The sequence below is a fragment of the Mangrovibacillus sp. Mu-81 genome (assembly GCF_036867415.1).
GTDB lineage: Bacteria > Bacillota > Bacilli > Bacillales > Bacillaceae_B > Rossellomorea.
Genome location: NZ_JBAJHU010000002.1, coordinates 57,672 through 115,342 on the forward strand (window position 1 = coordinate 57,672; position 57,671 = coordinate 115,342).

Annotated in this window: 50 protein-coding genes, 4 pseudogenes and 1 riboswitch (1 of these 55 only partly in view); of the genes and pseudogenes, 14 read left to right on the plus strand and 40 right to left on the minus strand. The window is 43.1% G+C overall.

The genetic code is table 11. The annotated features are described in order from the left end of the window. Positions 1 to 456 precede the first annotated feature (456 nt). Positions 457 to 1,308, minus strand: coding sequence for a VOC family protein (locus V6B33_RS04060; protein WP_334216480.1), 852 nt, complete (start codon positions 1,306 to 1,308; stop codon positions 457 to 459). A 14-nt stretch (positions 1,309 to 1,322) separates the two neighbouring features. Continuing rightward, positions 1,323 to 1,733, minus strand: coding sequence for a DoxX family protein (locus V6B33_RS04065; RefSeq protein WP_334216481.1), 411 nt, complete (start codon positions 1,731 to 1,733; stop codon positions 1,323 to 1,325). Between the two features lie 149 nt (positions 1,734 to 1,882). Here V6B33_RS04065 and V6B33_RS04070 point away from each other — a divergent pair, with 149 nt between their 5' ends. Then, complete coding sequence (locus V6B33_RS04070; RefSeq protein WP_334216482.1) at positions 1,883 to 2,197, plus strand: winged helix-turn-helix transcriptional regulator; 315 nt, start codon at positions 1,883 to 1,885, stop codon at positions 2,195 to 2,197. Positions 2,198 to 2,205: 8 nt separating this feature from the next. Here the strand turns inward: V6B33_RS04070 and V6B33_RS04075 are convergent, their stop codons facing one another. The 3 genes from V6B33_RS04075 to V6B33_RS04085 all read right to left on the minus strand — a co-directional run bounded on the left by V6B33_RS04075 (position 2,206) and on the right by V6B33_RS04085 (position 3,674). Continuing rightward, entirely contained in the window at positions 2,206 to 2,739 is a 534-nt protein-coding gene (locus V6B33_RS04075; protein ID WP_334216483.1) for a hypothetical protein, read from the minus strand. Between the two features lie 72 nt (positions 2,740 to 2,811). Beyond that, a complete protein-coding gene (locus V6B33_RS04080) occupies positions 2,812 to 3,150 on the minus strand; it encodes a nuclease-related domain-containing protein (RefSeq protein ID WP_334216484.1) in 339 nt (112 codons plus the stop codon). Positions 3,151 to 3,518: 368 nt separating this feature from the next. Continuing rightward, on the minus strand, positions 3,519 to 3,674 hold the full coding sequence (locus tag V6B33_RS04085; protein ID WP_172249629.1) for a DUF1540 domain-containing protein: 156 nt from the start codon (positions 3,672 to 3,674) through the stop codon (positions 3,519 to 3,521). Between the two features lie 154 nt (positions 3,675 to 3,828). Here V6B33_RS04085 and V6B33_RS04090 point away from each other — a divergent pair, with 154 nt between their 5' ends. Together V6B33_RS04090 and V6B33_RS04095 are read left to right on the plus strand one after the other, a co-directional pair. After that, positions 3,829 to 4,092 carry a hypothetical protein gene (locus V6B33_RS04090; RefSeq protein WP_334216485.1) on the plus strand — a complete coding sequence of 88 codons (264 nt, stop codon included), beginning with the start codon at positions 3,829 to 3,831 and terminating at the stop codon, positions 4,090 to 4,092. 138 nt (positions 4,093 to 4,230) lie between these two features. Continuing rightward, positions 4,231 to 4,989 (plus strand): sugar phosphate isomerase/epimerase family protein, encoded by a 759-nt coding sequence (locus tag V6B33_RS04095; protein WP_334216486.1) that lies wholly within the window; start codon positions 4,231 to 4,233, stop codon positions 4,987 to 4,989. A 95-nt stretch (positions 4,990 to 5,084) separates the two neighbouring features. On the opposite strand, the gene V6B33_RS04100 is transcribed toward V6B33_RS04095, so the two are convergent. The 7 genes from V6B33_RS04100 to V6B33_RS04130 all read right to left on the minus strand — a co-directional run bounded on the left by V6B33_RS04100 (position 5,085) and on the right by V6B33_RS04130 (position 15,085). Continuing rightward, complete coding sequence (locus V6B33_RS04100) at positions 5,085 to 6,317, minus strand: aspartate kinase (RefSeq protein ID WP_334216487.1); 1,233 nt, start codon at positions 6,315 to 6,317, stop codon at positions 5,085 to 5,087. Between the two features lie 55 nt (positions 6,318 to 6,372). Next, on the minus strand, positions 6,373 to 8,187 hold the full coding sequence (locus tag V6B33_RS04105; RefSeq protein ID WP_334216488.1) for an IucA/IucC family protein: 1,815 nt from the start codon (positions 8,185 to 8,187) through the stop codon (positions 6,373 to 6,375). Between the two features lie 349 nt (positions 8,188 to 8,536). After that, complete coding sequence (locus V6B33_RS04110) at positions 8,537 to 9,865, minus strand: lysine N(6)-hydroxylase/L-ornithine N(5)-oxygenase family protein (protein WP_442915465.1); 1,329 nt, start codon at positions 9,863 to 9,865, stop codon at positions 8,537 to 8,539. Next, entirely contained in the window at positions 9,862 to 10,392 is a 531-nt protein-coding gene (locus tag V6B33_RS04115) for a GNAT family N-acetyltransferase (RefSeq protein ID WP_334217052.1), read from the minus strand. Before V6B33_RS04115 ends, V6B33_RS04110 begins: the two co-directional genes overlap by 4 nt. A gap of 22 nt (positions 10,393 to 10,414) precedes the next feature. After that, entirely contained in the window at positions 10,415 to 12,211 is a 1,797-nt protein-coding gene (locus tag V6B33_RS04120; RefSeq protein ID WP_334216490.1) for an IucA/IucC family protein, read from the minus strand. Continuing rightward, positions 12,204 to 13,730 carry a pyridoxal phosphate-dependent decarboxylase family protein gene (locus V6B33_RS04125; protein WP_334216491.1) on the minus strand — a complete coding sequence of 509 codons (1,527 nt, stop codon included), beginning with the start codon at positions 13,728 to 13,730 and terminating at the stop codon, positions 12,204 to 12,206. Before V6B33_RS04125 ends, V6B33_RS04120 begins: the two co-directional genes overlap by 8 nt. Before the next feature lie 5 nt (positions 13,731 to 13,735). Then, positions 13,736 to 15,085 carry an aspartate aminotransferase family protein gene (locus V6B33_RS04130; protein ID WP_334216492.1) on the minus strand — a complete coding sequence of 450 codons (1,350 nt, stop codon included), beginning with the start codon at positions 15,083 to 15,085 and terminating at the stop codon, positions 13,736 to 13,738. Between the two features lie 431 nt (positions 15,086 to 15,516). Between V6B33_RS04130 and V6B33_RS04135 the strand changes: the two genes are divergently transcribed. Continuing rightward, complete coding sequence (locus V6B33_RS04135; RefSeq protein ID WP_334216493.1) at positions 15,517 to 16,722, plus strand: MFS transporter; 1,206 nt, start codon at positions 15,517 to 15,519, stop codon at positions 16,720 to 16,722. A 66-nt stretch (positions 16,723 to 16,788) separates the two neighbouring features. Here V6B33_RS04135 and V6B33_RS04140 read toward each other — a convergent pair. Continuing rightward, positions 16,789 to 17,990 (minus strand): annotated as a pseudogene (locus tag V6B33_RS04140) (MFS transporter). A 176-nt stretch (positions 17,991 to 18,166) separates the two neighbouring features. On the opposite strand from V6B33_RS04140, the gene V6B33_RS04145 reads away from it, so the two are divergent. Beyond that, on the plus strand, positions 18,167 to 18,598 hold the full coding sequence (locus V6B33_RS04145; RefSeq protein ID WP_334216494.1) for a MarR family winged helix-turn-helix transcriptional regulator: 432 nt from the start codon (positions 18,167 to 18,169) through the stop codon (positions 18,596 to 18,598). Positions 18,599 to 18,680: 82 nt separating this feature from the next. Here V6B33_RS04145 and V6B33_RS04150 read toward each other — a convergent pair whose 3' ends face one another. Further along, complete coding sequence (locus tag V6B33_RS04150) at positions 18,681 to 20,243, minus strand: catalase (RefSeq protein WP_442915466.1); 1,563 nt, start codon at positions 20,241 to 20,243, stop codon at positions 18,681 to 18,683. 218 nt (positions 20,244 to 20,461) lie between these two features. Between V6B33_RS04150 and guaC the strand changes: the two genes are divergently transcribed. Beyond that, positions 20,462 to 21,445 (plus strand): GMP reductase, encoded by a 984-nt coding sequence (guaC, locus tag V6B33_RS04155; RefSeq protein ID WP_334216495.1) that lies wholly within the window; start codon positions 20,462 to 20,464, stop codon positions 21,443 to 21,445. Positions 21,446 to 21,507: 62 nt separating this feature from the next. On the opposite strand, the gene V6B33_RS04160 is transcribed toward guaC, so the two are convergent. Beyond that, on the minus strand, positions 21,508 to 22,377 hold the full coding sequence (locus V6B33_RS04160) for a cation diffusion facilitator family transporter (RefSeq protein ID WP_334216496.1): 870 nt from the start codon (positions 22,375 to 22,377) through the stop codon (positions 21,508 to 21,510). Between the two features lie 293 nt (positions 22,378 to 22,670). After that, positions 22,671 to 23,549, minus strand: a complete 879-nt coding sequence (locus tag V6B33_RS04165) for a TetR/AcrR family transcriptional regulator (protein WP_334216497.1) — start codon at positions 23,547 to 23,549, stop codon at positions 22,671 to 22,673. 236 nt (positions 23,550 to 23,785) lie between these two features. Between V6B33_RS04165 and V6B33_RS04170 the strand changes: the two genes are divergently transcribed. Continuing rightward, positions 23,786 to 26,857 (plus strand): efflux RND transporter permease subunit, encoded by a 3,072-nt coding sequence (locus V6B33_RS04170; protein ID WP_334216498.1) that lies wholly within the window; start codon positions 23,786 to 23,788, stop codon positions 26,855 to 26,857. A 100-nt stretch (positions 26,858 to 26,957) separates the two neighbouring features. Here the strand turns inward: V6B33_RS04170 and V6B33_RS04175 are convergent, their stop codons facing one another. From V6B33_RS04175 to V6B33_RS04195, 5 genes and pseudogenes are all read right to left on the minus strand, one after another. Further along, a complete protein-coding gene (locus V6B33_RS04175; RefSeq protein WP_334216499.1) occupies positions 26,958 to 28,217 on the minus strand; it encodes an MFS transporter in 1,260 nt (419 codons plus the stop codon). 30 nt (positions 28,218 to 28,247) lie between these two features. Beyond that, a complete protein-coding gene (locus V6B33_RS04180; protein WP_334216500.1) occupies positions 28,248 to 28,457 on the minus strand; it encodes a hypothetical protein in 210 nt (69 codons plus the stop codon). A gap of 59 nt (positions 28,458 to 28,516) precedes the next feature. Beyond that, positions 28,517 to 29,902, minus strand: coding sequence for an NAD(P)-binding domain-containing protein (locus tag V6B33_RS04185; protein WP_334216501.1), 1,386 nt, complete (start codon positions 29,900 to 29,902; stop codon positions 28,517 to 28,519). A gap of 80 nt (positions 29,903 to 29,982) precedes the next feature. Continuing rightward, positions 29,983 to 30,995 (minus strand): annotated as a pseudogene (locus V6B33_RS04190) (flavin-containing monooxygenase). Between the two features lie 51 nt (positions 30,996 to 31,046). Further along, positions 31,047 to 31,496, minus strand: coding sequence for a MarR family winged helix-turn-helix transcriptional regulator (locus V6B33_RS04195; protein ID WP_334216502.1), 450 nt, complete (start codon positions 31,494 to 31,496; stop codon positions 31,047 to 31,049). Between the two features lie 251 nt (positions 31,497 to 31,747). On the opposite strand from V6B33_RS04195, the gene V6B33_RS04200 reads away from it, so the two are divergent. Next, positions 31,748 to 31,939 carry a hypothetical protein gene (locus V6B33_RS04200; protein WP_334216503.1) on the plus strand — a complete coding sequence of 64 codons (192 nt, stop codon included), beginning with the start codon at positions 31,748 to 31,750 and terminating at the stop codon, positions 31,937 to 31,939. 50 nt (positions 31,940 to 31,989) lie between these two features. On the opposite strand, the gene V6B33_RS04205 is transcribed toward V6B33_RS04200, so the two are convergent. Both V6B33_RS04205 and V6B33_RS04210 read right to left on the minus strand, forming a co-directional pair. Further along, positions 31,990 to 32,121: a DUF4385 family protein gene (locus tag V6B33_RS04205; protein WP_442915468.1), complete on the minus strand. Its 132-nt coding sequence runs from the start codon at positions 32,119 to 32,121 to the stop codon at positions 31,990 to 31,992. Between the two features lie 2 nt (positions 32,122 to 32,123). Next, positions 32,124 to 32,315: a hypothetical protein gene (locus V6B33_RS04210; protein ID WP_334216504.1), complete on the minus strand. Its 192-nt coding sequence runs from the start codon at positions 32,313 to 32,315 to the stop codon at positions 32,124 to 32,126. A gap of 185 nt (positions 32,316 to 32,500) precedes the next feature. Between V6B33_RS04210 and V6B33_RS04215 the strand changes: the two genes are divergently transcribed. Together V6B33_RS04215 and V6B33_RS04220 are read left to right on the plus strand one after the other, a co-directional pair. Then, positions 32,501 to 33,700 carry an iron-containing alcohol dehydrogenase gene (locus V6B33_RS04215; RefSeq protein WP_334216505.1) on the plus strand — a complete coding sequence of 400 codons (1,200 nt, stop codon included), beginning with the start codon at positions 32,501 to 32,503 and terminating at the stop codon, positions 33,698 to 33,700. Positions 33,701 to 33,870: 170 nt separating this feature from the next. Then, on the plus strand, positions 33,871 to 34,494 hold the full coding sequence (locus V6B33_RS04220; protein WP_442915469.1) for a spore coat protein: 624 nt from the start codon (positions 33,871 to 33,873) through the stop codon (positions 34,492 to 34,494). A gap of 113 nt (positions 34,495 to 34,607) precedes the next feature. Here V6B33_RS04220 and V6B33_RS04225 read toward each other — a convergent pair whose 3' ends face one another. The 7 genes from V6B33_RS04225 to V6B33_RS04255 form a co-directional block, all read right to left on the minus strand. Further along, entirely contained in the window at positions 34,608 to 35,897 is a 1,290-nt protein-coding gene (locus V6B33_RS04225; RefSeq protein WP_334216506.1) for an MFS transporter, read from the minus strand. Beyond that, positions 35,894 to 36,517 carry a TetR/AcrR family transcriptional regulator gene (locus V6B33_RS04230; RefSeq protein ID WP_334216507.1) on the minus strand — a complete coding sequence of 208 codons (624 nt, stop codon included), beginning with the start codon at positions 36,515 to 36,517 and terminating at the stop codon, positions 35,894 to 35,896. Before V6B33_RS04230 ends, V6B33_RS04225 begins: the two co-directional genes overlap by 4 nt. 170 nt (positions 36,518 to 36,687) lie before the next feature. Continuing rightward, positions 36,688 to 36,987 (minus strand): cytochrome aa3 quinol oxidase subunit IV, encoded by a 300-nt coding sequence (qoxD, locus tag V6B33_RS04235; protein WP_442915470.1) that lies wholly within the window; start codon positions 36,985 to 36,987, stop codon positions 36,688 to 36,690. Continuing rightward, positions 36,987 to 37,598 carry a cytochrome aa3 quinol oxidase subunit III gene (gene qoxC, locus V6B33_RS04240; protein WP_334216508.1) on the minus strand — a complete coding sequence of 204 codons (612 nt, stop codon included), beginning with the start codon at positions 37,596 to 37,598 and terminating at the stop codon, positions 36,987 to 36,989. The genes qoxD and qoxC overlap by 1 nt, the downstream gene beginning before the upstream one ends. A gap of 3 nt (positions 37,599 to 37,601) precedes the next feature. Beyond that, entirely contained in the window at positions 37,602 to 39,563 is a 1,962-nt protein-coding gene (gene qoxB, locus V6B33_RS04245) for a cytochrome aa3 quinol oxidase subunit I (protein WP_334216509.1), read from the minus strand. A gap of 16 nt (positions 39,564 to 39,579) precedes the next feature. Next, a complete protein-coding gene (qoxA, locus tag V6B33_RS04250; RefSeq protein WP_334216510.1) occupies positions 39,580 to 40,605 on the minus strand; it encodes a cytochrome aa3 quinol oxidase subunit II in 1,026 nt (341 codons plus the stop codon). Positions 40,606 to 41,006: 401 nt separating this feature from the next. Next, positions 41,007 to 41,837, minus strand: a complete 831-nt coding sequence (locus tag V6B33_RS04255; protein ID WP_334216511.1) for a DUF2935 domain-containing protein — start codon at positions 41,835 to 41,837, stop codon at positions 41,007 to 41,009. Positions 41,838 to 41,998: 161 nt separating this feature from the next. Between V6B33_RS04255 and V6B33_RS04260 the strand changes: the two genes are divergently transcribed. Continuing rightward, positions 41,999 to 42,244 (plus strand): hypothetical protein, encoded by a 246-nt coding sequence (locus V6B33_RS04260; protein WP_334216512.1) that lies wholly within the window; start codon positions 41,999 to 42,001, stop codon positions 42,242 to 42,244. 413 nt (positions 42,245 to 42,657) lie between these two features. Here the strand turns inward: V6B33_RS04260 and V6B33_RS04265 are convergent, their stop codons facing one another. The 3 genes and pseudogenes from V6B33_RS04265 to V6B33_RS22035 all read right to left on the minus strand — a co-directional run. Then, positions 42,658 to 43,164: an undecaprenyl-diphosphatase gene (locus V6B33_RS04265; RefSeq protein ID WP_334216513.1), complete on the minus strand. Its 507-nt coding sequence runs from the start codon at positions 43,162 to 43,164 to the stop codon at positions 42,658 to 42,660. Between the two features lie 231 nt (positions 43,165 to 43,395). Then, complete coding sequence (aspA, locus tag V6B33_RS04270; protein WP_334216514.1) at positions 43,396 to 44,826, minus strand: aspartate ammonia-lyase; 1,431 nt, start codon at positions 44,824 to 44,826, stop codon at positions 43,396 to 43,398. Between the two features lie 556 nt (positions 44,827 to 45,382). Next, a pseudogene (locus V6B33_RS22035) lies at positions 45,383 to 45,442 on the minus strand (DUF1541 domain-containing protein); the annotation flags it as partial. A gap of 460 nt (positions 45,443 to 45,902) precedes the next feature. Between V6B33_RS22035 and V6B33_RS04275 the strand changes: the two are divergent. After that, the gene (locus V6B33_RS04275; RefSeq protein ID WP_334216515.1) at positions 45,903 to 46,433 is read left to right on the plus strand and encodes a CBO0543 family protein; all 531 of its coding nucleotides are present in this window, start codon (positions 45,903 to 45,905) and stop codon (positions 46,431 to 46,433) included. 830 nt (positions 46,434 to 47,263) lie between these two features. On the opposite strand, the gene ppsA is transcribed toward V6B33_RS04275, so the two are convergent. Continuing rightward, on the minus strand, positions 47,264 to 49,864 hold the full coding sequence (gene ppsA, locus V6B33_RS04280; protein ID WP_334216516.1) for a phosphoenolpyruvate synthase: 2,601 nt from the start codon (positions 49,862 to 49,864) through the stop codon (positions 47,264 to 47,266). Positions 49,865 to 50,502: 638 nt separating this feature from the next. Between ppsA and V6B33_RS04285 the strand changes: the two genes are divergently transcribed. Then, the gene (locus V6B33_RS04285; RefSeq protein WP_334217056.1) at positions 50,503 to 50,805 is read left to right on the plus strand and encodes a DUF5367 family protein; all 303 of its coding nucleotides are present in this window, start codon (positions 50,503 to 50,505) and stop codon (positions 50,803 to 50,805) included. Positions 50,806 to 50,887: 82 nt separating this feature from the next. On the opposite strand, the gene add is transcribed toward V6B33_RS04285, so the two are convergent. The 6 genes and pseudogenes from add to V6B33_RS04315 form a co-directional block, all read right to left on the minus strand. Continuing rightward, a complete protein-coding gene (gene add / locus V6B33_RS04290) occupies positions 50,888 to 51,889 on the minus strand; it encodes an adenosine deaminase (RefSeq protein ID WP_334216517.1) in 1,002 nt (333 codons plus the stop codon). A gap of 52 nt (positions 51,890 to 51,941) precedes the next feature. Further along, positions 51,942 to 52,041, minus strand: a riboswitch (purine riboswitch). Positions 52,042 to 52,278: 237 nt separating this feature from the next. Continuing rightward, the gene (gene vanY / locus V6B33_RS04295) at positions 52,279 to 53,151 is read right to left on the minus strand and encodes a VanY-A/VanY-F/VanY-M family D-Ala-D-Ala carboxypeptidase (protein WP_334216518.1); all 873 of its coding nucleotides are present in this window, start codon (positions 53,149 to 53,151) and stop codon (positions 52,279 to 52,281) included. A gap of 99 nt (positions 53,152 to 53,250) precedes the next feature. Beyond that, on the minus strand, positions 53,251 to 54,345 hold the full coding sequence (locus V6B33_RS04300; protein WP_334217057.1) for a HAMP domain-containing sensor histidine kinase: 1,095 nt from the start codon (positions 54,343 to 54,345) through the stop codon (positions 53,251 to 53,253). Between the two features lie 4 nt (positions 54,346 to 54,349). Further along, positions 54,350 to 55,045, minus strand: a complete 696-nt coding sequence (locus V6B33_RS04305) for a response regulator transcription factor (protein ID WP_334216519.1) — start codon at positions 55,043 to 55,045, stop codon at positions 54,350 to 54,352. A gap of 173 nt (positions 55,046 to 55,218) precedes the next feature. Then, a pseudogene (locus tag V6B33_RS04310) lies at positions 55,219 to 55,950 on the minus strand (class I SAM-dependent methyltransferase). Positions 55,951 to 56,593: 643 nt separating this feature from the next. Further along, on the minus strand, positions 56,594 to 57,073 hold the full coding sequence (locus V6B33_RS04315) for a carboxymuconolactone decarboxylase family protein (protein WP_334216520.1): 480 nt from the start codon (positions 57,071 to 57,073) through the stop codon (positions 56,594 to 56,596). Positions 57,074 to 57,493: 420 nt separating this feature from the next. Between V6B33_RS04315 and sigJ the strand changes: the two genes are divergently transcribed. Beyond that, positions 57,494 to 57,671: the start of an RNA polymerase sigma factor SigJ gene (gene sigJ, locus V6B33_RS04320; RefSeq protein WP_334216521.1), read on the plus strand. It continues 692 nt past the right edge of the window; only the first 178 of its 870 coding nucleotides appear in the window; the start codon lies at positions 57,494 to 57,496; its stop codon lies off the right edge, out of view.

Genomic DNA, 57,671 nt, shown 5'->3' on the forward strand with positions numbered 1-57,671 from the left:
TACTTTTTGTTTTCCGTTATGTTATTATTGCTATAACTTGATTCCGATAAAAATATTGAGCGTTTCTCATTACAAAGAAACGCTCTTACTTTAAAAAGTTAAAATTATAACTCCTTCCGCCAACCTGCCTTTAATGAAACATCACTGGCAGTCCATCATTCAGAGTAGTCTGTAAACATTAACTTGTCATAAGTTGAATGCAATAACGACTCTTCCGGCTAATTTGTAATACAAAATGCAGCCCACCTTGCTACAGCACGTAAATTTATGCGGTAGTGTAAATTGGCCTGCAAATTAGTATGCAAAATCAAGCAAAAAAATACCCAAACCATTGGTATGTCAATAAAAATGCGATACAATTTGTTATACAAATTGTACCGCAATTTACCTTGCAATTTATTGGTTTCTCCCTCTCATCCGAACGAATTATATCATGCTTCGAGGCGGCTTGATTTCTTAAATGGTTAAATACAGCTTGTTTCCTGAAGGATCTTCTATTGAAATCCTTCCGTTTTGGTCCTGGTTCACATGTTTTCCAAGCGTTTTCAGCCGGCTGATTGCGGTGTTTCTTTCCTCTCCGCTTGGAAAATGAATGGTGAACGAACTTAGTCCCACACTTTCCCGGGCAGGTCTAGGCGCTCCTACCCCGTTCCAGGTATTCAATCCAATGTGATGGTGGTAGCCGCCCGTCGAGATGAATAGAGCCTGATTTCCAAATTTCGAGACGACGTCGAAGCCGAGTCCCTTTGTATAAAATTCTGCTGTTTCATTTAGCTCGGCCACATGCAGATGAATATGCCCCATCAGTGTGTGCGGAGGGAGCCCTGTCCAAGGTTCTCCTTTCCCCTCCGCTAAAATGGCTCTGGCATCGATCGGGTCGACGGCCATTTCCACCTGGTCGCCATTCCACGTCCAAGTCGAGGCCGGTTTATCCCAGTAGACTTCGATTCCGTTGCCATCCGGATCACTCAGGTAAAGTGCTTCACTCACCAGGTGATCGGATGATCCTAACTTGATATTCTTCTGAGCAAAATGGTTTAGAATTCGCCCTAAGTCTGCTCTCTCCGGTAATAAAATCGCAAAATGGTAAAGTCCTGTCGTTCCAGGCTGTTTTCGAATGACGTTCTCCGGCTGCTCGATCGTGAGCAGTGTTGAACGGCCGTCCGCAGTCAAGCTTGCTACATTTTCTGACTGATGAAGTACTTTAAAGCCGATGACTTCTTGGTAAAAGTTCAGTGACCGACTCAGATTTTCAACCTTTATCGTGACCTGGCTTACATGTGCATGAGGATGCTGGTGAAAGTTCATTTCAATTTCTCCTTCTATGATTGACTTACATTCGATTGAAAAAGTTTGGTGTCCAATGACAATGAGGCCGGTTTATTAAGGATGAAATAAACGGAAACCGCCAGAAGAATAAAGTCGAGTTCATAGCCTGCCCCTTGTCCGTTTCCTAAGAAACCGGCAGCAAGCTTCACTTTAACGATTGCGCCTGCCAAAATAATAGCGAAAAGGGCTGCAACTATTCTTGTTCCAAACCCAAGGATCATCGCGATCCCACCGATTAATTCAATCAGCGCTACCACATACGCGGCAAGACCCGGCAAGCCAAGCGTCTGGAAGAATCCAGCCGTATTTTCAATACCTCCTTGAAACTTACTTAAACCGTGAATGAAAAAAGTCAATCCTAATGCAATCCTTAAAATCAGTGCCCCTATTTGTTGAGAATTCATCTTTGCTGCTTCCTTTCTGTTTTGAGATCTTTTATTTAGTTACTTTATGTAACCTATATTATTTTAGTAACTAACTTTTGTCAAGTAATTAATTTATATTTAGTTAGTACTTATGTTATAATAGAGGTATTACTAAAGGAGTGATAAAGGTGAATACATCCGACATTTGCCCGCGGTTCGAAAAAGCGGTAGGCATCCTGAGCCAGCGCTGGACCGTCCTCATCATCTATCAACTGCTTTCCGGCCCGCAGCGGAACTGCACCATCAAAGATGGCATCGGCATAAGCGGCAGACTCTTATCAGAACGCCTCAAAGACCTTGAAGAAGAAGGCATCGTCGAACGGAAAGTATACCCGGAAACCCCGGTCAGAATCGAATATTCCCTCACTGAAAAAGGATATTCAATGGAACCGCTGGTGAAACATATAGAAAAATGGTCCCAGGATTGGATAGAGAAGGAATGAAGGGCTCGTCATTTGATGGCGGGTCTTTTGTTTTGGAGTTGACTTGTTTTGTGAAAGTTGGTGAGGTCATAGGTTGTGCCTTTTTTGGTGCCGGTAGTTGGGAGGTTGAGGGATTTTAGGAGTCTGGATGCAGCATGCCTGGAGTTAAAATGCAAAAAGCTTCTTAACTCTCTGTTTGTGATACGTGGACCTATTATTAATTCATAATCTCGTAATGCTTTTATATGACCTTCCGCATCACGATTTTTACACTTTGAACAAAACCAGGTCCCATGGATTCTATTTAGAGGACTATAGCTGCATTTTTCACACATTACCCCTGTAATGATTTCACTAGAAGAAATATTTAAACGTTCCAGAATGGATTGATTTGCGGATTCATGTTTTTTCTTTAGAAGTCTTATAAGTTTTTTCAAATCTCGGTCCATGTACGATTGTTCTTGAACAGAGTCAGCAATTTTATTAATAATATTAGGGAGCATTTGTTTATGAATTATTTTTGAACGAATAGAATGGTTGTGCTTAAACTTATGTTGCTTCAACCACTTTCTCAATAGTGATTTCTGTCTGCCGACTTGAAGCAGGGGATCCGGATAAGAAATCTCTTCACTGCCTTAAATTTGGATCATTTGGTTAAAGACTGGATCAAAATATATAGTTCCAGCCAAGTTTTTAACTTCAATTATTATTATAAATTTGTGAGACAGAAGTAGTGTGTTCATTTGAAAATAGGTATCGTTAATCTTTAACCTCAATCCATAAAGGATAAAGCAGCTATTTTTATCTAACATCTTTAATACATAATCTAATGACACTTCACCTTTATGACCAGCTAATCTTTTATGGAATTCATCTGATATAAGAGGGATTTTCGGGTGGTGGGGAGTCAGTCTGCCTTGTAAAGCATCCAATATAAGAATAACGCGGGGGAATTCACGTTCATTTACATTCATTTGATCACTCCATTTTATTTTATATTCTCCTTAACTATTGAGAAACCCTTTAAAATAAAGGACGAATATTTGTAACGAATGAAGCATGTGACATTTATGATCGAAGTTCCCACTATATGATCGCTATTTTGTTTTTAAGATCGAAATATCAATTTTATGATCGATATTTACAATATATGATCGAACCAACGATTCTCCGACATAAATCGACACTACCTGCTGCACCCCCCTTTCCAATCTTCAAAAACAGCGAATAAGAATGATAATTATTATCAATACTATCTAAAAACAAGACAACCACGCCAATGGTTGCCTGCCGGAACTTTATTCAGGGACGAATAGAGCTCCATATTACATATTCATAAACGTTACATACCCGGGTCGAATGTTTTACAATCGGTTTCTTCGCTGTTATGAGCCTTGTTCCCCTTATGACTGACGACGAAGATTTGGTCCGCTGAGCATTTTTTGCCTTCTTTGTTGTATTTGCAATTGCTTACTTCACATAGTACATCTTGTGCCATGTTTCTTCACCTCCTCAGTTATCATTAGATTTCTCTAATTTTCTTCTGTTCATACCTTGAGGTGTTAAAAATCATATACCCGCTCGTTCGTTATCATAACCACTTCTCTTTGGCCATATAATCAATATGGATACTACACAAAGGGGGATTTTTGATGGAGCAGAGACGTTTGTATCATGTTCAAAATCTTGCTTTTGAGATCATGGATGAAATGAATGCCGATAACGAGCTGAAAAATAGAGTGGATCTGAAGCATGTCGTCGATCATTTATCGAGGGCAATCGGGAGTCTCGCAGATCCGTCGGGTACGTTTTCGATGGATTATGTCGAAGAAAAAATTGCGGCTGCGCATTACTCGATTTTTCACAACGAGAAGAAACTGGCATGTCTGAAGATCAAATCACCTGCTGTCAAATGACAGGAACGAAAATCTGCCTAAGCTGGTTACACATTAACCGGTTTGGGCAGATTTTTTCATAAAATAAATAAAGGAAATCTTCCTTTCATTCAGAAGTCTTTAGAGTAAGAAGTCCATGAAAGAAAGGCAGGTTACATAATGAAACGAATACCAATCGCACTGCAAATGTACACTCTCCGCAACGAATCAGCTGAAGATTTTACAGGAACATTGAAAAAAGTTGCCGAGCTTGGCTACGAAGGAGTGGAGCTTGCGGGGTACGGTGATGTAAAGCCGGTAGAATTAAGACGTGTGCTTGATGATCTGGGGCTGAAAGCAGCTTCAAGCCACATTCCGCTTTCCGAACTAAGAAACGATTCCGCTAAGGTGATCGACGTCCAAAAGGAATTGGGCAGCAAGTATGTGGTATGCCCTTATCTGGAACCGGAAGAAAGAACGGAAAGTGACTATTTCAACTTGATCGATGACCTGAATGAAATAGGCGAGAAATGTGCAGTGGAAGGCCTCACCCTTTGTTATCATAATCATGATTTTGAATTAACTGCCTTAATCAACGGCCGCCCTGTATTGGAAACCATCCTTCAGGAAACAAATCCGGAATGGGTGAAAGCTGAATTCGATATTTACTGGCTGACGTTTGCCGGAGAAAGGCCGGCTGAATGGCTTGAACGTTACAAGGACCGATCCCCACTGGTTCACCTGAAGGATATGACGACGGATGGCGAACGATTCTTTGCGGAGCTTGGGAGTGGCGGTGTAGATCTTGATTCGGTGCTTGCCTTCGGGGATGCAGGAAGCGTCGACTGGTGGATCGTCGAGCAGGATGAATGCAGGGATTCTCCTATCCGAAGTGTTCAAAGAAGCCTGGAGTATTTGAAGAAAAAGAAAAACCAGTGAAAGGCAGGGACCTCGAACGTAATTAGGCGCATAGGACTTTCTTTATGCAAAAAAAAGACTACAAGGCCCTTGTAGTCTTTAACCGCCGCTCACTTTCAACGGATTGCAGCGATTTTTCTCATTTCCGGGATATCCAGACCGAAAGCAGTATGCAGCAGTTCGGCGGCATTGTGCATGTCGCATCGTTTCACGACGGCAGTCACGCTTACCGGAGAATCTTCGGCCAGCCTGTATTCAATCCCTCCTCCAGTCAATACCTTCGCCGCTTTGCCCTGAATGACAGGATGCGTACGGATGTTGCTTCCGATGACGGCTACTTTCGCCAAGTCTACTTGTGTTGTAACTTGATCAAATTTCAATTGGTCTTTCTTGTCCTGAATTAGTTCCAGTACATCATTCACATCATTTTGATGAAGGAGAAACATCAGTTCACTTCCAGGCAACTCCTTGAAAAAATCACACTCGATATTCCTCGTTTGAAGTAATGAAGTGATTGCTGATTTCGCTTCCTTGCATTCAGGCATTCCGCAAAGGGCGATGCTCGTTCGGTCTTGTTGAAAGACGATTCCTATAACGGGATACCGGTCCGATCTTTTGGAGGAAACATTGATGAACGTCCCTTTTTCTTTTGTCAGACTCGAGCGCACAACCATCGGGATTCCGTACTTTTTCGCATGTTTGACGGAGCGCGGATGCAGGACGCCCGCTCCCCTTGCTGCCAGGTTCAGCATATCATCGAACGTCAGGGATGAAATTTTGGCAGCATTTTTGATATATCTGGGATCTGAGGTGTAGACGCCGTCGACGTCCGTAAAGATGTCGCAGCGTTCCGCGCCAAGCCGGGCTGCGAGTGCTGCTGCCGTTGTGTCGGATCCGCCCCTTCCCAAAGTAGAGATGCAGCCTTCTTCCGTTACGCCTTGAAAGCCTGCTACCACGACGACCTTCCCTTTACCGAGTTCCTTCATGATCGGCTCCGGGTCAATTCTCTTGATTTTGGCATTGCCGTGAACAGAATCCGTCAGAATGCCCGCCTGACCTCCAGTGAATGAAATGGCGGCCGCCCCTTTTTCCTGCAGTGCCATAGCAAGGAGAGCGATCGTTACCTGCTCTCCGGTCGACAAGAGCATATCCATTTCTCTTTTAGCCGGCTGTGAGGACATGTCTTTGGCCAGCGTGGTCAATGTATCGGTTGTGTCCCCCATCGCAGAAACGACCGCGACGACGTCATTTCCCCTGTTCTTTTCCTCAATCACTCTTGAAGCCATGCGTTTGATATTTGAAGCGGAACCCACTGAGGTCCCCCCGAATTTCTGTACGATAATACTCATATGCTAAACCTTCTTTCCCTGGGATTAAGAGAATTGATCCGTTATGATCCTTCCGTTACTGAACGGCTGCTTTTTCTTTGAAAAGGGCGAGGGCATTGTTTACTTTTCCAAATTCCGAAGCGTGCGGACGATCGTCGCCGTCAGAGTATCCGTAATCGATCATGCGGTTGCGATTCAGACAAAGTTTCGTCAGCTGCGGCTTGAAGAAATCAAACAGCTCGAAACGATCCTTCAGTTCCGGGAATCTTTCCTGATAATCCCCGATGGAATGTGCGAGCAGACCCCAGAATGTTTCTTCATCCATGATGTCATGATTGACAAGGATATGGCTTAGATAGCGAAGATGGCAAATGAACAAACCGGTGAAAATGAATTGTGTCAGTCCTTCCGGCGGCTCGCTTCTTAATACCTCTTTGAATTCCTTCGACAAGCCCTGAAGCTCGGGGAAATCCTGATCCGAAATGTTGACATCATCCACGAAATCCTTGATGGCCAATCGGCAGGGCACGGAATCTTTCAGCACGACGATCGTATTCTGACCGTGCGGCGAGAAGACCGTCCCATATTGATACAAGTAGTGAAGCAGCGGATCCATGACGACCTTGAAGAATGTTTTCATCCACTCTTCCGCCTGAAGTCCGGAGTCTTCAATCAGGCTCTGTACATATGGTTTACCTTCATGATCTTCATATAAAAGAGCGGCCAGCGTGATCGCTTGTTCACCTTCATCGAGATACGTATAAATGCTTTCCCTCCAAATCGTCCCAAGCATTTCCAGATACTGATATGGAGCCTGCTTCACTCCGGTATAATACCGGTGATCGACATTCATGCTGGCATTTTCGCCGGGAAGGATGACGCGGCATTCGTCTTTCAGGAATGAATCATGATCCGCGATGCCTTTGATGAGCTCTGTTACCTGAGGCGCAATCAGGGTGCGTTCTGAAGGAAGACCTCTGTAGACGAGCGTATTTAGGATGCTCATCGGAAGCTTCACATGATGCTTCTCTTTGTGCGTGGTATTCACGAATGTCCGGATCGACTGCTGCGGCAGATAGCTGTCGCTTCCTTCCCCTAACGGAATGATTGTTTTTTCGGCAAGTTCCTCAGGGAAGTTCTGAATCAGGACATTTTTCCACTGCCATTCGTGTACGGGCATGAAGAAATAATCCCCAGGGTCTTTCCCTTGTGAGATCATTTTTTCTTCAAAAGAGGACCTATCTTCTGCTGAAAGTTCCGCAGCAAGCAAGTCTTCATATTTCAACCCATCGATTGATTGGAAGGAAGCGGTTGTTTTCGCAGCCGCAATCCAGGAAAGGCGGATTTCGTTCTGATGTTCAGGGGCAAAGTTCAGATAGTCATCGTATCCAAATCCGATGCGGCCTTTATTGTATGTAATCCATGGATGTCCGGTCATGAAGCCTTCAAGCTCAGCGTAATCGACGTGGATCAGCTCGTCCGATGATTTCGGTTTTTTCCCAAGAAGATGGGCGTCCGCAATCAACGTGGCGTTCAGTTCTTTGATCAGGTGCCCGACGGTCTCAGATGACATCGGAATGACCTCCTGCAGGTCGATTAAAAGTTCGATCGCACTGACTGCAGGCTTTGTTTCTTCGCCATCCCTTATTTCGATTGTATCCGGCTTCACATCATAGCTGTCAAAGAATCTTCTCTTCGCCTGATAGCGATAGTATTTATGGGGTGAAACCTGAAGGGAATACGTGATCGTCTTTCCTTCTTCGCTAAGCAGATCCGGCTGGATCATATCTTCGTACATATACTCCGATAACATTTTTGCGATCAGTTTGCGGTTGACCTTTTTCCAGTTGTCCTCTTTTAAAACCTTCTGAATGTCGCTGGCAAATTGCATGGGATCCCTTCTTTCTTATTTTTCTTGGGGTATTAACATTTTTTGTATTACTGATAAGCAAAATTGGCTCTACATGGATGCTTTAGACACAGCGTTATGTCGTTCTGGACTTTATTCCCGGCTGTATTATCATTCATCCTGCAGGTTTTGACTTTATTCCTGTGGATCTGATTTGGATTCCTGCTGATTTAAGAACTATTCCTGCCGATTTGAGGTAGATTCCTGCCGATACCGCACATTATACTGTCGACTTAACGACTATTCCTGCCGATTATGGCCTCCTTCCTGCCATTTTACAAAAATCCCCATAAACTCAAACCCACTCTGCCTCCTAACAGAAACAAACGATCTAAATCCCGACAGGTGAACGTTTCTCCACCCCGAATGTCTGAAACACATTCTTCGTCCTGACCGGGTATACTTCCCGGCCGGCCAGCTGATTGATGATGACGGCATTCCGGTGGGCGCCGAGTCCGAGGTCGGGTGCTCCGACGCCGTGCGTGTGCATTTCCCCGTTTTGAATGAAGATTTCGTTATCACCATCGAGATATGTCTCAAGCCGGTAATCCTTCGTTATCTTGAATCGTCCAGCTTCGTCACATACCAGTTCCTCCTTCATGTCCGACAAAAACGACGGAATCGCTGTTTTATAGCCAGTCCCGAGGATGACAATATCCGTCTCCTGAGTAAACGATTCTTCTTTCACAAGGTGATCACCGCGGAGCTCATAGCTGCTGCCGCTCGTTTCAATTCCGGTGATTTCAGTCATTGCCTGCATGGAAATCGGCGGGTAGTCACTTCCGATCGACCGCTCGTATAAATAATCATAAATGTCAGCGATTGTTTCGGCGCTGATCCCTTTGTACAGGAGAGCCTGGTCTCTCAAGAGGGAATCCTTCATTTCCTGAGACAGGCTGTAGAAGAAATCGGTATAGTCGGGTGAAAAATATTCGAGACCGAGTTTTGAGTATTCCATCGGGAAGAATCCTTTTGAACGGGTATACCAATGTAATGTGAATCCGTGTGATTCCTGTTCCTTTGCCACATCCAGAAATACTTCCGCAGCACTTTGTCCTGAACCGATCACCGTGACTGAGCGAGCACCTTTAGAGATTTCTTTTTTCTCCAGGTATTGAGATGAATGAAATACGCTGTTTCCGAGATGTGCGCTGAAGTGGCGGGGTACGGCCGGTACAGAGCCGATGCCCATCACTAGGCGGCGCGTGTAGAATCGTTCTGCGGTGTGCAGTGCATCATTCCAAACCGTTATTTCATAGCCCTGACTTCCATCTCCGAGCCCTGACGGAACGACCCGTTCCACTTCCATCCCGAACCGGCACTGTTCCAATTGTTCCGAGACCCATCGGCAATAATGGTTGTATTCTTTTCTCGGGATATGGAATTTTTCAAGAAAATAAAAGTGGTATAAGCGATTGTGCTCCTGCAGATAGTTCAGGAAGCTGTATTTGCTCCTGACGTCTGCCATCGAGACAAGATCCGCGAAAAACGGCACCTGCAGGGTCGTTCCATCGATCAGCATTCCGGGATGCCAATTAAATTCACTTTTTTTCTCTAAAAACAGCGACTTCACATCCGGGACTTCGTCAAGCAAGGCGGCCAGCCCCAGATTGAAAGGACCGATCCCGATGCCGATCACATCATAAATGTCCTTGCTCACAGCGCCCACCTCCTTTCAAATCCTTCCCGCTCACAGGCCATGAGCAGGCCGGTTTTGTCCGGCAGTTCAATGGGTCCGATACGCTGGAAACCGCATTTCGTGAAGACATGGATCATTTTTTCATTCCGTATATCCGGTTCTGCCATCACTTTCTGCGTCCGTTCCTCTTGAAACTGGAATCGGACCATTTCCCTCAACATTGGCAGGGAGTATCCTTTTCCCAGGAACTCTTTATCACCAATCAACAGATGGACACCTTGATCAAACGGAGCCGGTTCATAAGCCTTTTCCAGCACGTCTCCCTCGACCCGGTAGGCTTCCCAATAGCTCATCGCCTCGTCATTCAAAAAGCCGAGATACAGGGTCTGATGCTCATCTTTCAGTGACTTGCCGAGATGAGTGCGAAACTTTTCAAGGGAGATGTTCAGGTGCCAGAATGGATGTACATGCTCTTCCCCCATCCAGTCGTGAATCATGTCGACATCACGTTCAAGCTCCACTTTTTTAAAAGAAATTTTCTTATCCAGACTTTCATCATAGAATTCATAGTCATAGTGCATGGGGAATTTCCACCTCTTCTGCGATCGGGTTCTTTACCATCGTATAGACGGATTGTGATTCCATCGGGCCGACAAGTTCGTCCATGTCATAGAAACGGGTTAACAGGTTCGCCTTGCAAGGCAGCACCGGCTGGTACAAGAGACTGCCGAGAAGATCAGATGGCATTGTTTCTTCATGCTGCTTCAGGCGCTCTTTCAATACAGAAATCAATATCTTCTCTCCGATCAGGCCGCTGACTCCAAAGCCGTTGATGAGGCCGAACAGGTGATTGAAGAAGAAGTAATATCTCAGGCGTTCCTCTGCCACGTCATCACCGCAGATTGTTTCACTGATTGTATTTAATTCAGGCAGCAGTTCAATCAGTTTGCCTGCCTTCGATTCGCTGTAATAGTATCCTTGATTATCGCGGTAATAGAACGTTTCCGGATAGCCGTCCCTAAGTTTGATAACGGAGTTCTGCTGATGGGCTTCAAGCGCAATCCCGTATGTGTTGAACAGCCAGATCATCGGGTCCAGGGTCAGGGACAGATAGCGGTTAAACCAATCGATGCTGACTTCCTCCGCGGTACGATTTTCACGTTCGGCAATACCGGTGATGATGGAATGGATCCTTGGCTTGCCACCGTAGCCATGGTCCTGGCATAGACCTGCAATCAGGCTAGTATATTTGCTGTTTTTATAGAAAGGGTTGTCGCGGATCACCACTTCAAATCCTGAAAGTTCATGTTCGGAATCAATATTCATGTAGGCAGGATCCTCCAAAATGCGGAATTCAGGGAAATTGCGTTTCATGCTTTGTCCAGCTTCGGTTTCCAGAAGCCTTGAAACCTCCACCCCCCTTGCCAGCTCTTTCGCCTGGTTGATGCGGAGGGAGTTTGTGATTTTGACTGGAACAGAGAATTTATACATATATTTGGAGTCCCTGCTGTAGACCGTTCTGAACGAGGAAGTGCCTGTGAACTCCTTGCCGGCCGGTCCGATATAAACAAGCTCGCCATTCTCCAGCCTCTTCCGGACTTCCGCCTGCCCCATCAACTGATTCACTTGCAGGGGATGGACGGGAATCAGCCATTGTTCGTCCTTTTCAATGAATTCTCTCAGCCACTCCTGATTGACTGCTTCATCATTCTGCAATTCTTCGAAAATAATGGAAGCTGCCGAAATCGGACGGCTCGAATCCTGTAGGACCAATGATTTCTTCGCTGCAAAATAGTGAAGCTGATAGGTTCCTTTCCGCTCAGGGGAATAGGCGGCATCTTCACTTTCCGTCAAACCCTGTTTGCTTTTTGGAGTGGGGTGAAGCAGGTGGCCGAACAAAAGGGACTGCTCCGCTTCGATGAAATCAACCTGTTCTTGTAATAGGGATTCTGCATCATCTACGCGATTCTCCAGATACGTTTTGATGCTTCGGCAGCTAAGGATGACACGTTGAATCAGCTCATCTTCTGCTCCACGGAAGCTTTTATCCAGTAAAAATTCTTTGACAATGAGTGAAGTCAGCGTGACGTAATCCATCGGCTGAAGGTCTTCACTCTCTCCAGTACGATAGTAAATCGGAAAAGCGAATAAATGGCGTTCGGTGGCCGACCAGTATTTCACGCCGGCCACTAATTCGATGTTTTGCAGGACCAGTTTCGAGATAATCACTTTTTCAATGTCATCATTTATCAGTAAAGGGTGGCGCTCGTACCATGGAGTTTGTTCATAATTCCCAGTCTCCCGTAAATAACAATTCAGAAAGCTTTGGATCGTTGCGTTTTCTGCTGATTGTTTCGTATCAAACACTGGCCAAACCTCCGTTCATTAGTTGAGTTGCGGTCTTCTCTATTTCGGTCATCAGCTCGCGGATCTCTTCTGTTCCGGTCCTCGGATTAAGGAGAGTCAGCTTAAGGTACGTCATGCCTTCTACGGTCGTTTTCGCAATGACTCCCCTCCCCTCGTGAAGCAGCGTCTGCTGGATCGCCCTGTTCAGTTCATCAAGGTCGAATTCATGGGTGGACTGCGGCTCATAACGGAAAATGATCGTGTTGATTTCAGGCTGGTTATTTTTTAGTGACAGATTGTCAGCCCCGTCAATATAGGATGCTGCATATCGGGCAAGCTCCACGGTATGATCGATCATGTCGCCGAATGTATCGGTGCCGATTGTTTTCAGTGACAGGAACAGTTTCAGCGCATCGAACCTTCTTGTCGTCGACGTCGATTTCGTCACCAGGTTCACGATTCCTTCATCTTCATCTTTCAAAGGATTTAAATAATCCGCATGATGAGAGAGAAAGCCGAAATTCTGGCGGTTCTTCACCAGAAATGCTCCACAGCTGACCGGCTGATAAAATAATTTATGAAAATCGACCGTGATCGAATCAGCTTGTTCAAGACCGTCTAGCTTCCAGCGGTGAGAATGACTTAAAAGCAATCCTCCTCCGAACGCTGCATCGACATGGAGCCAAAGCCCGTATTCTTCTGCAACGGCGGCGATGTCATGCAGGGGATCGATGCTGCCAAAATCAGTGGTTCCACAAGTTGAGACAAGTGCGAACGGCAGCAGATTCTCTTCTCCAAGCTTGGACAGAGCCGCTTCCAAATCTTTCACACTCATGCGATGATGTTCATCTGTCTTCACCGTGATGACTGCCTGTTCACCTAGTCCAAGCTGCGACGCAGACTTCTTCACCGTGAAGTGGGCGTCTTCTGAACAAAGGATGCGAAGGCGGGTGAATGCCCGGGGCAGGCCCTGTTTCTGGACATCATGCCCCCAATGTGTCTGGCAGAAGTAATCCCTGGCGAGTAAAAGGCCCATGTAATTGGATTGTGTACCTCCGCTTGTAAACACACCGTCTGATGTTTCAGGGTAACGGACACGACCGGTGAGCCACCTCACCATCCCTTCCTCCACATAGGTCGCTGCAGGGCTCTGATCCCAGGAGTCCATGGACTGATTCAACGTACCGATGATGCTTTCGCCGATGATTCCGGGCAGGAGCGGCGGGCAGTGCAGATGCGCCATGCTTTTCGGATGTGAAACATGCAGGCTGTTTCTGAGTATAGGTCCTTCCATCTCATCCAGAACTTCCTCCAATGAAATGCCTCTGCGGGGAAAATTCATGATCTTCCCAATTTCTTTCTCGATTGCAGAATGAGACTTGCCTGTGAACGGCCGATCCGTCTCGGCGTATACTTCCTTCAGCTTATGGCCAACTTGTTCCAGCCCCTGGCCAAATGCACTCATCCCCTCTTCCCCCTGGTGAAGGAAGAGGGAGTCAAATGCTGTCTTTTTATCTTTTAACGATACGCTTGCGTTCATGGTGATTACCTCACAATCGAAGCTGCTGCAGCTTCTTTGAAAATGCCGATCACTTCATCCAATTGCTCTTGTGTGATGATGAGCGGCGGCAGGAACCTCACAACCGCCCCGTGCCTGCCGCCTACTTCAAGGATCAGGCCGCGCTTGAAGCACTCCTGCTGGATGCGGCTTGCGATTTCAGGATTTGCCGGGTGGCTCCCGGCGGTTGACTGAGGCAGGGAAGGATCCACGATTTCAGCTCCCACCATTAAGCCTCTTCCCCTCACATCCCCGATTTCCGGGAATTCTTGCTGCATGCCGATCAGAGCATCGAGGAGACGGCCGCCCATCTCATCAGCGTGCTGAACCAACTTGTGTTCCTTGATGTATTTGAGGGTTGCCGTACCTGCTGCCATCGCCATCTGGTTTCCGCGGAATGTCCCGATATGCGCTCCCGGTTCCCAGCAGTCGAGGTCTTTGTCATAGACAACCACTGATAAGGGAAGACTGCCGCCGATCGCTTTGGAAAGCACGAATACATCCGGGACGATTCCGGCATGTTCAAATGAGAACAGTTTCCCCGTACGTCCGATTCCTGTCTGGACTTCGTCAATGATGAGCGGTATGCCACGCTCTTCCGTGATCCTTCTCATTTCCTGCAGCCACTCAATCGGGGCGGGAATGGAACCTCCTTCACCTTGTACCGTTTCAAAGATCATGGCAGCCGGCGGCAGGATTCCGCTTTCCGGATCATCCAGCAGATTTTCGATATATCGTGCCGAAATGCGGTGGCTCTCTTCTCCCCCTACGCCGAACGGACAGCGGTATGTGTACGGGTAGGGAAGGAAATGAGTGTCGGGAATGAGTCCCTGGACGTTTTTCTTCGGGCTCAGATTCCCTGAGATCGACATCGTTCCGTGCGTTGCCCCGTGATACCCTCCCTGGAATGTCAGGATGCTTTGTCTACCCGTTGCCGTTTTGACCAGCTTCAGGGCAGCCTCGATGGCATCCCCGCCAGTCGGTCCGCAGAATTGAACTTTGGCGCGGTCACGGAATCCTTCCGGCAGTGAAGAGAATAATTCATTCATAAATTCTTCTTTTACCGGTGTTGTAAGGTCTAAAGTATGTAATGGTCGCTTGTCGCGGATCACCTGCTCCATCGCTTCGATCACAACGGGATGATTATGGCCGAGTGCCAATGTCCCGGCACCCGCTAAACAGTCGTAATACTTCTTTCCTTCCATATCCATCACATGGATTCCCTCCGCTTCACTGATGGCAAGCGGTATTCTTCTCGGATAAGACCTTGCGTTCGATTCACGTTTCTCCTGCTGGCTTAATAATTCTTTATTTGAAGTTAAAGCTTGAACTGTCATTGATCATCTTCCTTTCTTTGGTTGATTCCGTTTTGCTTTCTTCGTCATGTTAATTGATAATGATTATCAATGTCAATAGTAGTTGATAACTATTCTCAATTAATTATTTGCCTCATGGTCCATTCGGCATAACCGTATCTCCATTCACCTCTTCATTGGCTTTGAAAGGGGCATCATCAGCTTTTTCAGAAAATCTGCACGTGAAAACTGCATGTTATGTTGTTGGAATTTTTCCATAACTATGCCCATTCCCACCACTTTAAAAAAGGTGCTTTCGACCTAGTGTTTTAACTCGATATGAACCATTGCTCTACCTTCATTCTCAATTATCAAGTAAGAATGGCGGCTGCAGAAAACTATTTCCAACTTGCTCACCGCGTAGTATATTTAGGGTATCGAAATAATTTACGTCACGAGGAGATGCACGATCTATGTGGAAAAACAGAAATGTATGGATTTTATTGATTGGCGAATTTACGGCCGGTCTCGGATTGTGGCTGGGGATAATAGGCAACCTGGAATTCATGCAGGAAAAAGTGCCTTCAGATTTTGTTAAATCGCTTATTTTAGCTTCAGGACTTCTTGCCGGACTCGCGGTTGGTCCCCTTGCTGGAAAATGGACGGATCAGGTGAAAAAGAAAAAGGTGATGCTGATCTCTGGTTTTACACGGGCACTGAGCGTCATCTTCATGCTGATTGCGATTGAAACCGGCTCTGTTCTTTGGATGATTGTTTTTCTCGTAAGCATTCAAATTTCAGCAGCTTTTTATTTTCCCGCCCTTCAAGCGGCTATTCCCATGGTGGTCAGAGAAAAGGATTTATTGCAGATGAATGGGGTCCATATGAATGTTGCTACCCTGTCCCGGATTCTCGGTACAGCACTGGCAGGGGTCTTATTGGTCGTCCTGTCTTTGTCCATGCTGTATGTATTGTCTTTGACAGCGTATATCGCATTGTTCATCCTGACATGGTTTTTGTCGTTTGATGAAGATCCGCAGACTTCAGATGTAAAAGGACAGAAAGCCGCTGGAGCCGGATTCAAAGAGGTGTTCCCCATCATCAAAGGGCTGCCGATTGTACTGATGACCTTGATCATGACACTGATTCCGCTGCTGTTCATCGGCGGGTTTAACCTTATGGTGATCAATATTAGCGAACTTCAGGATAGTTCGGCGATTAAAGGGTGGATTTATACTGCTGAAGGGGTCGCATTTATGACTGGAGCTTTTTTTGTGAAGAAAATGGGAGAGATGATGTCGCCGTATGGAATTTTGTTCTTCTTTTCGTTTGTCATCGGTATCTCGCAGCTGCTGCTTTATTTTGCGGACAGTCCTGTCATGTCAGTCGTTTCTTTTGCCATCTTCGGGTTTGCAGTGGGGTGCTTCTTCCCTACAGCTGCGACCATCTTCCAAACCAGGATGCCCAAGGAATTTCACGGCCGCTTCTTCTCCTTCAGAAACATGCTGGACCGCTTGATTTTCCAGGTTGTACTGCTCATCACAGGGTTGCTGCTGGACTTGGTTGGATTACAAATCATGACCGTTTTATTTGGCTGCCTTTCCCTTATCATGACCGGGTTATTTTATTCCAGGTATCGTCAGCTGAAAAACACAGTGTTAGCTGAACAGACAGGGTGAACACCCCTTTCTCCGAACACAAAAAAGCTGCCCTACCGGTTCGTATGACCGGTACAGGGCAGCTTTTTATAGTTCAACAGCATCTCTGTTTCGTGAATGTTTTTGGGATGACGGATTCGTTACAAGCCTGTAAATAAAGACGGTTACCAGCACAACCGCACTCGAAATCAGATAAAGATTTGTAAATCCAAATCCTGCTGAAATCATTCCCAGGATGACCGATCCGACCGCGATTCCAAGATCATAAAAGATGAAGAACGTAGCGGTTGAGTGCCCCGTCCTTTCCTTCGGTGCCGACTGGATGGACATCGTTTGATAGCTGGGAAGAAGTGCGCCATACCCAAGGCCGATCAGTGCACCAGCCAGTAACAGGATCCCAGCCGATTGGGTCACACTTAAAATGATGAGACCGATCGCAAAAATGAATAGAGACGGATAGATGACGGAACCCGGTCCTTTTTGATCAAATAATCGGCCTGTATAGGGTCTGGAAAGCAGCATGGCCAGTGCGAATACGACGAAAAACAGACTGACGGATTCGAATAGCCCGATTGATTTTGCATAAACAGAAATAAAAGACATGATCCCGGAATAGGCAAAGGCGGTAAGAAACCCGACAAGTGCGATCGGCATCGCTTTGATTTCAATCAAATCATCCAATCTTATACGATTTGACGATTTCCGTCCGGTTTGCGGTGTTTCTGACGGTTGGATACCGAATGTCAGGATGAATGCAAACACCATTGTAAACGCAAGACCGAGGAATAGCGTTGAGTACGAAACAAATTGAATCAAAGCCAATGAGAGAAATGGCCCTGCTACTACTGCCAAGTTCATCGACATCGCAAAGTATCCAATCCCTTCCCCTTTCCTGTGCTCCGGAATCAAATCAGACGCTATCGCAACAAGCACAGTCGAAGCGATGCTGAACCATATCCCGTGAAAAAAGCGCAATCCCAATAAAAGATAAAAATCGCTTTCACAAAATAAAAGAACGAAGAAACAGCGAAGAAAAAGATGGAAATCATCAGCGTTCTCTTTTTCCCGATTCCTTCGATTATTTTCCCTGAGAACGGCCGGACGATGATCGCCGACAATAAAAAGATCGTCGTCACGAGGCCTGCCTGCGATTGACTGCCTTGAAGCTCATCAATGACATAGACCGGCAATACGGTTAACAACGAATAGAATACTAGAAAGACAACGAAATTATTCAACAGAGCCATCAAGAATGGCCTGGTCCATATGCTGTTAGCTGAGTTTGACATGCAAAGCTCCTCTCTGGATTTTAAGGTTGTTCCTAATAGTTGTTATACTAATTATATACACGCCAATCACTATTGTAAATATAATTGTCATAACAATTAATTGAAATCGTATTCACTTTCAGACAATTTGTAGTATGATAGTAGGAAGAAGAATAAATTGTAGTAGGTGATACAGCATGCGCGATACTCGTGACGAGGCATTTGGACTATTTACCAATAACACGGTAAAAAATATCATCCGTTTTTTATCTTTCAATATGAAAGATTTTGATATTACTCCTGAACAGTGGACCGTCCTGAAAAGACTGGCTGAAAATGACGGAATCAACCAGAAAGAACTGGCTGTCAAAGCTGAAAAGGATCAGCCCACCGTTACAAGAATTCTTGATATCCTTGAACGGAAAGAATTGATTTCAAAGCAAAAGAATGAAGAAGACCGCCGTTCGTTCATCCTTTTCATAACCGACAAAGGTCTTGCTGTGAAAGATGAATTAACTCCTTTTATCGAGGATTTATGGGAGAAGAAGATTCTATCCGGCATTTCTGAAGAAGAACTCAAAGTGTACCGCAGCGTACTCGTGAAAATGAATGAGAACGTGGAGAAATAGGAACGACATTCAGCTGCGGCTCCCTATATCACAACAAAAAGCTTGAAGAGTGGAAAACCTTACTCTTCAAGCTTTTTCGAATTTAGTATGGATCTGAAGGATGACCTTCTGAGTCTGCCTCTCTGACGGCTTCTTCCTGCTTATCTTTCATCTTCTTCATTCCCTGTTTGACACCTTCTGCGACTCGTTTTCCATAATCCTCATCACATTTCGTAAACATCTCGATCATTTTATCCTGAATTTCTTTTTGACATTCAAGCATGGCACCGACAAGGTTTGAAATCAGTTCATCCCGTTCCCGATCATTGAGCCTTCTGTAGGTTTCGCCTGCCTGCCCGAAGTTGTTTTGACGCGGAATGCTTTCACGTTTCAGATTCCCTTCGACATTTGGCTGATGTTCTTTACCAGGGTTTTTCGCTTCCTTCATCCCGTTGATCGTGGAAGGTTCATAATTGATATGGGGGTTTTGCTGGTCTCCATAATCTTCCCGGAAATCCATTTGCCCCCCATCCTGATTGGTCGCTACACCCTTTTTGGGACGATTGATCGGCAGCTGTAAATAGTTTGCCCCGACACGGTACCGCTGAGTATCTGAATACGAATAGGTCCTCCCCTGCAGCAACTTGTCATCCGAGAAATCAAGACCATCAACGAGAACTCCTGTTCCGAAGGAAGCCTGCTCCACTTCAGCAAAATAATTTTTCGGATTTCCGTTCAGCACCATCTTCCCTACCTTATGCCATGGAAAATCCTCCTTATACCAAAGTTTAGTCGGATCAAGAGGATCAAAGTCCAGCTCAGGATGCTCGCCGTCTTCCATGATTTGAACATACAGTTCCCATTCAGGATATCTCTTCTCTTCAATGGCTTCGTAAAGATCCTGGGTCGCGTGATTGAAATTCTTACTCTGTATCTCATCAGCTTCCTTTTGAGTGAGATTTTTAATCCCCTGCACAGGTTCCCAGTGATACTTGACCAGCACGGCTTTCCCTTCTTCATTCACCCATTTGTACGTGTGAACCCCGGATCCCTGCATATGCCTGTAATTGGCAGGGATTCCCCATGGTGAAAACAGGAATGTAATCATATGCATCGCTTCCGGGGAGCAACTGATGAAATCAAAGATCCGTTCCTTTTCCTGCAGATTGGTCACAGGATCGGGCTGAAATGCATGGACAAGATCAGGGAATTTCAGCGGATCACGGATAAAAAATATCTTCAAGTTATTGCCGACAAGGTCCCAATTTCCATCTTCAGTGTAAAACTTAACCGCAAATCCTCTCGGATCCCGCAAAGTTTCCGGGGAATGCCTGCCGTGGTTCACCGTTGAAAAGCGGACAAATACCGGGGTCTGCTTCCCTGTTTCCGTAAACACCTTTGCCCTAGTGTAGGTTGAGATCGGTTCGTCCCCCACTTTTCCATACGATTCAAAATATCCATGCGCCCCTGCACCCCGGGCATGAACAACACGCTCTGGTATTCTTTCCCTGTCAAAGTGGCTGATTTTTTCAAGGAAATCATAGTTTTCGAGTGTCATCGGTCCCCGGTTCCCGACTGTCCGGACATTTTGATTGTCCGTTACCGGGTGACCCTGCTGGTTTGTCAACGTCGTGTCCTTCTTGTTATCCCGTTTTTTTGAATTCACAACTCTCTGCCTCCTTATGAAATCTCTTACAAGTTATTTCCTTGGGGAGGTGTCGATATACAATGGGATCGAACGGAATAAGAAAGATAAGAAAGATACCTATTAGCAGCCGGGACAAAAAATCTTTGACACCTTGCCAAAAAATGTAGTATATTACGATAGGAACGAACATTTCCAAATGAACATATATTTAATATTCGTTTTTAGGGGTGTAACTCATGGAAAATGTATTTGATTACGAAGATATTCAATTAATTCCTGCAAAATGTGTAGTAAACAGCCGATCAGAATGTGATACGAACGTCGAACTCGGCGGCCGTACGTTTAAACTGCCGGTCGTGCCTGCAAATATGCAGACCATCATAGACGAAAAGATTGCCGCTTATCTGGCAGAACAAAATTATTTCTATATCATGCATCGTTTTGAACCTGAGAAAAGAAGAGATTTTATAAAAGAGATGAAGTCACGGAGTTTAATCGCCTCCATCAGTGTAGGCGTGAAAGAAGAAGAATACACATTTGTGGAACAGCTGGCAGAAGAGCAGCTTACTCCTGAATATATTACAATCGATATTGCACACGGTCACTCCAATGCGGTGATCAATATGATTCAGCACATCAAAAAGCACCTTCCTGAAAGCTTTGTGATCGCTGGCAACGTCGGGACTCCCGAAGCCGTCAGGGAACTTGAGAATGCGGGGGCAGATGCGACGAAGGTCGGAATCGGACCCGGCAAGGTGTGCATCACCAAGATCAAGACAGGATTCGGTACGGGAGGCTGGCAGCTGGCAGCCCTTCGCTGGTGTGCCAAAGCAGCATCCAAGCCGATTATCGCCGATGGCGGAATCCGTACTCACGGCGATGTGGCAAAATCCATCCGCTTCGGGGCATCGATGGTCATGATCGGTTCCCTGTTTGCCGGACATGAAGAATCTCCTGGTGAGACTATTGAAAAAGACGGAAAGCTTTATAAAGAATACTTCGGTTCCGCTTCCGAATTCCAAAAAGGCGAAAAGAAAAACGTCGAAGGCAAGAAAATGTTCGTGGAACACAAAGGCTCACTGGAAGATACATTGGTGGAAATGGAACAGGATCTTCAATCAGCCATTTCTTATGCAGGTGGCACGGACCTGCAGGCAATCCGCCATGTTGACTATGTAGTCGTGAAGAATTCGATCTTCAACGGAGATAAAGTATATTAAGATAAAAAGTGAGGGACGGGCCATTGGAATGGCCCGTCCCTCACTGCATTATATTGATAATTTCAGTTTGGTTCCACATGTACGTGGACATCGTAGATTTCGTATGCTTCTTCCAAATCTTTTTCAACACGTGTGGATATGTCGTGTGCCTCGTGGATATTCAACGCCGGGTTCACCGTGATGACGACATCGACGACGATGTTGTTGCCGTAGGTTCTGGCTTTGATATCCTTTATTCCCTTCACTCCGGGTATTTCATGAATCATTTCCTTGTATTCCTGTATCAGGTCCTGGTCAAATCCATCTGTGAGCTGATGGGAAGCTTCCCGGAAAATCCCCCAGGCTGTTTTACAGATCAGGATCCCAACAATGATCGCGGTAAACGGATCGAGCCAGGGCAGTTTGAATTGAGATCCTATGATACCGGCCACTGTCCCGATACTCACCCACGAATCAGACAGATTATCCCTGGCTGCTGCCATGACCGACTGACTTTTGATTTTCAGTGCAAGCTTCTTGTTGTAGCGGTAAACGAGATACATGACCAGCGCCGAAAACATTCCGGTCCAGGCAGAAATCATGTCAGGCGGATGCCGCGGTCCATCAAACAAAGAGGAAATTGCGCCGGCGAGAACTTGAAAGCCTACAACTGCCATGATGAAAGAGGCAATCATGGACGCAACCATTTCTGATTTCCAATGACCGTACAAGTGGTCTTCGTCTGCCGGCTTTTGTGAAAGCCTCAACCCGATCAAGACGGCGGCCGAAGCCAGAATATCTGTCGTATTATTCAATCCATCGGCTTTCAGTGCTTCCGAGCCGCTGATGTGACCAATGAACAATTTTAAAATTGATAAACATATGTAGGCAATGATGCTGATGATGGCACCGCGTTCACCCAGCTTTAAATTGGAGTATCTTTTTTCATCCAATATTCTAACCTCCCAAACAACTGCTAGAACATTTTAACAAGCCGGATATGTGTGGGTCTATGGCAACCTTTTTACCGCCCTCCATCTATATCACTTCAAGTAAAAAGAGTTGCGTCAAGGAAACTTTATCTTTCCCTCTCATTCACGTTTGAACCAACGTACGTTGTCCCTCCCCTGTCCTGCTTATTTTGTTATTAGTCCAATGAAATATTCATTTTCTTCGTGGTCTATAAAAATTTTTTCACCACGATCGGGACAGGTACACATCAAAAAAACAGCTCCCGCCCAGACACTCAAGGCAGCAGCTGTTTTTTCAATTCGGACACTTCACCGCTCAACTCTTTTTCATCAGCAAGCAGCCGGAACATGCCTTTGATCAATAAGTCATCCGGTTTCGATTTCCGGCATTCTTCCGAGATCCTGTCGGCAATGATTACATATTCCCCGGCTTCTTCACGTTTCAGGGAATGAATTTTATCATAAAGATCCGTCCAGGCTTTTTCCCTTTTTTCAAAAGAGATAAATGCCCCTTCACGATCCATATCGACAGAGAACGGCTTCATCATTTCATCATCCAGGAGGGGCATGCTCTTCCCTTCGAAGAAATCTTCCGCAAGAATCATGATCTGCCTTACAAGATGTTTCCCCAGATCTGCCGGTTTGAGTTCACTATCGGTTGAGATCAGGAGCATCATATAAGATGAATAGATCGATTGGGTCATCCACATCAGATCCCATTTGTACGGATCGATTCTGTTTCCAAATAAGCGCTGGAGATTATACTGCAGCCAGCTGAATAATCTGCCCCGCATCCTATGTTCCATTCCCGCAAGCTTTTCACTGTTCTTGGCGGTTTCACCCCTCATATGCATCTTCATATATGACTTGTATTCGAGGATCCCTTCGAACTGTACCTGAAACTGTTTGGCCAGCCGTTCCTCAGCCGGCATATTCCCGTCCAGACCGACCACGAATGCCCGCTCAAAGACAAGCTGCTGATAGTGCTCATAAATCGAGATGATCAGATCTTCCTTCGATTGGAAAAAGGAATACAAAGAACCCTTTGATATCCCGATGCTGTCCGCAATCTGCTGCATCGAGGTCTGATTGTACCCATGTTCCGCAAACAAGTCGACCGCCATCTCCAATATCACCTTACGTTTATTCATCATTGCCACCCTTTCAAACCCGGCCATGTATTCATGTATTGACCAACTTATTTTAACACACTCCCTCACTTTCCACTTCCCCCGTTCCCGATCAACACATCCAATCTTGACTGGACGATTCAATCATGAAAAAATGACTTATAAGTCAAATAAACTAAAGCTATTATAACAGCATTTATAGACACATTACGAAAATCACCTGACCAACGAGTCAACTACTGAAAAGGAGGTTTTTTATCGTGATTCAAGCCATTCTGAAACGATCAAAGATCACATTGATTTTTGTCCTGCTCTTCGCGATCATCGGAATCTTTACCTTTTTCCAGCTTCCGCAGAGGGAAATTCCTGAAACGGAAATGAACATAGGGACGGTTTCAACCGTTTACCCCGGTGCGACCGTTGAGACAGTGGAACGTGCAGTCACCAATCCGATTGAAAACTCCCTTCAATCGATTGATGGCATCAAGGAGCTGAGTTCGTCGTCAGCCTCCGGATTCTCTACCATTATTGTAGAGGTGGAGGATGGCAAAGACAAAATAGAAGTGTTCAGCAATGTACGCCAAGCCGTGTCAGGCGCTTCCGCTTCCTTTCCCGAAGAAGCCTTCGATCCTGAAATCAATGAATCCAAGGTGAAGATGCCGGTCGTTTCGTATCACCTTACAAGTGACAGCCGCGAAAACCTGCAGGATCTTCAAGAAGAAATGAACCGCTGGAAAGAAGAAATTGAAGAGTTGCCCGGTGTTTCAAGCACCACTGTAAAAGGACTTGCCGAAGAGCAAATCCTCATCGAGTTAAACCTGAAGGAATTAAAAGAAACCGGCTTGAACGTTTCAAACGTAATGACCGCCATAAATGAAGAATACTACCCGTCACCACTTGGGAAAGAAACAATCGACGGCGAAGTCGTTCAACTTTCAGTGGAACATTATTCGACCCTCGATCAAATGAAAGAGGTCTTTGTCGGAAAGAGCCCGGCTGGTGAATCGATTCTTCTCGGTGATATTGCCGAAGTGAAGATTTCACCGAAAGAGGCAGAAGATATCATCACGTATGAAGGCGAACCCTCACTATCCTTCACTGCATTCGTTTCCCAAGGGGAGGATATCCCTTCCGTCGATAAGAGCGTGAGCGGGAAAGTGAAGGAACTTGCAGAGAACCTGCCTGAAGATGTCACCCTTGTTCCTTATTATTCCCAGGCAAGCCTTGTTACCGACATCTTTAAAGGATTGTTCATTTCCTTGGCGATTTCCGTTCTGGCTGTGATCGTCACGACCGCAGTCGGTCTGACAGGTTCCGGAGTGTTCGTCGTCGCATTAGCGATCCCGGTTTCTATTCTGGCCGGATTGATCCCTCTCCCTTACGCAGGTGTCGATCTTAATCAGATATCAGTCATCGGTGCGATCATCGCACTCGGTATCCTGGTCGATGATTCTATAGTGATGAATGACAATATCCAGCGCCGCTATAAACTCGGTGACAATGCGTTGACAGGTGCAGTGAACGGTGTGAAGGAAATGTGGGTATCTATCGTCACCTCTTCCCTCGCGATCGTGTTCACATTCTTGCCGCTCGTCTTTTTATCGGGCGCAAACGGAGCATTCATCCGGGCTTTGCCAACCGTCTTGATCACGACAATCCTGGCTTCAACGCTCGCTGCGCTCGTTTTCGTACCCGTGCTGCGCTACATGCTTTACAGTAAGACGAAGAAAAAGATCTCTGATTCACCCGGCATCCTTGGGAAGCCACTCGATAAGCTGGCAGATTTATATGCAGACGGCATCTTGAAAAGATTCTCAAAGAAGCCTTTACTGACTTCAACACTGGGTCTTCTATTCACGACCGCCATCTTCGGTCTGATTGCGTTCACACCATTTGAATTCTTCCCGGCAGCCGACCGTGAAGAAGTGACTATCGACGTCACCCTGCCGATTGGCACGACGCTTGAAGAAACGGCGGAAACGCTTGAAGAAATGGAAGACAGGTTAAAAACCCATGAAGGAGTCCATGAAACAAGCGTGTTTGCCGGAACCGGCCTGCCTAATCTGTTTAACAGCTCCCTTCAAAATGCCGGTGAAAACACTGGGCAGATTGTTGCGCGGGTCGACAAGGAGAACCAGACTGCCCAAGGCTTGATCGATGACTGGACAGAGAAGCTCCGTGGTAAGTTCCCCGAAGCCGAATTGTTCATGGAAACGATCCAGCAGGGTCCGCCGGCCGGTGCCCCTGTAACCGTCACGGTATCAGGTCCTGAAATCGAGAACCTCCTCGAACTGCGTGACTCGATTCGAAAAGGAATCGAAGGACTGGAAACAAACCTTGTTGTCGATAATGTCGGAGAGCTTGCTCCCACTATGGAATACATTCCAAATCGGGAATTGATGGAAGCGAACGGAATCACTGTTGACCAAATCAGCCGGCAAATACGCATGGCAACGGAAGGGATCCCCCTTAAAGCGTTTGATAACGGCGTCACAAAGCGGGATATGAATGTTGTATTGGACGGGAACGAAGGAGAAGTCGACCTTTCCGTACTGGAAGTACCTGCGGGTGCGCAGAACCCTGCAGCTGAAGGACCGCCGGCACTAGTTTCCCTTGATGACCTGGTAACGGTTGGAAGAAAAGACGAAATCCAGCAGATTCCTCACTTAGACGGGGAACGCGCGATTACGATCCGTGCTTTTCCTGAAAACGAAGACGGATATAAAGAGAAAGTGCAAGAAATTGTTAAGGATACGCAAGAAGGGCTTGATCCGGAATATAAAGTGACACTTGGCGGCGAGAATGAAGCGCAAAGCAGCTTCTTCTCGGAAATCACGATCCTGTTCACGATTGTGCTGTTCCTTGTGTACCTGCTGATCGCCCTCCAGTTCAATTCATTATCGATGCCATTTCTTGTATTGGTTGCTGTCTACCTGGCAATAGCAGGTGCCATTCTCGGATTGTTCGTCACCCAGACACCAATCAGCTTCCTGGCAGTCATGGGCATGGTGTCCTTGACGGGAATTGTCGTAAGGAACTCGATCGTCCTCATCGAGTTCATTGAACAGGGATTAAGAGACGGCATGAATCTGAAAGATGCAGTAGTCGAGGCAGGACGCGTCAGACTGAGACCAATCGTCCTGACCGCACTCACATCCATCGTTGCATTGATTCCGGTCGCGGTCAGTGGAGATGTGCTCTTCACGCCGCTTGCGGTTACGATCATCTCAGGGATCGCATTCTCGGTCATCCTGACACTGATGATTGTGCCGATGCTCTATCTGGTACTGGACCGCTTTCGGCGGAGGAAAAGAGAGAGAGCAGTGGAATAGGAGTAAGCCCCGTTGCTGCCGGTTTATTCGGTGGGAGCGGGGTTTTTTGCTTTAGTGCATTTTTCTAGTTGATTAAGGCTACTAAGATTTCTGCAGCATTTTAATAAGCTTTGTTGATTCCTTTTTCACAGCCCTCTATTGATGTGTTCATTCTCATTGCTAAAACCGACCATACTACAGCTAATATAAGGAGTGTCACTCCTCCACTCCAATATAATAAACCAAAGCCTCCCTTTAACTGTATGATTATGTAACTGAGTGCCGGCCCTAAAGCTGCCCCTGCATCTTGAGAGATGGAATATATGGTAAGGAAAGATACGACATTTGTAGTCTTTGAGGTGTCTAGTGCAAGAGTGTCGAGGATGGTAGATAAGATTGTAGCTCCTGCCATCACGAAAAGAGTAATGACGATCCAGAACCCCAACGGAAGTCTAATGGATAACATACCAAAAACAATGCCAGCAAAAATCAAGGAAACAATAAAAATCGGCAGCCTGCCTCTCGAGCCATCAGACCAGTGCCCCACAGTCCTTCCGAGGAAGGGTTCCCATGCCCACCTAACTGCTTGAATTATGCCTGATAACAAGGTAACACTCACAATTACATTCACTATTGAAATACGTTCTCCATAAAAGTGTTCAATCATTGAACTCAGCGTGGATGTAACGATTCCTTGAAATAACATAGCAATGAGAAAACCCGAAACAATAATAGATACTTTATACCCCTGCTTGCCAATAAAAGGCCTTCCTTTATTTATTTCCTCTTCCTTTACAGAAGACACATTGTCCTGAGAAACTGTAAAATTCATCAATATCGGAAGCCCTAAAAGGGTCAATAAACCAAATCCTACTGATACTGAGCTCAAGCCAATAAAAGGAACTAACATGCCGCCAATCAGCATCCCCACTAAGCTTCCAGTTCGATAGAGCCCATTAAATAAACCCATTGAATATCCCCGTTTATCCTTATCAGCGTACAGGGCAACAACTGATAACCCTCCAATTCGAAAAAAAGACCAAGCAATCCCCCATATGGCACGCAGAATCATCCAGGCCAGAAAACCTTCGAAAATACCATACCCTATCGTTGTGAATCCTCCTAACAGAACCGCTGTGATCAATCCGGTCTTCAATGAAATACGTTTGTAGACCAAGCCAACCAGAGGATTAATGGGTAATCGTATGAAGCGATTTATCGAAAGAAGCACGCCTACTTGCCAAATGGAATCAAGCCCTGCCGTTTCCCAATAGATTGGCAGGGCAATATAAAGCATTGAATCTCCCAAGAGACTTAAAGCTGTAACTATGGCGACTATTACAATAGTGCTTGAAGATTTCTGATCTTTAATAGTCACCATGAGTTCTTCCTTTCGCGGAGAAAATTTTCTTTACTCATTGGGAGGCACCATTAATTCTTGATAAGCCAAAAGAAATTGTGTAAAGGTTTCCTGACCCATTTCATTTTCGTTTAATCGAAACAGCCTTTCAAAGGTTCTATCTTTCGCTTCCTCAATCGAACATCCGCAAGCATTCATTATTAATTTCATATAAGAAACAAAATAGTCTTTTCTAAGCGTTCCGGCATGATTGATCGTCATTTGCATCACCTTTATATTCGTTGATAGGGGAAGTGCGGCTTCCCCTTTAAGCAGGTGTATCAATAGTTGCAGCAAGAAGACGAAGTTTCGTCACAGGAAGAATTTTCACTCTTTAGATTGACGCTGCAAACACCTGTTTCCGGTAAATCCAACTCCACTTTTTCAGCCCCGTCCAGATCACCACTTAAATAAGCGGCAACTGATCTAACTTGTTCATAGCCTGTAGCCATCAGGAAGGTTGGAGCACGCCCATAGCTCTTTGCACCTACTATATAAAAATCTTTCTCAGGCTGTCTTAACTCTTTTTCTCCGTGAGGCCGGACCGTACCGCAGCTATGAATATTAGGGTCTATCAATGGCGCTAATGCTCCTACACTTTCAGTTCCAGTGTCTATAGAGGTACGAAGTTCATTTATTATTGAAAAATCAGGACGGCTTCCTGTATTAACGATCATTTCTTCGATTCCATCAAGGCTCCTTTGATTACCATTTTGGCTGCCTATTAACTTGATTCCTTTTTCTGACTTTTTGACTGATTCGATACGAAATGGTGTAATTACCTTCACTTGCCCGTTCTCTACCAAATGGTGAATTTTGCTGCCGAGGAGGCCGCGAGCTTCAAGTGCATCCTTCTCTTCACCGCCATAAGCATCCTCAACCCGCTGCCTTCTCATAATCCATACTATCTCTGTTTCAGAATAAGCTTCTTTCAATTTAGCTAAATCTAATAAAGCATTGATGGCTGAATGGCCTCCTCCCACAACAGCAATCCGTTTATTTGCATAACGTTGTTTTTCCTTGCCTGTGATATCAGGAATACCATAATATATTTTTTCCTGCAGGGATTTTTCTTCAGGCAGCCATATCCCGCTTGAAACTGCCGGATTGGGGTGTCCCCATGTACCCGCAGCATCGATCACTGCCTTCGCTTCAAAGGATTTATATTCTGCATTTCTTTCAGTATGGATGATAAATGGGGCATGTTCCCTATTTGCTGTTTTCATTTTATCCAACCCTTTTCTGCCAATCGAAATGACTTTAGTATCGAGATGAACATATGGTTTAATCTCAGGCACCATGGACAACGGCTGCAAATAGTGTTCGACAAGTTCCTGCCCGGTCGGTAAACCTTTTAGATCAGGATGAATCCAGCCATTTGCATTTAATAAGTCATTAGCAGCTTTATCGACGTTGTATTGCCAAGGGGAGAATAATCGTACATGTCCCCAGGTTAAGAGGTTAGCACCAATTTTTGTTCCCGCTTCTAAAAGGATAAACGGAATGGCTCTTTTTGCTAAATGAGCTGCAGCTGCTAGACCTACTGGACCACCGCCTATAATTGCAACCGGTAATTTACTGGTTTCATTAGTTTCCGTCTTACTTTGAGTCAAGCTGACATTTGTACCGCAGCAACCGCTTTCATTAATAAGTTTCTTTCCCATCATTTATCTCTCCTTTTGTCCTTTAATAGGTTTTTGTTCGGACAGTATTGTGTATTAAAAGTTCCTCGAAATTTTCCAGTCATTCAAAATTTAGTAGATTTCAAATATCTCCTAATCTTTTGAACAATAAACTGTGCGTCGGGCCCCACCCCTCTTAACGTTGCAGAAGAAAATGAACGCTGACCTTCCAGGCCAATATAATAAAGTCCCGGTACGGAGGTACTGACCCCGGCAATTTGCATAGGCTTCCCTTCTTGATTAATGGCACCTAGATCGCTTAAGTAATCAAGGTTGTAATGGTACCCGGTAGCATAGATGACTGTGTCAACCTGTTCTTTTGTACCATCCGGCCAAATTACTCCATTTTCATAGAAAGAACTAAACATCGGTTTTTGATCGGGCTTGGCGGTTCCTTGCCGAACCGCCAGAAAGGAAAAGTATCTATTCCTGCAGTCCTTATCCAAAAGTGCAGGTCCTTCCCCAAGAATCTTTGTCTTATTAATTGAACCGGCTTTCTTACAGCTAAAGTTGTTTTGCCTGATTCTGCTAACTCAATGGCAATTTGCACAGCTGAATTCCTGCTCCCTGCCACAATTACTCTTTGATTAATAAAAGGCTCCGGGTTTCTATACTCAGATGAATGAATGGTGCGTCCCAGAAAAGACTCCTGCCCTTTGATCAAAGGAATATTTGGTTTATTAAATGAACCAGTTGCGTTGATAATAGTTTGAGCATGGAATGTCTCGCCGGATTCCGTTAAGATCTCAAACACTTTAGCCTTGCTCTTTATGGATAAGACCATTTGATTGACCATAACTGTCAGATTAAAGTGATTTTTATACTCCACTAAATAATCAATCACCTCCGCTTTCAAAGGATAATGATCAGGATCTCCCGGGAATTTCTTGCCGGGTAAAGATGAATAACGAGCAGAAGAAAATAGCTTGAGGCTATCATAATAATGTGGCCATGAACCTGCCGCATGCTCATTTGCTTCCAAAATTAAATAATCAAGTCCCTTTCTTTGCAAATAATACCCTGCTGCAAGACCAGCCTGCCCACCTCCAATGACAATAACATCCCAAATTTTTTTCATATAAACCCCCTCTTCATTTATTTGCAAATTGCAAGTATTGGATGCAGGGAATTACCCCTGTATTGGTTTACAACATGCACTGGACTTCGCCATTGCGTTGTTAAGCAGGTGAATTGAACGAATAACAGTCTCTCTTTCAAACTCATTCATCTGAGAAAAAACTTCATTTAAAAATGAATTCATTTGTTGGTCAATCGTGGCAGCAATATATTTCCCTTCTGTGGTTAAAGAAAGAATACTGATCCGTTTGTCATCCGGGTCTGGTGTTTTTCTAACCAGGTTCATTTTAACCAAGGATTGTACCTGCCGGCTAAACGTAGTAATATCAGTCCCTAAGATTTCTGCAATCTGTTGTATAGACGGCTTGAGCTGATTATCTATTTCATAGAGGATATGGCTTTGGATGAGGGAAATATCACATCCTCCAACACTGCAGCAATTTTTATTAAGTAAACCAAAACGGCGTGTCATGATTTGAAACATTCCACGAAGATTTTCCAATATTTCCACCTCCTAATCACATTGTATGTAAATTGATTGCGAATTGCAACTATTATTTGCTAGCAAACACAAAAAAATCCATTACCCAGGTTAGAAAGCCTTTAGTTTGATTGTTTGGTATCGGAATTCTAACTAGAATAGTCACACGAAAATTATTTACTATCTCTTCCCCTCTATCCGGGCTATTTCCTCATTTTGAAAACGCTTTTTCGCAATCTGAATAAGTTAATAATGAAAAGGAGGGGTTTACAATGGATAGTCCGATTTGGCTGTTTTTATTTTCTATACTTGCGGGCTTTGCACTTCTGAAGGCGCCGCTGACAGGGTTCTTGGCTCCGATTGATCCAATCGTTGATGTGATTGGGGTACTCGCTGTTTTATTATTCTCTTTAGTGTTGATCTTCAAAGGAGTCATGCATCTCATCGATAGCAGGAAACGATAAATAAAAAGCCCGTTCCACACTGCTTTATAGCTGCGTGGTGCGGGCCTTTTTCATCCGTCTTTCTTTTGGTGTTTTCGTTTTAGTGTAAGATAGTCTTCAACTTCTTTTTCAAGCTTCCACTTTTTTTTGAAGATGGCCGCTGACTCAGCTTTGACCGGGTCATTCTGCCGTTCCTTCACCATTATTATTTATCCGGTTCATCCAATGCCTGGTACTTTGCCTGATACTTTCCGCCATCCGCTACTTCGGAATGATACAAAGCCTTGAGCGCAAAGCTTCTTTCCAGTCCCTGTTCATCCATCAATCTTTTTAAGCGGTCCTGCAGTTCCTTTTCATCTTTCATCAGCCGTTTCATTTGGGAACGTATATATTTCAAGGGTTCTCAACTCCTTTTAAATTTCACCATGAACGTCCATTATAACAACCTTTGCGAAGAACACAAAGTTTAGCTGGTATGTAAGAAACCTGCTTGTTAAAATAGACGTACATATTCGGAAAATTCTGATCATTATGAATGAAACCCGGCAATCATACACAATTTTATAAAAAGGAGGGAATGGTATGTACACGTTATATTGCAGGATGTACCAACATGCTTATCGCGGTGCTGCTTATCTTCTGCCCTGGCGGAAACCGGAGCTGATCACGGGAGAAAACAGTGTGGAGAAACTCCCTGCACTCATTAAAGGGATGGGGATTCACACTATTTTAATCGTCACCGATAAAGGAATCGGCTCACTCGGACTTATGAATGGGCTGCTTTTGCAGATGGATGCGGAAAGCCTGAACTATACGGTTTATGACAAAACCGTCCCGAATCCGACGATTGAAAATATTGAAGATGCGCTTAGCATCTATCATATGAACAACTGTGAGGCCATCATAGCGTTCGGAGGCGGATCGCCGATGGATTGTGCGAAGGGTGTCGCGGCACGGGTTGCAAGACCGGACAGGACGATACCCCAGATGAGGGGGCAGTTGAAGGTCAGGAAAAGGATCCCCACTCTTTTTGCGATTCCGACAACTGCCGGTACCGGAAGCGAAGCAACGCTGGCTGCCGTCATTTCAAATCCCGAAACCCATGAGAAATATGCGGTAAACGATTCTGTACTGATTCCTCATTATGCCGTGCTCGACCCGCTGCTGACCGTGAAGCTCCCTCCCCGCATCACCTCGACGACCGGAATGGATGCATTGACTCATGCTGTGGAGGCGTATATTGGCAGAAGCAGGACAAAAGAAACCATCCAATGCAGCAAGGAAGCTGTTTCACTCATTTTTGCCAACCTTTATGGAGCGTATTCCGAAGGAGAAAATATCCACGCCAGGACCAGTATGCAGAAGGCTTCATATCTGGCCGGGGTTGTTTTTACACGTGCCTATGTCGGCTATGTTCATGCCATCGCCCACACACTCGGCGGCTTCTACTCCATCCCCCACGGACTTGCGAACGCGATCATCCTGCCGCACGTCCTTGAGTACTACGGGGCTTCAGTCCACAAACAATTGGCAGAGCTAGCTGATACCGCGGGAATAAGCCAAGCAGGGGATACGGCCGAACAAAAAGCCTCCTCATTCATTGAGGCGATCAAGAAACTGAACGAGGACATGGACATTCCGGCGAAAGTGAGCGGAATTGTAGAAAGCGATATCCCGCTCATGGTCAAACGTGCTTTGGCTGAAGCGAATCCGCTTTACCCAGTGCCGAAGATCTTGACGGAAAAAGACTTGTTTGAATTATATAGATTGATTAAGGAATAGTTAGCGTGAAAAGTCTGATCCCTTCGTAATGGGGATTAGACTTTTTGTATGAATCCCTTAATCTCAAAGGTAATGAACTTTATTCTAAATGCTGCAGCTGGCGGGTCATACATATTTTCCAGTGTAAAGGAAAATCTAACACCGATGTCAACGACTTAGGAGGGAACATCATGTTCAATCAGCAAAACAATGACCAAACTCAAAACACCACACCAGGCATGGTTCAAATGAACAAGAACCATGGCGGTCATGAATTATTCGATGCCCATGAAATCATTGCAGGTATCATCAGCATGCTTGATCAGTATCAAATGTATGATCAGCATATCCAGGATCCAGAATTGAAGGATATCCTCAAACGCCAATCGGCTTTCGTGACAACCATGTACAACACGATTGTCGGCAGTTTCACCACTGGCAGCGATCCTCAAGTACCGACTCAGCAGTATAAAATGATGCAAAACAATGACATTGTATATGGTCTCAAACCAGGACCGCCTAAGAAACCAAACCAATCGATCAGTGAGCTCTCAGAAAAAGGATTATCCGCTTATATGCTTGGTCAAACAAAATCACTCGCGACCCTGCTTGCTATGACAGCCCTTGAAATGACGAACCCGGTCCTGCGCCGTGTCACAGCAGACAGCGTGCCGAATTTCATTGAGATGAGCTATGAAATCTTCTTATACCAGAACAAGCACGGCTACTATCAGGTCCCCCAGCTGAACGACCAGGATATGGCGCAAATGCTGCAAAGCTATGCAACGGCCCCTCAGGGGAACATGTCTCACTAGCCATTATAGGATACGGACATTGGATGACTTTCAGAATCCTCATAAGCTGGCTGACATGCCCGTTTCGTTTTATGCGGGACACGGATGCGTTCCGTGTCCCTTTTAATTTTCTCTCAAGATGAAATCCTCGTCTTCACTTCCTCCACAGCCGTCCTGCCCGCCTCAAGTGATCTGGTAATCAGATAATAAAGTGCAGTCCCTGTAAGACCAAAAACAAGAAGGATGCCGCCCATCGCCACAGGACTGACCCATTCCCCGACGATGATCAGCAGCGATGCGATGATCATTGCCCCGTAAAAGGTGAGGCTGTAAAACGCCATGTACGTGCTGCGGGCATGGGATGGGGCAAGGTCGCCAATCATGGCCTGTTTGACCGGTACATACATCAGTTCGCCAATTGTCCCGACAAATATGAGGAGGAAGAGAAACCATATATTGCTGGTAAACGCAAGGGCACTGAAACTGACTGAAAAGATGAACATTCCCGCCACGAGGTTCCAGTGGTCCTTCCATTTTTTAAAAAGAATCAGAACAACCGTGGACAAGAGTACGACCAGCAGTGTATTTTCCGTCTTGAGAAATCCGAGCACCTTTGTGCCGTCGAGCATGAACTCCATTCCGAGCAGCGTGGCGGATTGCTCCGGGATCTCCTTTTCCAGCCGGATCCCGATATAGTTCGTCAAGGACTGCTCCAGTGTGAAAATGAAAACGGCACCGACTATATAAAACATGAACAGCTTATCTTTTAAGACAGCAGAATAGCTTTGAACCATTTCTAAAGGAGAAGATTTGGGCTGTGCCGTTGAAGGTTCTGGTGAAATTTGCTCTGGTGTGTAGGTTTCTGTGATGAAGAAAATGGTGATCAGGACTGATAGGAGCGAAATGCCCGATATCCCGATGAACAGTTCAAACAAATAGTTTTTGAACAAGAATGCTCCCATGATCCCCCCGATGGCGGTGGCCAAATTCCCGAGCCAGTAGCTGATTGTGAACACGAGTTTTCTCGATTCCGAATCCGTCACATCGATGATCATCGCCTGTGCAGCAGGCTGAAACATCCCGCCGGCAAACATATTGAGGAGAAAAAAGGCAGCCGACACATACGGGAGATCGAACCAGGGTGAATTGCAAAAAGCGATGAATAGATAGGTGACCAGCACACCAATCTCAGAATAGATCATGATGTTACGCCGGCCGATCTTATCGGAAACATGGCCGCCGATGAATCCTCCGACCACACCGCTGATGACGATCAAGATGAGGATGATCCCCGTTTCAGCAGCCCCGATTTTTTGAGCAAAGTAGATGGCCAGAAACGGAATGACTGCCATGGATACCAGTCCCCCCAGGAACTGCATACCCAGCCTTAATTTGATATTCGGGTGGATATCCCTCAGTTTCATTGCATGTCCTCCCCCGCGTCGGATACCGGACCAAATAGCCTCAATGCCTGTATTTTCATATCGCTCCATACTAAATTCGTATAATCATCGACAAAGGTCAATCTCATCCCATTTATCAGCGATAGATAGGACTGTGCGATCAAAGGCGGCGGATCCCGGTAGAACAGATCCAATTTCTGCCCTTCAGCAATGACCGGGTAGATGCGGTCGATAAAAACATTTACGAAGTCATCAAGTTCCTGGAACAGTGCAGGATAGCGGTCTGGTCTTGCAAGCACCTGTTGAATCAGCAGTAAATATTCCTTTCTCTTTGAAAATAAATCAACCTGACAGTGGATCATTTCCTTGATCTTCTCCATCGGGTTTCCGCTATACCTTTCTTCTATTTCATAAAAATAGGGCTTAATTTCTTCCAGCGGTTCCAAAATGGCTGACTGAAATAAGGTTTCCTTCGTTTCAAAATACGTGAAAACCGAACCGAAGCTTACACCCGCTTCCTTTGCCACCGCTGCAATCGGCGTTTCAGCAAATCCATTCTCACTGAATAATTTGACCGCTGCCTGCAGAATCAATGCTCTCTTTCTTTTCTTCTTTTCTTCCACTGAAAGTGAAGAATTCATGTGAATCATCCCCGAATAAAATTGATTGATCAATCAATCATTATTGTATTGTAATTTTATTCCATAGTCAACACCTATATTCCCGCAAAAAAAGGAAGCCTCTATACTAGAGGCTTCCTCTTCGCTGATAAAGAGATCCGGGACAGTGTACCTGTCCCCTCGTCCCGCTTTTAGTGCATGCTGTTCATGACCCAGACGGAGCCTGCGACGATGACGATGGCGATGAAGCCGGCCGAGAGCATTTTGCCTACCTGCCATTTTCCTTCGCCTTCGGTTACGTGCATGAACATGAACAACTGGATGGCTGCCTGAAGGAGCGCCAGTACAAATACGATGGCTACAATCAGCTTATACGCCAAGTCCATATAAAGTCCAAACCAAACGGCAAGGAATGTTAACGCAATTGAAAGGACAAAACCGATGACCTGCGTCCAAGGTATACGACTGTGGTTCGATGTGTTATTTGACATTATCCCACCATCCCTAGTAAGTACACGCTTGTAAACACGAAGATCCATACGAAATCAAGGAAGTGCCAGTACAAGCTGGATACAAATAGTTTTTTAGCAGTATCAGGGTTTAAGCCCCGTTTCTTCACTTGAAACATCACAAGGATGATCCAGAGGATCCCTAATGTTACGTGGAGACCGTGCGTACCAGTCAATAGATAGAATGAAGACCAGTATGCATTGGTGCCGATCGCCGCTCCTTCATGAATCAGGTGCAGGAATTCGGAAATTTCCATGTAAAGGAACCCTGCGCCGAAGAGCAAGGTGATGATCAGCCAGACCATCATCCCTTTGACGTTTCTTCTTCTTAATTCATTTATTGATAAACCGGACGTGAAACTGCTGATCAACAGCAGCAGCGTCATGATGATCGTGTTTTTCAAGTCGAACAATTCACCTGGCAGCGGACCACCGACCGTGCCGCCTTCAAGGGCGAAATAAGTGGCGAAGATCGTGGCGAACAGGGCCACTTCCGCACCAAGGAAAATCCAGAATCCAAAGATATTCAGTTTTCCTATATCAGTTTGATATTCAAGCGGCGTGTTAGGATCTACATTTGTACTGTGTGCCATACATCACGCCTCCCTCTTATTCGGATTTTCAGTTTTTTCTATTTCTTCCACACTTACATAATATCCTTCATCCTGCTTGTGTGAAGAGAGTGACCGGAAAGCCATGCATCCAAAGATCCCGATGAGGGCAAGGATGGCCATCCACCACAGTTCGAAGACAAGACCGAAGCCTGCAACAAAGAAGAAGCCGGACATGATGAAAGGCGTTCCTGCATTGCTTGGCATATGAATCGGTTTGTATTCCACGTTCTCGCGGCTCGGGACTTCGCCTTCCTGCTTCATGTAATAGAAGGCATCCACACTTTTCACCTCAGGGACATGTGCAAAGTTGTAGTGAGGCGGGATCGCAGAGCTGGTCGCCCACTCAAGTGTACGTCCGTCCCAAGCGTCTCCTGTTTCTTCTCTTTTTCCGTAACGGTAGCTGTAGTACACGTTGTACACGATGATCATGAATCCTACACCCATACCGAATGCACCGACGGAAGAGATAACATTCAATGCTGTCCAGCCGTCTTCAGGTCCATATGTGTACACACGTCTCGGCATACCGGCGAATCCTAATACAAATTGCGGTAAGAAACATACGTTGAATCCGATCGAGAAGAACCAGAAAGCCCATTTCCCGATTCGTTCATTCATTTTAAGTCCGAACATTTTCGGATACCAGTAGACGAGTCCTGCGAAGCAGGCAAATACAACACCGGCAATCAGCGTATAGTGGAAGTGGGCAACTAAGAAATAGTTGTTGTGATACTGGAAGTCAGCTGCAGCCATACCGAGCATGACCCCAGTCACCCCGCCGATCAGGAATGTCGGGATGAATGCCACCGACCACATCATGGCCACCGTGAATTCAATCCTTCCCTTATACAAGGTCCCCAGCCAGTTAAAAATCTTGATACCGGTCGGAATGGCGATTGCCATCGTTGTAATCGAGAACACACTGTTCAATGCAGCACTTCCGCCCATCGTGAAGAAGTGATGGACCCACACGACGAAACTAAGTAATGAAATGGCAGCAAGCGAGATGATCATCGATTTATAACCGAATAATGTCTTTCTTGCAAAAGTGGCAATGATCTCCGAGAAAATACCGAAAGCAGGCAAGATAACGATATATACTTCCGGATGACCCCATAACCAGAACAGGTTTGACCAAAGCATTGGATTTCCGCCGTCTGTCAGCGTAAAGAAATGCGTGCCGAATAAACGGTCAAAAGTCATCAGTGCAAGTGTCACTGTCAGGATCGGAAACGCAAATACAATGATGAATGCCGTGATCAATGTTGTCCAGGTGAACATCGGCATGCGAAGAAGCGTGATGCCCGGTGCACGCATCTTGATGATCGTAACGACGAAGTTAATACCCGTTAATAATGTACCAATCCCGGAAATCTGCAACCCAAGCAGATAATAGTTGATACCCGGACCGGGACTCCCTTCGATCGCGAGCGGAGCGTAGTTCGTCCAGCCCGCATCCGGCGACCCTCCGAATACGAATGACATATTGAACAAGATTGCCCCAAACATGAATGACCAGAAACTCAGGTTATTCAAATAAGGGAACGCAACGTCCCTTGCACCGATCTGGAGTGGGACAACAACGTTCATCAATCCCAGCAGAAATGGCATCGCCATGAACAGAATCATGATCGTACCATGAGTCGTAAAGATTTCATTATAGTGATGGGATGTTAAAAACTCATTATTTGGCACTGTTAATTGTGCCCTCATCAATAGTGCATCGACCCCTCCACGGAAAAGCATGATCAATGCAGCAAGGATATACATGATACCTATCTTTTTATGATCAACACTCGTGATCCAGTCATTCCAAAGCCATTTCCATTTTTTAAAATAAGTAAGGGTAGCGACAATTCCGATGACGGTGAAAACAATCGAAATGTTGGCTCCCAGAATCAATGGATCATTGAGGATTAAGTTATCCTTTATAAAATCAAACATCTAAAGCCCTCCTTTCTTAGTGCTCATGTCCCTCGTGGGATTTATGATTTTCCTGGTCATCCTGGCCACCTTCGTTCCCATGGCTGTCGTGACCTTCATTGACCTCGTGTGACCCGTGACCGTCATGAGCGGATCCGGCATCCACATCCGCACCGTGTGAATTTTCAGTGGCGCCATATTTCTCACGAATCGCGAAGGCATATTCTGAATTCTTGCCATGATCTACAATTGATAAGTGAGTGGACGAGAACGTCATCTCTTCAACAGTTCCAGGCAGCATGAGCTTCTCATACGTTTTTTCCGTCAGTTTCGGCTCACCGGCCTGAACATCCTTCACCCACTCTTCATATTTCGCTTCTTCCATCGCAACAAAATCAAACTTCTGATGTGTCATCCCTTCACCAGTGAAGTTTGAGTTCCGTCCGTCGTAAGTACCCGGCTCATCTGCCTGCAGGTATAGGTCATTGACCATTCCAGGCATCCCATAAATCTGGCCCCCGATTTGAGGAACCCAGAAAGAAGCCATGGAATCGGCAGCCGTCACCTTAAACAAGATCGGATGATCCTCAGGAACATTGACGTAATTCACCGTTTCGATTCCTTCTTCCGGATAGCTGAAGATCCACTTCCAATCAACAGCCGTTGCGTGGATCACAATCGGATCTTTATGAGCCGTTGCTTTCGGAGGTTCACTCAGTTCATAAAGCGCCTTCGTATTCGGAATCGACAAGGCAATGACGATCAATACCGGAATCAGCGTCCAAATGATTTCCAGTTTTGTACTGCCGTGCATTTCCGGCTTATAGTCACTCTTTTTACTGCTTCGATATTTTAGCAGAATAACAGTGAAGAAGGATAATACAACAACCATTATGCCAAGCATATAATAGATCGACAGCATGATCAGGTCTTTCTGAACAGCCCCTACAGGCCCTTTCGGATCGAGAACAATCATTTCACTTCCCGAACTGAATATGATAATGAAAAATAAAGAAACCAGACTGATCAACACAATCAAGTAAGGCTTGAATTTATTAAACATAGGGAGATCACCTTCCTTTATGTCAGAATTATCGTTGTAGCATCATACTAACAAATTCTTTAAAGAAGGTACCCTCATTTCACCTAACTGTAAACAGAAGTTCGAAATTTAGACGAAGTTTATTCACAAAACGGTAACAATGTTGGAAAGAATTGTTCCAAGGGCAAAAAAATAACTCTCAAAATTATTTGAGAATAATTTTGAGAGCGGTTTACGATTTGATTATTCAGAATAATAGATTTTATAAGAACCATAAGACTGCCTTTCACTTTTTATTATTCTGTGCCACGAATATTCGCTATTGAATACCAGATCAAAGATGCATTTGGAGGAATCTAAATGACTCCTTAATATGATCGGCTCTTCCAATCCATAAAAACTCAAGTGCACTTCCCCATTAACTATGATAAATAGGGGGCTCTTTTTAACGAGCAAGTCCCGGCGGCGTCCTTGAGCTTTGGAGAAAAATAGCTGAGCTTTTTAATGAAATAACAGGTTTCAGGGAAATGATGCTCTAAAAAACGGAGCGTCGTTTTATTCAGCAATTTCTTCTTATTGTATTTTACAACCATTCCATAGATATACTGACTCATTTCCAATGTCGTTTGACCAACTTCATTGGCAAATTCCCTCTGTCGGGCAAAGCCGGGCTGCTTAAACCTGAGATATCCTTTAAGATGCCGGTTCTGAACGATATACACTTGATATTGGTTAATATAAACCTCTGCCCGCCTGCTCGCGTTAATTTCAATAGGATCAAGTATGTTTTGAAATAAAAGTGCGTGACCCAATTGATCTTCAAGCCATAAATCCATCAAATCCACCAAAGGAAGCGGCTTGGGCTCTTCCCCTTTCCGCAAATAATTTAAAAACCGCAAATATTCCTGATTTTCTGCAAGCGTGCCGTTTAAGTAGGTCGGTGATAAATTCAGGTTCACTTTATTATCAATACGTAACGATTGCAGCCTCCCTTCGAATTCAAAATAGCCTTTGGCCACTGGCCAGACTTTATTTGAAAACTGGACCATGGATTCATCCTCATGGCCTGCTGTACGCGGCACACTGTTTAACTGCCCGATCAATTCCCCGAACAGTTGGATGTATTGTTGTGCAACTTCTACATACTCTGTTTCAACGGCAGATAAGTGATCCCTGATGAAGTATGCATGATCCTGTAATACTTCAAGCCAGAATAAGTGCTCCTCCCATGCCGTGATCATTTGATTAGCCACAACTTTCCCTCCCCTTTTATACTTATATATTTCACCAGGAGTAAAAAAAGAAGGACTTCATTCATAAGTTCCATTGATTAAAGAATCCCGCGGGAAGATACATAAATTTTTCATGAAAAGGAAAAATAGTTGTACCACTATGATGTAAAGGGTGTCCTTTTATGAAGAATAGAACACGTTGGATAATGTTAATGACACTGCTTCCCTGGTTGTCGATTCCCCTTCTGAGCAAAAATACGTTAAAAAAATATTTACCCGGCACACTTTTTATGTGTGTTTATTTAGTAGCAGAGGGCATATTAGCAACACGGAGAAAATGGTGGTGGTTCCCGTTTTCCATAAAACCGAATGTACTGGCTGAACTGCCATTGATCCTTGGTCCTTTTTTTGTTATTTTGGATATTTAAATATACGTTTGGAAGGTTCCCGGTCTATTTTCTAGTTAATTTAATTGTTGATTCCTTTTTCACCACTTTCATGTTGAATTGGTTCAAGAAAATTGGATATGTCACCCTGATCAGGTTTACAAGATTACAGTTATCCTCCCTCTTTTTGATAAAATCGGTATTGATGTATGGATTTCAGTATTATTATGAGAAAGTATTTTCACGCAGTAATAGAAATGATAAGCAAGTAGAAATCTTGTAGATTATCCTATAGTCAATGTATGAAATAAACCTCTCATCGCAGTTGAACGATGAGAGGTTTTTTATGACTCTATTTTCGTATATTATATTTCCATCCTTTGTCCTTATCCATCATTTTCTTCGCAGCGTGAGATGGAAGGCTTATTGGTTTAAATCTTCACTCAGCGCGGAGTTCATTTATCCGTCAATTCATCAGCTGGTTTACCTACTGCAATGCTGGTCATGGTGGCAATAAACGCACTTCCGAGAATATCAGATGGATAATGATGCCCCAGCCAAATACGTGAAAAAGCTGTCAATAATGATAACAACCACATCATAGACCCAAGGGCACGGTCATAAAGAAAGATAGAAGTTGAAACTGCAAATACAAGCAGTGTATGCTTACTTGGAAATGAAGAATCCATTTTAGAGGGAATGAGTATGCCGACCCGCCGTTTGGCAAATGGACGCGGCCTAAAGAAAAACAACTTAATCAATGTGTGAAGAAACATAGATATTACCGAAGAAACCATCGCATTCCAAGTCACTTTTCTATAATGATCATTTCGAAACCACATGAATATCAAAACAAATATAAACACATAGCGAATCTTTTTTGATAGAAATATCATCAGCCAATCAATCGGGGCACAGCGTCCAGAAAGCAGATTGATTGCCCTGAATAGTCTGTAGTCCATAAGTACGCCTCCTTTTTCGAAGATACTTATAAAATCCCCTGTTGAGTATGAAGTATGTAAAAAATCCTGTATATGAATTATTATCGATTCGGGTCTGTTGATGGAAAACATTAACGCATAAAAATAAAAAAAGCTTGTAGACAAAGTTCTTAGACTTTGTCTATAAGCTGAAAGTTGCAGAATTCTGCTGCTTAGAATTCCTAAATGGAACATTCTTAGGAAGTTCTCATCTTATTCACGATCAAACAGCACACGACCCGCAATCCCCGGATTGGTCATTTCATAAGGGTTTAAGATCAGATCAAGTTCTTCCTCTGTCAGAACATCATATTCCAAGCAAAGTTCCCTTACTGATTTCCCTTTCAGGATCGCTTCCCTGGCAATCCTCGAAACTACTTCATATCCTAGATGCGGGTTGACGGCTGTAATGATTCCCACGCTGTTTTCCACGTATTCCTTCATGCGCGTTTCATTTGCTTCAATTCCGCTCAGACAGTTGTCGGTAAAGCTTCTGAACGCATTATTCATGATGCTGATGGATTGAAGGAGATTGAATACAAGGACAGGTTCCATCACGTTCAGTTCAAGCTGGCCCGCTTCAGAAGCCAGGGAGATGGTTTGATCATTCCCCATCACCTGAAAGGCTACCTGGTTGATGAGCTCAGGCATGACCGGATTGACTTTTCCAGGCATGATGGATGAACCGGGTTGTCTGGAAGGCAGGGATATCTCGCCTAAACCGGCGCGCGGTCCTGAAGCCATCAAGCGCAAATCATTTGCGATCTTGGACATATTCGTCATACATACCTTCAGTGTGGAAGATACCTCTGTATACGCATCCGTATTTTGTGTAGCATCCACAAGGTGCTCTGCTCCCGTCAAAGGAAGTCCGCTGATTTCTGCCAAATGCTTTACGACACTCATGATATATGCTGGATCGGCATTCAAACCTGTCCCTACTGCTGTCGCCCCCATATTCACTTCATACAGGTGCTCCCGCGTTCGTCCAATTCGCTTGATATCTCTTTCAAGCACCCGGCTATATGCCTCAAATTCCTGACCAAGTCTGACCGGCACGGCATCCTGGAGATGAGTGCGTCCCATTTTGATGACGTGATCAAACTCCTGTGCTTTCTTTTTAAAAACAGTCAGCATATCTTCCATCGTGATCAGGAGCTTATCCAATAATTTAAGCGTCGAAATATGGATGACCGTCGGGAATACGTCGTTGGTAGACTGAGCCATATTGACGTGACTGTTCGGGCTGACTTTCCCGTACTCACCTTTTTGATGGGAAAGCAGTTCAAGGGCACGGTTCGCGATGACCTCGTTCGCATTCATGTTTATGGACGTCCCCGCTCCCCCCTGAATCGGGTCAACAATGAAATGCTCATGCAGCTTCCCTTCAAGGATCTCATCACAAGCCCGTACGATTGCCTGTCCGACCCCCTCATAAAGACGTGTCGTTTCCATATTCGCAAGCGCTGCCGCTTTTTTGACTACAGCCAGCGCATCAATCATCTCTTTATGGATTTTATACCCCGTAACCGGGAAGTTTTCCACTGCACGTAAGGTTTGAACTCCATAATATACATGTTCGGGTACTTCCTTGGGTCCAAGGAAATCTTTTTCAATTCTATATCCACTAGTAGCAGTTGTCATCTCTCTACCCCTCTTGTTCGTTTTCTGTATTACCCTTCGCGATTCTATCAATATATGAGGGAGGAAGCAACGGTTATTAACTATTGGCAGAGGAAAAAAGATCAAGCTTGCTAAGTATTGAATTTTTCATGCGAAATTATGTCCACAATTGCCCAGTAGGGGAAATAACCAAATATAAGATCTAAAGACAGGGGTTGAGAATATAAAGGAATGGGAAGCTGCTTATCCAGCAGGGATTAACGATGGGGAAGGATGCACCACACTTACCCACATTCTGACTAAGAGAAGAAAGTGAGCTAACTTCCAAATGAATAACCAAAAATAAATAAATAGTCAGATGGCAGTGCATGCCTAATAGGTCGTTTAATCGACTCATTTATTAAAAAACACCCACAGTAAATGCAGAACAATGAAGGTAAACATCAACTATTATTAATTTTCAATATCACGCTTATTAAAAGCAATAAATCCAACTATGGCCAGCATTATCCAGCCAATAGTAATAAAGGCATTAATTAAAATTCCTCCCTCGGTGTTTGAGGACCATGGTCTCTTATTAGATTGTAGCAGTACTTCCGTCCATTCCTTTCAGATGATTGGCATTCAAGACGAACTTGTCATCAAAAACACTGCCTCAGCCGAATGGGTTGAATATTATTGATTAAATATTACATCCTAAAAATACTGGAGGTGCAATCAATTCTTAGTGAATTTTCTTAGAATAATCAAAGTAATTGTATTATGGGACAATCGTTATCTTTTCCTGCCTAATCAATCTTTTAAAAGATTCTTACTGTGACACTCTTTTGCTCATTTATTTTGTTAATACTATCTTTTTTAAACCCTATTTATACTTGGTGGCAAGTAAAAGGTGAAAGGGAGGATATAAGTATATGGTCTTTGAGGCACTAGCATTTATATTTGGCCTTTTTTTCATTCAATAAAATGTCCTTTAAGTGAATTGCGATGTTGTTTTAGTAATGAGAAAGAAAAAAACATCTAAACTTCAGATCCGAACATTGAATTATTCCAAATAACATTGAAATACTAGCGGAGGAAAAATGGAGATGACTTATATGGATGAGACTATAAAGGATTTAATAGCATTACAGCAAAGATACGCCGCTTTGGCTATTGAAAGTTGGTTATCAAATTCCGTATTTAATTTAAGCTGGTGGTTTCTTCTAATCTTATCTGTAGTACCTTGGTTGATATTTGTTAAGCTTCTTGATAAAAACCGTACTCTTCAAACCTGGAGTTTTGGACTAGTTGTCATTATTATCACCAGTTTTACAGACGATCTTGGCAGTGAATTGAGTGCTTGGGTTTATCCTATAAAGTTTGTTCCTATTGGTCTTCTTGCATTTCCATTTGACTTTTCAGTGATCCCAGTGTCTTGTATGTTAATATATCAATACTTTAATACATGGAAAACATTTAGTATTGCACTTGTTAGTCAAGCCGCAATTTTTGCATTTATTGGAGAGCCTATTTCAGTTATGCTTGGAACTGTTACATATTTAAAATGGAAATACATATATTCATTTGTTTTTTATATTGTTACTGGGATAATAGCCAGGTTTGTAATACAGAAATGGACGTCATAATTAGCTCTTTTCTTCTTCAACTAACCTCCCGATAATTGAACAAGGGAAAAATGAAGATCCGTTACTATCTTCTCCTAATGTGCCCCTGTTTGCTTAACAAAGTCCCCCTCTTCAAGTCCAAAATCGGGAAAAACGCTTTAGTTGCCGGGTGGAGAAAGAGTGGAGAATCACAAATGGGTCATTCATGAAAAGAAATCAAACTGGTGAAGTTTAATCGGGAAACACTTGAAGAAACCGAGTATCAATTATCACCTATAAAAGCAGAAATCCAGATGATCAATCGGAATTGACCATTGTGATATATAAAAATGATTACCGTACAACAAATGGGGGAATAACTTGGATGAAATTATATACAGCGGGAAACCTGAGAAAAAAATCATAGATGAGGTTCCCATATAGGGAGCTTCAAAACAGGCATCAATCGGCCGCCACCTATGCACATGGCAGACAGCTTAGTGAAAAGAAATGAATCTATATGGAAAGGGTCAACTTTTCAGATGCTTTCTGTACCTTGGATGGTCTTACCTTTCCGGGACCTTCTCCTCCATCAACTGGACCCAAATTACCCTTTTATATTAATTTATAAAAATATTTTGTTTCAAAGTCTCTATCCAGGAATACTGTCCAATTACTTAACAAATAAAATGCTTTAATTCTTTATTGCAAAGAGAAAGACGCTTTCCTTTTTGCAGAAAAGCGCGCCCGATTGCGAAAAATCATTAATTCTAATAAGCCCCTGTCGTTGAACAAAATACCTTAAAACATAAAATAAATATTGTCTAATAAGAATTCCAATATAATATCTTCCCTACTGTAGTATTCAGCTTTTACACTATTTCAATAAACCCTTCTGTTCCATGCACGCGAATTCGCTGCCCGTCTTTTATCAGTTTGGTAGCATTTTCTACCCCGACCACTGCCGGCAGACCATATTCACGAGCAATAACCGCTCCATGGGTCATCAGTCCGCCAACTTCGGTGACCAGGCCTCTTATGGAAACAAACAATGGTGTCCAGCTGGGATCTGTAAATGGCGTGACCAGGATATCCCCATCTTCCAGATCAGCATCCTCCATTTTCAAGATGACTCGTGCTCTACCTTCGATAACGCCTGAAGAAACCGCAAGACCTGCAATCGCTTCGGGCGGGAGATTTTCCCGTTTGTATTCTCCTGCAACGATTTCACCATCAGAAGTGATCACCCGCGGCGGTGTCAGTCTTTTATATCGTTTATATTCTTCTTTTCGCTCGCTTATGATCCCCTCATCCAGTTCATTGGTGCGGACAACTTCGTGAAGTTCTTCAAAAGTGAGATAGTATATATCTTCTTTATCATGAATAACGTTGGCATGTACGAGTTGTTCGGCTTCTTTCAGTAATGCCTGCTTATAGACGAAGTAGCGATTAACCATTCCGTATTTTGGATATTCCCGATAACCGATGAAGTTCCGGATAAGGTCAATCATTCGTTTTGTTTCTGCGGCCTTTTGTTCACCATCCGGTAAGTGTTTCAATCGGTCTAATAACTCTTGTTCTTTTTCCAAGGCTTCCTGTCGCCCTAGCTCGAATTTACGCTTGCCAGCTCCAGGTTCAAAGTTTTTGATGTTACCAAGAATCATGGAGACAAGTGTAATTGGCTTCTCACTCCATCGAGTTTTCGTGATATCGATTTCTCCTGCACATCGCATCCCGTATTTGTTGAGAAAAGCGTTAAAAGCGTTTCCGGCTTCCTGCCCACCATCAAAGTTAACCAGTTCATCCAAAAAGTTATCATCTTTTACATGTTGTAAATAGTCAATTACTTCTGGATAAGGACGAATCACATCTGCGACATCCAATAGTGCTAGACCCATTTCAGAAGTAATATTATTTGGTACAGATTGAGAGAGCGTGTCTGCTGCGTTTTTTTCCCCTAACCACTCGTTCATTTTTTCATTGATCCATGATGAAGCATTTATTGCAGCCATAAATACAGCTGAACTTTGCGGGTCAAATAAAATCTTCTTTAATTCTTTAATATCTTCTAGAATAAAATCAAATAAATCTGATCCTGTTTTCATTTGAATGGTGCGTTTTAACTCTTCTATAGATGTTTGACTACGCTTAATCAAATCAGAAACATTTGATGGATTGATTTCGATTTGATCCAGCCTATTTATGTTTCTTTTGGCGGGACCCGGTGTTTTGTTATCATTTGATAACGATTTTATGAAATCTCCACGCTCAATGATATTTATCAGGGCATCTTTCATGAGCGGATCGTGTTCTCCCATTGTATTTAATAACATGTTTCTGCTGTCAGGTGAAGCCAGTCTTTGTGTGACATCAACAAACAACCTTCCACCAGCTATACGCATGGGGGCAGGAGTCGTTAACAAGAAGAAGGATAATCCTAATGGTTTCATGGGATCAGTCATCATTTGCTGATGACCGACCGATACATAGACATGATCTTCTTGATCATTCGCTTCAGGTATCGGGTATAAAGTAGTGATAGGCCGGCTCTGGACAATATAAAAAGTATCATCAACAAGACACCACTCGATATCTTGCGGGCGGCCAAAGTAAGCTTCAATCTGTCTTCCGATTTGTTCAAGTTGTAAGATCTGTTGTTCAGTAAGTGTTTGAGCCGTTTGCCGATCAGGAGAAATCCGTTTCGTTTCTGTTCCGCCATCTTTTCGTCCATAGACAGCCACTTTTTTGGCTACTATCCTCTTATCGACGATTTTTCCTTCCTGTACTTTATAACAATCGGCAGATACCAAGCCAGAAACCAGTGCTTCTCCAAGTCCAAATCCGGCATCGATTGACAGCATCTTTCGATTAGACGTAATCGGATCAGCCGTAAATAAAATCCCCGATGCCTGCGGGAAAACCATCTTTTGAATAATAACGGATATATGAACCCGACGAAGGTCAAATCCATTTTTGATCCGGTAGATTACTGCGCGTTCCGTAAAGAGGGAAGCCCAGCATCTGCTGATATGCTGCATGATTGCTTCTTTGCCGATGATATTTAAATAGCTGTCTTGCTGCCCGGCAAAAGACGCATGCGGCAAATCTTCAGCAGTGGCACTGGAACGCACTGCATAAGCATGTTCCTCGCCGAACCTGGAGAGATAGTGAGTAACTGTTTTCACAACTTCGGAAGGAATGTCTGCTTCCATAATGATTTTTCTAATCTTCTTGCTGATATCAGCTATTTGATCTCGATCTTCTACACTTAGCAATGTCAGTCGATCCAACAAAGCAAGATACGTTCCATTTTGTGCAACGGCTTTTTGATATCCGGCTGTAGTCACACAAAATCCATCTGGTACTTGTATGCCTTCAATTTTTGACAATTCACCTAAGTTCAACCCTTTTCCGCCAACGATCATAAGCTGATTCTGTTCTATCTCCTGAAATCCGAGAGCCAAAGAAGTCATTCTACATCTCTCCTAACCAGTAATGTTCTATTGATTTTACCAGTAGTAATTGGGAAAAAATAGTCTATTCCGACCATTTTTTCTATGCTATAATTAAATTAGGAAGGGGTAGAATATTCAATTTTCAAAAGCAGCCGGAACTTACAGTTGAACTGGCTTAATCCCCTTAAAACCCCATCATTTCACTCCAATCAACCTCTGAAACAAGCTAAAAAAAAACAACGATCTTTAACACTGCCCCTAAAAAAACCGAACTAATTCGAATTCTAATTAAAGAAATTGAATTAAAGTTCGGATTTTTATTTGACTAAACCATATTTGTCCGGCCTCTTAACTATTCATCACCTAAATTACTTTGTTCGATTATTCCAACTAAAAAAATATTCTGGTTTATAGTTCTATGTTTCTACTAATAGTTTGCCCCTTATTATGCAAAAAGAAAAGATTGTTACGGTTTTCATTTCCCCCGGACTGCAACCTAATATTTACATAAAATTTACCAATGGTACGAGGGAATTATGAACCTTATGTCGAATAATTTAACCTAAATCTATTTAGAGGTGAATGTGATGATAAATGCAGTCTGGGGCTTTTTATTATGGATATCAGCTACATTGCTTTTCCGTTTTTTCGGACAAATGTTTCTAATACCCGGGAATTCACTTTTATTGCTTATTACCTTTATTTTGGCAATACCTTTGATTGCACTAGCTACGTATCCTTATTATTATTTGAGGAAGATACCTGAATCGAAACGTCTAACGGCATCAGTCCAAATTGCTCTCCCAGGAATGATTTTGGATATATTTAGCGTTATTTATTTTAATAAAGTGTTTTTAAACTTACATATTGATTCTTTACCTTTTTTCGCTGCTTGGTTACTGTGGGCGTATAGCTTAATATTAATCTCCGGTTTTTCAATAAAGACTAAATCTGACTAATGCTATATGTCCTGTGGCGTCTTTACTGAATCAAAAATGGCCCTCTACTGGATTTGGATGCTGATTTAACAGCAAAGAAAGTTTAAATATCCAATAGATATTTCTTCAGTTTTTCCTTAGTCTCTTCATTCGCAAAAGAGGCTTGCACGCTATTCATGTATATTTGTTTATACTCTTCATCACTCATAGTAAATTCATTACAGACTAAATTACATTCCTTCGTCATCGTTGTATCCGATACCGTTCTGTTGTCCGTATTAACCGTGACTTTTATTCCTTCCCTGTGAAAATTGAAGATGGGATGATCACTAAATTGGTTTACAGCTTTGGTTTGGATATTACTTGTTGGGCACATTTCAAGCACTATCTGTTTTTCCTTTACAATGTTATAAGCATCCACACAGTCTTTAATAAATACACCATGCCCAATTCTTTCAGCCCCTAACCATTCGACAGCCTCAAGGACATTTTTTCCGATTCCGGTTTCGCCGGCATGGATCGTGACTCTGTATCCATATTCTCTGGCCAATGCGATCGGCTCAATGAATTTCTCGCAGAATCCTTCCTCTTCGGAAGCACACAAATCAATCGCAGCTACTCCTTCTCCAAGGAATATCTTACCCTTTTCGACGACCTCAAAAGCACTTTCCACCGACATCGTTCTCATACATGACAAAATGATATTTCCTTTAATATCAAAGTGTTCTTCTGCCTCTTTCATTCCCTCTATCACACTTTGAATGATTTCTTCTACTGATAATCCCTTTCGAGTGTGAAGTAACGGGGCAAATCGAACCTCCATATATTTCACATTTTCCTTCGCTGCATCTTCAAAAAGCTCAAAGCTAATTCTTTTTAAATTTCCATTTGACTGCATGACTGAATTAGGGATGGAAAATCTTTTTAGATATTCATCTAAAGATTCGCAGTCTAACGGTGCAATCAGTTCTTCTTTAATCTCTTCCTTATTAAAAGAAGGTATACTGATGCCATCTCTCTTTGCGATATCAATGATGGTCTCGGGTCTGACACTCCCATCCAAGTGGCAGTGAAGTTCAATTTTAGGCATGATAGAAAAATTCATTGCTGGACCTCCTCGATTTTCAAAAAAAAATCCTGATTACGAAGAAAATACAAGTAAAATGCATTTTCTTCGTAATCAGGATTTATTGGTTCCTGGTAGAGACCTCCAAACCATATTATTGGAGTTATACGAATTTGAATGTTTATTAATTTTTTATAACGATAATAGAATTTATCTTTATTGTCAAGGAGTTAGATAGATCAACTCACACCAAACATAATCTTAAATAACTGTTGTTATTGATAAAATAGTGAAAAGCAGTTCAACCCTTTAACACAATAATCATTTTCCGAAAAAACACTTAACAGAAGCAGAATCCTTTACATTGTCTGTCTTCCACAAAAAAATTAATGTATTATACGAGTAAAAAATCACCTATAGTCAGGTCATTAATTATCATCAAGATTAGTAACAATTACTCCATCCATGTTGTTGCCCGATATCTCATAATTATTGTCTTTTGAAACATCAATTGTTCTGCTTTGAGTAACGGGGTAATAATTGATTGTATAATCGCTATCTTTATATCCGACAGAAATGTTTTTTTCTTTTTTAAGATAATTTAAATACTCTTCTAAAGCGAAATTCTTTTCTTTCATAATCGCACTATGGGGGAGACCAACATATCGAATATGCCAAGGTTCATATTGAATTCCAGTTACTTCTGTTTTATCCTTTGGATACCGTAAAATAAATCCGTATTTCCAGGCATTTTTTTCAATCCACTCTCCTTCAGCGGCTTCATACATATGGTCTTCTGTTGAACCTACATCAAGTGATAACCCCAAGTTGTGTTCACTGTATCCTGCTGGCAGCGCATAGTCTTCACCCATCTCCAGGTAAAGGGAACCCTGCTCTTCAAATTCCCGAAAACCACTGTTTATTATGAAATGAACCACACCATCTTTTTTTGCTGCAGTGATCATCTTCGAGAACTCAAGAGCAATTTCTTCTGACAATTTTATCTCGTTATCCAGCAATCCATATCCTTTTGTCAGTTTTCTATGCGTAAATAAATTTACAATATCCGATTTAATGCTATCCCGTTGAACAGGGTACTCACTGTTAACTAAAATTAAATCGCCTTTATAGATCTGATCTTCTGTAATCTCTATGCGTTTTTGACTTTCAGATGTTTTTTTATAATTATCTTTTTGCTGTATTTCTTGAATATCTACTATTTCTTGAAATATATCGTGATTAGTAATAACCGCAATACTGATAAGGATTAAAATAAATATTAAAAATCCCCACTTTTTCATTGTGTTGTTCCTCCTTTTTCTTACTTATTTCAGAATAGGACAAACAATTTAAAAAAAGAGTGGGGTAAATTTTAAATTTTTCTTAAGTTTTACGTGAAATTATGCTCTCTTCGTACTTTCAATTGGCAGACGAACTTCGAATAAAGTCCGGGCCAAACTGCTTTCTGCACTTATCGATCCTTCATGCCCTTCTACAATGTTCTTTGCTATAAATAAACCGAGGCCAGTACCTTCACCTTCAACTCTGGCTTTATCACCTGTATAAAACATCTCAAAGAGATGGGGCAGTTCATCTTCAGAAATTGTATCACCATAGTTCACTATCTGCACAACAGCCATTTCCCCTGGTTCAACAAAACCGTTAATATCTATAAAATGACCATCTTTTCCATAACGGCTGGCATTAGTCAAAAGATTTTCAAACACACGAGCTAATAACTCTCCGTCTCCTGTAATGGGCATATTTGAAGGCATATGTATTCGTACGGTTAAATGCTTTTTTTCAAAAATCGGATATAACTCTTCTTTTAATTGATTAAGAAGGTCGGATAAATCAATCAGTCTTTTATTTATCGGCAGCATACCATATTTCATTCTTGTAATTCCAAATAACTCATCTATAAGTTTTTCTAAACGCTGAGATTTTGTTTGGGCAATCATTAAATAATGTTTAACCTGTTCCTTAGTCAGTTTCTCTTCTTTAAGGATTAAATCGATATAACCCAGAATGGATGTCAGGGGTGTACGTAAATCATGGGCCAGGTTTACAACCAACTGGTCTTTACTGCTTTCTGAAAAATCGCCTCTTTCTATTGCGTCTTTTAAGTTTTTGCTTGCCTGATTTATATTCTGTGCGATATATTCAAATTCATCTTTTGAATTTATTTTTACAGTGTGGGAGAAGTCTCCCTGTGCGAGATAGTGGATGCCAGCTGAAATTTGATTGAAGTAAACCGAATAACGGTTAGTGAGTAAATAGAAAAACAAGAAAGAAAGCGGGATAAAAATCAGTAAAAAGAAGTTAATATCACCAATATTTCTTATAGCTTGACGATATAAAGTCAGTTTATCCCCATATTCTACAAATGAATGGTAATAAAATTGGAGTCCCTTAAAAATTATGAACGTTATCATTCCAGACAGTAACATACTTAAACCAAAGAACAGCACCATCTTCGACCGAAAGTTTCGCATGAAATTAATATTGGAATGCATATCCAACGCCCCAAACAGTCTTTATCCACTTATGTTTCTGAGAACCATTTTCCAGTTTTTTTCGTAAAGTCCTTATATGTACCATTACAGTATTCCCACTTTCAAAATATGCCTCACCCCATACCTTCTGGAAAATATCCTCGACACTGTACACCTTCCTGGGACGACTGGCTAATAAATACAAAATATCAAATTCTTTAGGAGTTAATTCTATATTCTTTCCATATAAGGTAACAGTACGCTGTGCCCGGGATATTAATAATCCACCATACTCGAGGATCGATTCATTCTCTTTCTTAAAGTTATTAAAATTCAAATATCGTCTCAGCTGAGCATTTACACGAGCAACTAACTCAATGGGAGTAAATGGTTTAGTTATATAATCATCAGCACCTATTACCAGACCTTGCACCTTATCAAAATCAGAAGTTTTGGCACTTAAAAATATAATAGGCATATTATGCTGTTCACGTACTTGGCGGGTAAGTTCATACCCATCTAATTTGGGCATCATAATATCCAGGATGAGCAAATCAATAGATTGTGATTGAATTTTATGAAGAGCTTCTTGACCATCTAATACTTTGATAACGCGGTAACCCTCTTTTTCTAAATGAATAGCTACTAAATCAGCAATTTCCTTTTCATCTTCGGCTATTAGAATAGATATATCTTCCATCTCTGAGATCATCCCCTGCAATTGTTACATATCTAAAGTTTTATTTTCTATTATTGCCATTAATATTTCAAGAATAAGGGTAAATATAAAAGCGTGATTCCCACTTGGGTAAGTTCCCTGCGGTTAAATAAGAAAACAAGCCCCTGCTACTCGCAGGAGCGTATAAAAAACATTTACTTTTCTGCTGAGATTATTAAGAACATAGGTCTACGGAGTTCATCTTTCATTTCAGGGATACTTTTTAACTTTTCCTCAGAGGGAACTGGTTCCTTGACAGCTCTTAAATTAAAACCAGCAATAATTAAGTCATTGATATAAGTTGAAAATGTACGATGATATTTTATTACGTTCTCAGTTAGGAATGATGTGTCACGTAATCCTTCCAATTGATAATTGTCAACTGCCCAATGCAGACGATTCCCTTTGTCATCATAATACCAATCTTGTTCATTTCGTGAAGTGAAAATCGGATGTTCAACTGAAAATACAAAAGAACCTCCAGGTTTTAGACAATCATAGACCTTTTTACAGATGGATTCAAACGACTAAATATAGTGAAGTGCCAAAGAACTAAAGACAACATCAAATTGAGAGTCTGAAAAATGGATGTCTTCAATTGGCATTTTAATGTAAGAAATTAAAGAATCATCAGTCATTTCACGTGCTTGCTGCAGCATTTTTTCAGATAAGTCTACTCCAATAACAGCCCTTGCTTGCTGTTCACGGGCATAACGGCAATGCCAACCGAATCCGCATCCCAAATCAAGGATACTTTTATTTCTAAGACCGGGTAAAAGATCCTTTAATACGTGCCATTCTCCCGCGCCTTCCAGCCCATTTACTGAACGAGCCATTTTTTTATATTCAGAAAAGAAATTTACATTATCATACTTGTTTTGCTTCATCATTTATACAACTCCTAAATGTTAATTTAGCCTCCTAAAATTAAAACATATCTAATTCAGGAGGCTATCTATCTCCTTCTAACCATTTCTTTCACCTCATAAAAAATACAATACTTATTAAACTTCATCTAAAAAGTACTGTCCAATCTCGTTTCCCGTCATTTCTATATGGGACATATTATTCATAAGTTACTCTTATCTTTTTATTCTTTATAGAAATAAACTATTGTGCAAAAATAACTAGCAGCATCATAATATATAATTACTGGGCAAAATTAATAGCTAAATCACCTTTCCAAATAGTCTTTCCAATAGGACTTAATAATCGAGCAATCAGAAAACAACATAGCCATATTACTAAAAAGGTAAAAACTATCCCCATCGTCCCCAACCCAACCTTGTAATAGTATAGTTCTGTTATACTAAATTTATTGAAGTTAATTCCTCTTTCGTATCTCGTCTTTATATTATATATATCAAATGAAAAAACAGAAAAACCCATATCCCTAAAGAATACCGGGTTTTTCTGTTTAATAGATCCAAAAATCCCTCGTCTGGAACTTCACCAGAAATCATGTTGACACCCAGAGCAGTCGATGATGCCAGGACCTCATATCCGTTTTACATTTTGCCTATCTAACTCTTAGCTTAGGCCAGCTTTCGTCAATCCAAACGCTTTGTCAGCTGATCCTGGTGCCATTTTGAAAGCAACATTAATACAGTTCCAAGCATTAATTGCCATAACTGAGAATGTAAGATCTGATAACTCTTTTTCTGAAAACTGACCACGAACACGGTCATAAATGTCATCAGATACACCATGCTCAGGAACTTTTGTCAAAACCTCTGTCCATTCTAGTGCCGCACGCTCACGCGGACTGAATAATGTTGATTCACGCCAAATTGTAGTGTGGTAAAGACGAAGCTCTCTCTCTCCATGGATTTTAGCTTCTTTAATGTGCATATCTAAGCAAAAACCACATCCATTCATTTGTGATGCCCTGATATGAACTAAATGACGGATTGATTCTTCAATTGAACTTTCCTTCTCTTGCATGCTAAGTTCCATCAATTTTTTAAGAAATTCCGGTGATTCTTTCATGTAATTAATACGTTCAGTCATAATTGGTATCCCTCTCTTTTCCTTATTATTTGTAATCAATGAATAAACAAGTAACTGTAAATACACGACTAGAAGATCAAACAGTAAAGATTAGTATCGGATTAAAAGTATCTTATCCGGCTGTCCTCTTCACCTGCATTCCCTTCAAACATATAACGACTAAATGACTCATCCTGTGACAAGTTGTTCAATTAAAAGAGTTTTTATATAAAATTCTCTTTCTTTTTTTATTAACTGGATAACCGTTTCTCCAATTTTTCAGGGTACACATATTTGGAGTGTAGTTGGGAATTTTATATATGTTAAAAATTCATTTAAGAAAAGATACAATACTTTGTCACAGATTTGCTCCTCTGCTCGTTTTATATGTAGCTCATGGTACAAATTAGTGAATTGTAGAAAGAGAATGGAAGTGAAAATATGCAAGAAATGTACGAAAAATATAAAAAATTGCTGTTTAAGCTCGCCTACCAACTGACAGGATCGGTTTCAGATGCGGAGGATGTAGTCCATGACGTTTTTTTAAAGCTATATGACGTACCTCCGGAGAAGTTGGATAAACCTAAAGCTTATCTTTGTAAAATGGTAACGAATCGAT

Bases quoted from the DNA above. Each gene is read 5' to 3' on its own strand.
- V6B33_RS04275 (WP_334216515.1), top strand. From the start codon at position 45,903: ATGGATGAGACTATAAAGGATTTAATAGCATTACAGCAAAGATACGCC.
- V6B33_RS04125 (WP_334216491.1), bottom strand. From the start codon at position 13,730: ATGAACGCAAGCGTATCGTTAAAAGATAAAAAGACAGCATTTGACTCC.
- V6B33_RS04180 (WP_334216500.1), bottom strand. From the start codon at position 28,457: ATGACGATCAATCATGCCGGAACGCTTAGAAAAGACTATTTTGTTTCT.
- V6B33_RS04305 (WP_334216519.1), bottom strand. From the start codon at position 55,045: ATGGAAGATATATCTATTCTAATAGCCGAAGATGAAAAGGAAATTGCT.
- ppsA (WP_334216516.1), bottom strand. From the start codon at position 49,864: ATGACTTCTTTGGCTCTCGGATTTCAGGAGATAGAACAGAATCAGCTT.
- qoxB (WP_334216509.1), bottom strand. From the start codon at position 39,563: ATGTTTGATTTTATAAAGGATAACTTAATCCTCAATGATCCATTGATT.
- V6B33_RS04260 (WP_334216512.1), top strand. From the start codon at position 41,999: ATGAAGAATAGAACACGTTGGATAATGTTAATGACACTGCTTCCCTGG.
- V6B33_RS04200 (WP_334216503.1), top strand. From the start codon at position 31,748: ATGGATAGTCCGATTTGGCTGTTTTTATTTTCTATACTTGCGGGCTTT.
- V6B33_RS04080 (WP_334216484.1), bottom strand. From the start codon at position 3,150: ATGAATGTAAATGAACGTGAATTCCCCCGCGTTATTCTTATATTGGAT.
- V6B33_RS04175 (WP_334216499.1), bottom strand. From the start codon at position 28,217: ATGGTGACTATTAAAGATCAGAAATCTTCAAGCACTATTGTAATAGTC.
- qoxD (WP_442915470.1), bottom strand. From the start codon at position 36,987: ATGTCAAATAACACATCGAACCACAGTCGTATACCTTGGACGCAGGTC.
- V6B33_RS04130 (WP_334216492.1), bottom strand. From the start codon at position 15,085: ATGACAGTTCAAGCTTTAACTTCAAATAAAGAATTATTAAGCCAGCAG.
- V6B33_RS04145 (WP_334216494.1), top strand. From the start codon at position 18,167: ATGCGCGATACTCGTGACGAGGCATTTGGACTATTTACCAATAACACG.
- V6B33_RS04285 (WP_334217056.1), top strand. From the start codon at position 50,503: ATGTTTCTAATACCCGGGAATTCACTTTTATTGCTTATTACCTTTATT.
- V6B33_RS04315 (WP_334216520.1), bottom strand. From the start codon at position 57,073: ATGACTGAACGTATTAATTACATGAAAGAATCACCGGAATTTCTTAAA.
- aspA (WP_334216514.1), bottom strand. From the start codon at position 44,826: ATGACAACTGCTACTAGTGGATATAGAATTGAAAAAGATTTCCTTGGA.
- V6B33_RS04220 (WP_442915469.1), top strand. From the start codon at position 33,871: ATGTTCAATCAGCAAAACAATGACCAAACTCAAAACACCACACCAGGC.
- V6B33_RS04300 (WP_334217057.1), bottom strand. From the start codon at position 54,345: ATGCGAAACTTTCGGTCGAAGATGGTGCTGTTCTTTGGTTTAAGTATG.
- V6B33_RS04100 (WP_334216487.1), bottom strand. From the start codon at position 6,317: ATGAGTATTATCGTACAGAAATTCGGGGGGACCTCAGTGGGTTCCGCT.
- V6B33_RS04135 (WP_334216493.1), top strand. From the start codon at position 15,517: ATGTGGAAAAACAGAAATGTATGGATTTTATTGATTGGCGAATTTACG.
- add (WP_334216517.1), bottom strand. From the start codon at position 51,889: ATGAATTTTTCTATCATGCCTAAAATTGAACTTCACTGCCACTTGGAT.
- V6B33_RS04230 (WP_334216507.1), bottom strand. From the start codon at position 36,517: ATGAATTCTTCACTTTCAGTGGAAGAAAAGAAGAAAAGAAAGAGAGCA.
- guaC (WP_334216495.1), top strand. From the start codon at position 20,462: ATGGAAAATGTATTTGATTACGAAGATATTCAATTAATTCCTGCAAAA.
- V6B33_RS04105 (WP_334216488.1), bottom strand. From the start codon at position 8,187: ATGCAATTTGCCAGCGACATTCAGAAGGTTTTAAAAGAGGACAACTGG.
- qoxC (WP_334216508.1), bottom strand. From the start codon at position 37,598: ATGGCACACAGTACAAATGTAGATCCTAACACGCCGCTTGAATATCAA.
- V6B33_RS04065 (WP_334216481.1), bottom strand. From the start codon at position 1,733: ATGAATTCTCAACAAATAGGGGCACTGATTTTAAGGATTGCATTAGGA.
- qoxA (WP_334216510.1), bottom strand. From the start codon at position 40,605: ATGTTTAATAAATTCAAGCCTTACTTGATTGTGTTGATCAGTCTGGTT.
- V6B33_RS04165 (WP_334216497.1), bottom strand. From the start codon at position 23,549: ATGATGAATAAACGTAAGGTGATATTGGAGATGGCGGTCGACTTGTTT.
- V6B33_RS04185 (WP_334216501.1), bottom strand. From the start codon at position 29,902: ATGATGGGAAAGAAACTTATTAATGAAAGCGGTTGCTGCGGTACAAAT.
- V6B33_RS04095 (WP_334216486.1), top strand. From the start codon at position 4,231: ATGAAACGAATACCAATCGCACTGCAAATGTACACTCTCCGCAACGAA.
- V6B33_RS04085 (WP_172249629.1), bottom strand. From the start codon at position 3,674: ATGGCACAAGATGTACTATGTGAAGTAAGCAATTGCAAATACAACAAA.
- V6B33_RS04205 (WP_442915468.1), bottom strand. From the start codon at position 32,121: ATGGTGAAGGAACGGCAGAATGACCCGGTCAAAGCTGAGTCAGCGGCC.
- vanY (WP_334216518.1), bottom strand. From the start codon at position 53,151: ATGAAAAAGTGGGGATTTTTAATATTTATTTTAATCCTTATCAGTATT.
- V6B33_RS04265 (WP_334216513.1), bottom strand. From the start codon at position 43,164: ATGGACTACAGACTATTCAGGGCAATCAATCTGCTTTCTGGACGCTGT.
- V6B33_RS04090 (WP_334216485.1), top strand. From the start codon at position 3,829: ATGGAGCAGAGACGTTTGTATCATGTTCAAAATCTTGCTTTTGAGATC.
- V6B33_RS04225 (WP_334216506.1), bottom strand. From the start codon at position 35,897: ATGAAACTGAGGGATATCCACCCGAATATCAAATTAAGGCTGGGTATG.
- V6B33_RS04060 (WP_334216480.1), bottom strand. From the start codon at position 1,308: ATGAACTTTCACCAGCATCCTCATGCACATGTAAGCCAGGTCACGATA.
- V6B33_RS04215 (WP_334216505.1), top strand. From the start codon at position 32,501: ATGTACACGTTATATTGCAGGATGTACCAACATGCTTATCGCGGTGCT.